Origin of the sequence: Saccharothrix obliqua, from assembly GCF_019375475.1 — a bacterium.
Classification (GTDB): domain Bacteria; phylum Actinomycetota; class Actinomycetes; order Mycobacteriales; family Pseudonocardiaceae; genus Actinosynnema; species Actinosynnema obliqua.
The window spans coordinates 229,833-287,503 of the sequence record NZ_JAHXGQ010000003.1; the positions used below are offsets into that span (position 1 = coordinate 229,833).

Annotated in this window: 30 protein-coding genes and 1 pseudogene (2 of these 31 cut by a window edge); 9 read left to right on the forward strand and 22 right to left on the reverse strand. The window is 73.3% G+C overall.

Going from position 1 to position 57,671, the window contains the following annotated elements; genetic code table 11:
• Positions 1–666: the 3' portion of a tetratricopeptide repeat protein gene (locus KZQ38_RS11065; protein WP_219440864.1), read on the forward strand. 2,538 nt of this gene lie to the left of the window's left edge; only the last 666 of its 3,204 coding nucleotides appear in the window; its start codon lies off the left edge, out of view; it ends in the stop codon at positions 664–666.
• On the opposite strand, the gene KZQ38_RS11070 is transcribed toward KZQ38_RS11065, so the two are convergent.
• The 5 genes from KZQ38_RS11070 to KZQ38_RS11090 form a co-directional block, all read right to left on the reverse strand.
• Entirely contained in the window at positions 618–1,589 is a 972-nt protein-coding gene (locus KZQ38_RS11070) for a P1 family peptidase (RefSeq protein ID WP_219440866.1), read from the reverse strand. The genes KZQ38_RS11065 and KZQ38_RS11070 overlap by 49 nt on opposite strands.
• Positions 1,590–1,598: 9 nt before the next feature.
• A complete protein-coding gene (locus tag KZQ38_RS11075) occupies positions 1,599–3,029 on the reverse strand; it encodes a pyridoxal phosphate-dependent decarboxylase family protein (RefSeq protein WP_219440868.1) in 1,431 nt (476 codons plus the stop codon).
• Positions 3,030–3,070: 41 nt separating this feature from the next.
• Positions 3,071–3,796 carry a DUF1684 domain-containing protein gene (locus KZQ38_RS11080; RefSeq protein ID WP_219440870.1) on the reverse strand — a complete coding sequence of 242 codons (726 nt, stop codon included), beginning with the start codon at positions 3,794–3,796 and terminating at the stop codon, positions 3,071–3,073.
• An 82-nt stretch (positions 3,797–3,878) separates the two neighbouring features.
• Positions 3,879–5,561 carry a DEAD/DEAH box helicase gene (locus KZQ38_RS11085; protein WP_219440872.1) on the reverse strand — a complete coding sequence of 561 codons (1,683 nt, stop codon included), beginning with the start codon at positions 5,559–5,561 and terminating at the stop codon, positions 3,879–3,881.
• A gap of 176 nt (positions 5,562–5,737) precedes the next feature.
• A complete protein-coding gene (locus tag KZQ38_RS11090; protein ID WP_308258345.1) occupies positions 5,738–6,673 on the reverse strand; it encodes a GNAT family N-acetyltransferase in 936 nt (311 codons plus the stop codon).
• Between the two features lie 142 nt (positions 6,674–6,815).
• On the opposite strand from KZQ38_RS11090, the gene KZQ38_RS11095 reads away from it, so the two are divergent.
• Positions 6,816–7,697 carry a fibronectin type III domain-containing protein gene (locus tag KZQ38_RS11095; protein WP_219440876.1) on the forward strand — a complete coding sequence of 294 codons (882 nt, stop codon included), beginning with the start codon at positions 6,816–6,818 and terminating at the stop codon, positions 7,695–7,697.
• A gap of 40 nt (positions 7,698–7,737) precedes the next feature.
• Here the strand turns inward: KZQ38_RS11095 and KZQ38_RS11100 are convergent, their stop codons facing one another.
• A complete protein-coding gene (locus KZQ38_RS11100; RefSeq protein WP_219440877.1) occupies positions 7,738–8,250 on the reverse strand; it encodes a MarR family winged helix-turn-helix transcriptional regulator in 513 nt (170 codons plus the stop codon).
• Positions 8,251–8,884: 634 nt separating this feature from the next.
• On the opposite strand from KZQ38_RS11100, the gene KZQ38_RS11105 reads away from it, so the two are divergent.
• On the forward strand, positions 8,885–10,132 hold the full coding sequence (locus tag KZQ38_RS11105) for a cation:proton antiporter (RefSeq protein ID WP_219440879.1): 1,248 nt from the start codon (positions 8,885–8,887) through the stop codon (positions 10,130–10,132).
• Between the two features lie 108 nt (positions 10,133–10,240).
• Here KZQ38_RS11105 and KZQ38_RS11110 read toward each other — a convergent pair whose 3' ends face one another.
• The 6 genes and pseudogenes from KZQ38_RS11110 to KZQ38_RS11135 form a co-directional block, all read right to left on the reverse strand.
• Complete coding sequence (locus KZQ38_RS11110; RefSeq protein ID WP_219440881.1) at positions 10,241–10,435, reverse strand: MbtH family protein; 195 nt, start codon at positions 10,433–10,435, stop codon at positions 10,241–10,243.
• A complete protein-coding gene (locus tag KZQ38_RS11115) occupies positions 10,425–11,657 on the reverse strand; it encodes an MFS transporter (protein ID WP_219440884.1) in 1,233 nt (410 codons plus the stop codon). The genes KZQ38_RS11110 and KZQ38_RS11115 overlap by 11 nt, the downstream gene beginning before the upstream one ends.
• Positions 11,654–30,211 (reverse strand): non-ribosomal peptide synthase/polyketide synthase, encoded by an 18,558-nt coding sequence (locus tag KZQ38_RS11120; protein WP_219440886.1) that lies wholly within the window; start codon positions 30,209–30,211, stop codon positions 11,654–11,656. Before KZQ38_RS11120 ends, KZQ38_RS11115 begins: the two co-directional genes overlap by 4 nt.
• Before the next feature lie 3 nt (positions 30,212–30,214).
• Positions 30,215–37,753, reverse strand: a pseudogene (locus KZQ38_RS11125) (amino acid adenylation domain-containing protein); the annotation flags it as partial.
• Positions 37,754–37,847: 94 nt separating this feature from the next.
• Positions 37,848–39,113 (reverse strand): serine hydrolase domain-containing protein, encoded by a 1,266-nt coding sequence (locus KZQ38_RS11130; RefSeq protein ID WP_219440890.1) that lies wholly within the window; start codon positions 39,111–39,113, stop codon positions 37,848–37,850.
• 805 nt (positions 39,114–39,918) lie between these two features.
• Entirely contained in the window at positions 39,919–40,533 is a 615-nt protein-coding gene (locus KZQ38_RS11135) for a GTP pyrophosphokinase (RefSeq protein ID WP_219440892.1), read from the reverse strand.
• Positions 40,534–40,710: 177 nt separating this feature from the next.
• Here KZQ38_RS11135 and KZQ38_RS11140 point away from each other — a divergent pair, with 177 nt between their 5' ends.
• Positions 40,711–41,613 (forward strand): EamA family transporter, encoded by a 903-nt coding sequence (locus tag KZQ38_RS11140; protein ID WP_219440894.1) that lies wholly within the window; start codon positions 40,711–40,713, stop codon positions 41,611–41,613.
• On the opposite strand, the gene KZQ38_RS11145 is transcribed toward KZQ38_RS11140, so the two are convergent.
• The gene (locus tag KZQ38_RS11145) at positions 41,558–42,061 is read right to left on the reverse strand and encodes an ATP-binding protein (RefSeq protein WP_219440896.1); all 504 of its coding nucleotides are present in this window, start codon (positions 42,059–42,061) and stop codon (positions 41,558–41,560) included. The two genes, KZQ38_RS11140 and KZQ38_RS11145, sit on opposite strands and share 56 nt — an antisense overlap.
• A gap of 303 nt (positions 42,062–42,364) precedes the next feature.
• Entirely contained in the window at positions 42,365–42,907 is a 543-nt protein-coding gene (locus KZQ38_RS11150; protein WP_219440898.1) for a YceI family protein, read from the reverse strand.
• A 91-nt stretch (positions 42,908–42,998) separates the two neighbouring features.
• On the opposite strand from KZQ38_RS11150, the gene KZQ38_RS11155 reads away from it, so the two are divergent.
• Together KZQ38_RS11155 and KZQ38_RS11160 are read left to right on the forward strand one after the other, a co-directional pair.
• Positions 42,999–43,490: a MarR family winged helix-turn-helix transcriptional regulator gene (locus KZQ38_RS11155; protein WP_219440900.1), complete on the forward strand. Its 492-nt coding sequence runs from the start codon at positions 42,999–43,001 to the stop codon at positions 43,488–43,490.
• Between the two features lie 194 nt (positions 43,491–43,684).
• Positions 43,685–45,352 carry an AMP-binding protein gene (locus KZQ38_RS11160; protein WP_219440902.1) on the forward strand — a complete coding sequence of 556 codons (1,668 nt, stop codon included), beginning with the start codon at positions 43,685–43,687 and terminating at the stop codon, positions 45,350–45,352.
• 29 nt (positions 45,353–45,381) lie between these two features.
• Here the strand turns inward: KZQ38_RS11160 and KZQ38_RS11165 are convergent, their stop codons facing one another.
• Positions 45,382–46,044, reverse strand: coding sequence for a winged helix-turn-helix transcriptional regulator (locus tag KZQ38_RS11165; protein WP_219440904.1), 663 nt, complete (start codon positions 46,042–46,044; stop codon positions 45,382–45,384).
• A 372-nt stretch (positions 46,045–46,416) separates the two neighbouring features.
• Between KZQ38_RS11165 and KZQ38_RS36015 the strand changes: the two genes are divergently transcribed.
• Entirely contained in the window at positions 46,417–46,956 is a 540-nt protein-coding gene (locus KZQ38_RS36015; protein WP_257901187.1) for a winged helix-turn-helix transcriptional regulator, read from the forward strand.
• Here KZQ38_RS36015 and KZQ38_RS11175 read toward each other — a convergent pair.
• The 7 genes from KZQ38_RS11175 to KZQ38_RS11205 all read right to left on the reverse strand — a co-directional run bounded on the left by KZQ38_RS11175 (position 46,852) and on the right by KZQ38_RS11205 (position 56,109).
• Positions 46,852–47,916 carry a cobalamin-independent methionine synthase II family protein gene (locus tag KZQ38_RS11175; RefSeq protein ID WP_219440905.1) on the reverse strand — a complete coding sequence of 355 codons (1,065 nt, stop codon included), beginning with the start codon at positions 47,914–47,916 and terminating at the stop codon, positions 46,852–46,854. The genes KZQ38_RS36015 and KZQ38_RS11175 overlap by 105 nt on opposite strands.
• A gap of 123 nt (positions 47,917–48,039) precedes the next feature.
• Complete coding sequence (locus KZQ38_RS11180; protein WP_219440906.1) at positions 48,040–48,654, reverse strand: alpha-ketoglutarate-dependent dioxygenase AlkB; 615 nt, start codon at positions 48,652–48,654, stop codon at positions 48,040–48,042.
• Between the two features lie 74 nt (positions 48,655–48,728).
• Positions 48,729–48,890 (reverse strand): hypothetical protein, encoded by a 162-nt coding sequence (locus tag KZQ38_RS11185; protein ID WP_219440908.1) that lies wholly within the window; start codon positions 48,888–48,890, stop codon positions 48,729–48,731.
• 137 nt (positions 48,891–49,027) lie between these two features.
• Entirely contained in the window at positions 49,028–51,175 is a 2,148-nt protein-coding gene (glgB, locus tag KZQ38_RS11190; protein ID WP_219440910.1) for a 1,4-alpha-glucan branching protein GlgB, read from the reverse strand.
• On the reverse strand, positions 51,172–52,449 hold the full coding sequence (locus KZQ38_RS11195; RefSeq protein ID WP_219440912.1) for a maltokinase N-terminal cap-like domain-containing protein: 1,278 nt from the start codon (positions 52,447–52,449) through the stop codon (positions 51,172–51,174). Before KZQ38_RS11195 ends, glgB begins: the two co-directional genes overlap by 4 nt.
• Positions 52,446–54,113, reverse strand: coding sequence for a maltose alpha-D-glucosyltransferase (treS, locus tag KZQ38_RS11200; protein WP_219440913.1), 1,668 nt, complete (start codon positions 54,111–54,113; stop codon positions 52,446–52,448). The genes KZQ38_RS11195 and treS overlap by 4 nt, the downstream gene beginning before the upstream one ends.
• Positions 54,114–54,117: 4 nt before the next feature.
• On the reverse strand, positions 54,118–56,109 hold the full coding sequence (locus KZQ38_RS11205; protein WP_219440915.1) for a maltotransferase domain-containing protein: 1,992 nt from the start codon (positions 56,107–56,109) through the stop codon (positions 54,118–54,120).
• 296 nt (positions 56,110–56,405) lie between these two features.
• On the opposite strand from KZQ38_RS11205, the gene KZQ38_RS11210 reads away from it, so the two are divergent.
• Both KZQ38_RS11210 and KZQ38_RS11215 read left to right on the forward strand, forming a co-directional pair.
• Complete coding sequence (locus tag KZQ38_RS11210; RefSeq protein ID WP_219440917.1) at positions 56,406–57,230, forward strand: type 1 glutamine amidotransferase domain-containing protein; 825 nt, start codon at positions 56,406–56,408, stop codon at positions 57,228–57,230.
• Positions 57,231–57,319: 89 nt separating this feature from the next.
• A protein-coding gene (locus tag KZQ38_RS11215) for a thiamine pyrophosphate-binding protein (protein WP_219440919.1) crosses the window boundary here: on the forward strand, positions 57,320–57,671 show its 5' portion. 1,259 nt of this gene lie beyond the right edge of the window; only the first 352 of its 1,611 coding nucleotides appear in the window; the start codon lies at positions 57,320–57,322; its stop codon lies off the right edge, out of view.

A 57,671-nucleotide genomic window follows, 5' to 3' on the forward strand; every position in this document is an offset into this window, starting at 1 on the left:
GAGCTGGCGGCGGTGCGGGAACTCGTCGGTTGCCACCGCGACCTCGGGGACCTGGCCGCCGCACGCGACCGGGCGATCGCCGGCGTGGCGCTGGCCGAGCGGCTGGCACCCGCGGACCTGGCGACGTGCCTGGACGAGCTGGGCCGCGTGCTGACGGCGCGCGGTGAGCACGCGCAGGCGCTGGAGCACTACCGGCACGCCGTGGAGCTGCTGGTGGCCAAGGGGGAGTGGCGGCAGGGCGCGGCGCTGCTGCCGAACCTGGCGGTGGGCGCGGTCCGCGCCGGTGACCCGGGCGCGCTCTGGACCACGGCCCTGTGCGGCGGCCTGATCTGCGAACTCGCCTCGCACGACACGTGGTCGTCGGTCGTCCCGCTGGTGGTGGACTCCATGAAGCGGGCCATCGAGACCGGTCCCCGCGAGCTGACCGAGCGCGGCATGACGGATTTCGCGCACGCGGTGACCACCGGCGACCGGGACGGGATGCCGTTCCAGGTGGGCGTGCTGGCCGACGTCGTGGTGGTGTTGCTGGCGTGGCTGATGGACCGCGTCGACCACGAGATCGTCGCGTTCGCCCGCGAGCTGGACCGCACCACGGCCGGTGTGCTCGCGCTGGAGCACTACATCTCGGTGCCGTCCGCGAACCGGGTGCGGGCCGCCGTCGGGTAGTTCGCGCCGGTGCGCGGGTAGTGCTCGCGGTACGCGGTGAGGTGGCCCCACGGCGTGGTCACGGACTCGGCGGCGAACAGGCCGTGCGCCAGGGCCCGCGCGAACACGTGCCGGGCCGCCGCGAGCACGGTTCCCGTTGGCGCGTCGTGGGTCCCGGTGGACGCGGCGAACACCGCGTCGCCGTCCGGCAGCCCGTGGGCGGGGCGCACGGCCAGGGCCAGCCCGTCCTGGCCCGCGGCGGCCAGCGCGTACGTCGCGGGCAGCCGCGCGTTGGTCGCGACCACGCCGATCACCGTGTTGAACGGGCGGCGGAAGACGGGCAGCGGTTTCGCCAGGTCGTCGCCCGCCGCCGCCGGGAACTCGCCGGGCAGGCCGAGCGGCGCGGCGAACGGCAGGCCGGTGACCGGGTCGACGGACCGCCCCGCCGCGTTGAGCGCCGCGATCGCGCCGACCACCACGCCGCCGCCGAGTGCGGCGCTCGCCGTGCCGGTACCGCCCTTCAGGGCCGCGTTGAGCGCGCCCGTGCCCGCGCCGACGTTGCCCTGCGCCACCTCGGAACCCGCCGCGCGCACGGCTTCCGCGCCGAGGTCGGGTGTCGGGTGGGCGTGGAAGTCACCGCCCCGGCCGAGGTCGAACAACGCGGCGGCGGGCACCGGCGTGCCCAGGACGCGGGCCGCGCCGTCGGCCGCCGCCAGCCCGTAGGCCGAGCCGCCGGTGAGCAGCAGCCCCCGCGCCTCCCGGCCGCCGTGGCGGGCGTCCAGGGCGGCGGTGTCCCGCGTCGCGGGCGCTCCGCCCCGGACGTCCACCGCGCACGTCGTGCCGGGCGGCAGGAGGACGGCGGTGACGCCGGTCAGCGCACCGCCGCCGATCCGGGTGGCGTGCCCGACCAGCACGCCCGGCACGTCGGTGATCGCGTTGCGCACGGCCCGATGCTACGTCCGGTCCACCAACCGGCCGCCGATCTCCCGCACCACCGACACCAGCAGGTCGATGTCGTCGGCCGTGGTCCGCCAGTTCACGATCGCCGGCCGCAACGCCACCACGCCCCGGTACGTGGTGGTGCCCGCGTACACGCGGCCGTCCGCCACCAGCTCCTCGCCGAGCCGCCGGTTCAGCTCGTCCAGGTCCGCCTTGGGCACGCCCGGCGGCCGGTACCGGAAGCACACCACGAACAGGTTCACCGGGGCGAGCAGCTCCAGGTCGGCGGAGTCGCGCACGGCGTCGCCGAGCCGGACCGCCAGGTCGCGGTGCCGCTCCACCATCGCGCGGTGCCCGGAGCGCCCGTACGCGCGCAGCGTCGCCCAGATCGGCAGCGCCCGCGCCCGGCGCGACGACTCGGGGCCCAGGTTGTTGTAGTTGATGAACTCGTCGTCCGGCTCGGGCAGGTACGCGGCGTTCCACGAGCCGAAGGCGCGGCCGAGCGCGGACGGTTCCCGCACGAAGGCGAACCCGCTCTCGTACGGCACGTTCAGCCACTTGTGCCCGTCGGCGGCCAGCGAATCGGCACGCTCGATGCCACGCACCAGGTGCGCGGTGTGCGGGGACAACGCCGCGAACAACCCGAACGCGCCGTCCACGTGCAGCCACGCGCCGTGCCGCCGCGCCAGGTCGGCCATCTCGTCCACCGGGTCGAAATCACCCGCGTTGACCTCGCCCGCGTTGGCGATCAGCACCGCCGGACCCGTGTCGGCCAGCAGGCGGTCCAGCGCGGCCACGTCGAGGCGGCCCGCGTCGTCCCGGGTGACGGTCCGCACGGTGTCGCGGCCCAGCCCCAGCAGCTGGAGCGCCTTGCGGCTGCTCGCGTGCACGTACCCGCTGGAGAACACGGGCATCCGGGGCAGCCCGGCCAACCCGTCCGCCGTCACGTCCACGCCGTGCCTGCCCGCCCACCAGTGCCGGGCGCACGCCAGCCCGGTGAGGTTCGCGAAGGTGGCGCTCGGGGTGAGCACGCCGCCGTGGCCGGCGGGCAGCCCGAACATCTCCTTGAGCCACCGCAGCACGGTCGTCTCGGCCTGCGCGGCCAGCGGCGAGGTCAGCCACAGGCCCGCCGCCTGGTCCAGCAGGGAGGTGACCCAGTCGCCCGCCTGCGCGGCGGGCGTCGCGCCGCCGACCACGAAGTGGAAGAACCGCGGCCCGGACGAGTGGGTGGCCGCCCGCGTGCCGATCCGCAGCAGGTCCGACACCGCCGTCATGGTGCCGTCGCCGTCCTCCGGCAACGGCCCGTCGAGTTCCTTGAGCAGGTGGGCGTGCGTCCGGTCGCGCACCGGCTGGTGCGGCAGCGCGGCCAGGTACGGCCCGGCGGCGCGCGCCACCATCCCCAGCGCCTCGGCGGCGTCGTCCCGAGCGGTCAGTGGATCACCCATTGGGGCAGGGTAGACGCCCGGTGCGGCGTGGTGGAGCGGCTTCAGCGGAACCGGCGCTCGCCCGCTTCGACCGGCGCCGTGAGCACGTTGCCCGGCGGCGGCACGGGGCAGGTGCCGTAGGGCGTGAAGGCGGACGGCAGGTTCAACGCCCGGTTGAAGTCCAGCCGCACGCGGCCGGCCGCGGGCTTCGGCGCGGTCAGCACCCGCCACCGCGCGGTGGTGTCGCCGTTGGTCGGGTCGTGGAACAGGGCCTGCACCTCGTCGCCGGACGCGTGCAGCAGCAGTTCCTGCGGCGTGCCGCCGAGCGCGAACCGGGCCACGCCCACCGCCGCGAGGTGGTGCTCCAGCCCGTCGCGGGCCGCGCCCACCACGACGGGCCGCGGTGCGGCGAACGCCTCGAACTCCGCGTCCACCACCCACTCCGGCCGCACCTCGAACGCGGGCACGCCGGTGAAGGCGGCCAGGTCCGGGTGGCGCGGGTCGCGCACCCGGAGCCCGTAGCGGCCGGAGCGCAGCAGGACCTCCACCCGCACGCCGTGCGCGCCGTCGACCAGCGTCGAGGCCGCCTCGGCGAGCACGTGTTCGGCGGTGCCGTCGTGGGCCGACGTGCCGTCCGTGCTCCACTCGCCCGGCACGTCCGGGAACGTGCGGGGCGTGGCGTCCAGCCAGTGCAGCGCGGTCACGCTGAGCCAGCCGTGCGGGTCACGCAGGGCCTCCTCGCGCTCGCCGTGCCACGCCGCCCACTCCGCCGCCAACGTCCCGGTCATCGCCGTCCTCCCTCGGGTTCGTACGACGGCGAATCAACCACGGTCGGGCGAGGGGCACCACCGCGTCCACATGCTGATCGGGTCAGCGGTGGTCGTCGCGCTCCCGCCGCACGGTCACCTTGCGGCCCTTGATGGTCGCGCCGCGCAGGGCGGCGATCACCTGCTGCGCGGCCCCGTCCGGCACCTCCACCAGGGAGAACCGGTCGGCGATCTCGATCGCGCCGATCTCGCGGCCGTGCAGCCGGGCCTCGCCCGCGATCGCGCCCACCAGGTCCTGCGGCCGGATGCCCGCGCTGCGGCCCGCGCCGACGAACAGCCGGGTCATGCCCGCCGTGGGGCGGCGCGGCTTGCGCTCGCGGCGCGGTTCGCCGCCGGTGCCGCCGCGGCGGTCCGGGCGCGGCGTGTACTCGGGGATCTCCTCCTCCTCGTCGGCCGCCGCGCCACTGGACTCGTGGGCGAGCTTCACGGCCGCGAGGGCGATCTCCATGACGTCGAACTCGTCGGCCAGCGTCTCCACCACGACCCGGAAGCCCTCCAGGTCGTCCTCCAGCAGGCTCTCGTGCAACGCCGCGCGGGTCAGCTCCAGCCGCCGGGCACGCAGGTCCGCGACGGTGGGCACCTTCTCCACCTGGATGCGCTGCTTGGTGACGCGCTCGATGGTCTTGAGCATCCCGTGCTCGCGCGGCTCGGCCAGGGTGATCGCGACACCTTCGCGGCCGGCCCGGCCGACGCGCCCGATGCGGTGCACGTAGGACTCCGGCGCGGACGGCACGTTGTAGTTCACGACGTGCGTCAACTGCTCGACGTCCAGGCCGCGGGCCGCCACGTCGGTCGCCACGAGCAGGTCGGCGGTGCCGTTGCGCAGCCGCGCCATGACCCGGTCGCGCTGCTCCTGGCTGATGCCGCCGTGCAGGGACTCCGCGCGGTAACCGCGGCCGTTGAGGGTTTCGGTGAGCTGGTCGACCTCGTCGCGGGTGCGGCAGAACACGATGGCCGCGGTGGGCGCCTCCACGTCCAGCACGCGACCGAGGGCGGCGGGCTTGTGGGCACGCGGCACGACGTACGCGCTCTGCCGCACGCGTGGCGCCTCGCCCGGCTCGGTCTGCTCGCGGCCGATGGTGATGCGCACCGGGTCGGTGAGGTGCTGGCGGGCCAGGCGGTCGATGCGGGGCGGCATGGTCGCGGAGAACAACACGGTCTGCCGCTGCGGCGGGGTCTCGGCGAGGATCGCGTCCAGGTCCTCGGCGAAGCCCATGTCCAGCATCTCGTCGGCCTCGTCGAGGACGACGACCTCCAGCTTCTCCAGCTTGAGCGTGCCCCGGTTGAGGTGGTCCACGGCCCGGCCGGGCGTGGCCACGACGACGTCCACGCCCTGCTCCAGCACGCGCAGCTGCCGCCCGATGGGCTGGCCGCCGTAGATCGGGAGCACCCGCGCGCCCAGCTCGCGGCCGTAGCGGTGCACCGCCTCGGACACCTGCACGGCCAGTTCGCGGGTGGGCACCAGCACGAGCGCGAACGGCTCGGGGTCGGTGCGCCCGCCCGCCGCCATGCGCTCCAGCACGGGCAGGGCGAACGCGGCGGTCTTGCCGGTGCCGGTCGCGGCCTGGCCGAGCAGGTCGCGGCCGGTGGCCAGCGGCGGGATGGCCTCCCGCTGGATGGGGGTGGGTTCCTCGTAGCCGAGTCCGGAGAGCGCCCGCAGCAGTTCGGGGCGGAGCCCGAGGTCGGCGAAGCTGGTCCTGTCGTCGTCGGGCGCGTCGGCGGTCATGGGGTCAAGTTTCGCTGATCGCCCGTGAACCGCTCGGCGAGGGGTGCTCCGCCACCCGTTCGCCACCGCATTCGTGATTCCGATCACGGCCCCATTTCCCGCGATTCTCCCGAACCGCGGGAAATGAGCGCCGTGATCGGCTATGGCGGAAAGGAAATGTCGCCGGGTGCGGCTGATCAGGCGTCGCGGCGGCGGTCCCGGACCTCGGGGAGCGGTCGGAAGCCCGCCGACCGGTAGGTGGCGACCGCGGCGGTGTTGCGGCTCGGCGTGCAGACGACCGCGCTCGACGCGCCCATCGCCCGCAGCACACCGGCCGCGGCGGTGTTGCGGCTCGGCGTGCAGACGACCGCGCTCGACGCGCCCATCGCCCGCAGCACACCGGCCGCGGCGGCGGTGATCGCCCGGCCGTGGCCGTGACCGCGGTGCTCCCGGTGCACGCCCATCGGTTCGAGCAGGCCCGGCTTGCCCGGACCAGCCGACCACACGGTCGCCACCGCCACCGCCTCACCCCGGTCGTCACGTGCGAGCAGGCACCGCGCGTCGGCGTAGGTCGGCCCGGCGGCCATCGCGTGCCAGTGCCCGTCGGTGAACGTCGACCCGTCGAACGCCGCCCGCTGCACGGCGGCCCGCGTGCCCGCACCCGCCGGTCCGACCACCTCGACCCGCACGCCGGGGTCGGGCACCGGGTCCGCGAGGTCGAGGCGCAGGGGTGTCCACGGCTCGTCGTCCTGCCAGCCGTGCTCGCCCAGCACGTCGTGGAGCAACGCGTCCGCCGGCGCTTCGATGAACACCTCGCCCCCGGGCAGCACGCCGCGAGCCGGCTCGCCCACGTCGTGGGCGATGCGGTGCGCCAACTCCCCGTCCCGCCGGGCGTCCGGCGCCGTCGTGAGCCGCAGCAGGTCGGGACCGTCCAGCAGGCCGACCGCGAGCACCCGCCCGTCCCGGCTCCAGGTCCGCACCGCCGAGGCCGCCGCCGCCTCGCCGAAGCGCCGGAACCAGCCCAGGTCGCCGGGGTGCAGTTGCATCGGCGCGTCGGGGTGCTGCCACTCCCGCAGCGCGTCCACCGCCACGCGCAGCTCGTTCGTCCCCGGTGTGGTCAACCTGATCGTCACGCCGCCGATGACACACCACGGCACCGGCCGACCGCACCCCGGTTTCCGGTGTGCCGGACCGAAGTCGGTCGGGGCCGCGCCCGCGGCACCCGTGGCATCCTGCGGTGGGCGCACTTCTCGCAACAGGGAAGGGGGATGTCCCATGCGTGGAACCAATCGAACGCCGCGCCTGCTCGTCGCATCGCTCGCCGCGGCGTTGCTGGGCGGCGTGGCCGTCGCACCGCCGGCGGTGGCCGCTCCGGTCGAGGTGGGTCTGACCTACCGGTGCGCGCTGCCGGGCGGTCAGGACATCGCGGTGCGGGCGCGGGTCACGGTCGGCCTGCCCGACGACGTGCCGTGGAAGCCGAACAGCGTGCCGTTCGGCACCGACACGTTCATCGACGTGGACCTGGTGCTCGGCGGCGACCAGCGGGCACTGGGCGCGGGCGGGCTGCGCCTGGACGGCGACAGCACCGCGAAGCTCGACGCGCGCATCACCGGCCCGAGCGGTGACCGGACGACCACGGCGGACCTGACCTTCGCCCCGACCCGGATCGGGTCGGGCGTGCCGGAGCTGCGCGCGGCGGGCGGCTTCCCGGCGCTACGCCTCAACCGGGAGGGCGGGCACGAGGTCCGGCTGGGCGGGCTGGAGCTGGTGCTGCGGCCGGAGCTGCCGGACGGGACACCGCGCGGGCGCGTCGAGTCGACCTGCGTGCCCGAACCCGGTCAGGACACCCTGGTGGGGAGCCTGTCGGTGGACGGCATCATCCTCGAACGGCCGTTCCGGCCGACCGAGTTGCGGATCACGGCCACGTCGCCGACCACCGCGACCCTGGCGTGGCACGCGGTGCCGTGGTGGTTCGAGACCGCGGGCTACGAGGTGTTCGTGGACGGGCAGCAGGTCGCCTACGTCCCGGACAAGCAGGTCGAACTCACGGGCCTGGCGGCGGAGAGCCAGCACCGGGTGAAGGTCGTGACCCGGGACGTGCACGGCTACCGGTCCCCGCCGAGCCGGGGCCTGGTCTTCACGACCGCGTCCCGGTGAGCCACCGCCGCCCGAGCCGCGTGCCGGCTCGGGCGGCGGCTCAGGCGACGCGTTCGGCGTTGTCCGCGAGCTTGAGGCACAGGTGGCGCAGCAGGCCCAGCTCGTCGGCGGTGAACCCGCGGAACAACGCGTTCATCGCGACCTCGGACGGCCGCCGGAACGCCGTGACCCACTCCTCGCCCGCCGCGGTGATCCGGGCGCGGACCGAGCGGCGGTCGCTCTCGTGCGGCACGCGTTCGGCGAGGCCGTCCCGTTCCAGGGTGTCCAGCAGGCCGGTGGCGTTGCGCGGGCTCACGCCCGCCGCGGCGGCGAGTTCCCCGACGCTCAGGCCGGTCGTGCCCGCGACGCTGAGCCGGATCAGCAGGTCGAGCGCGCCGGAACTCAGACCGCGGCTGTCGGAACCGCGGGAGCGCAGGCGTTCCACGGTGGTGGCGGCGGTGCGGACGGCGGCGGCGGCTTCGACGGCGAGCGTGTCGCCGCCGCCGGTGAAGTGCGTCATGGCGGCGCGGACGGAGGGTGTGTAGAGCATGCCCTGTTCATCTACTTCATTCATAGTGAAGTAATACTTTATTACGTACTTCCGGATCTCGCAAGCAGGTGCGGAGAACCGAAGCGGCCACTCCGGTCGGGGCGGGGCGGAGCCGATTCCGGTGTCGGGGGTGGCATCGCGACGCGCCCCCGTTCGCCCGGTCGGCCCAAGCCGGGCGCAACGCGGCACCGGAGGAGACGACACCGCGCGCCGCGCAGTCCTAAGTGGAGGGCAGCCGGACGGGTGTGCGACCTCGGCGAGGCGCACGGGTGCGACGAGAGCAGGGCAGGCGGATGGATCTCCCCACCGATCGTTCCGGTTCGCGCTCCCCGGGAACACCGCACCGCCCCGCGCCCAGCGGGCACTCCGCGCACCTCGCACCCGGCCTCAACCCCGCGGACCACCCCGAACGCCGGGGGCGCGGTCACCGGGGCGAACGCGCTTCGGGAAGCCGGAGTCGACGTGGCGGACCCCACGCCGCGTCGACCGACCCTGGACGACGTGTCCGGATCTCCGGTCGGCCACCCGACCACGCGGTAGCGGACCCACCGAGCAGGAAGGAAACCGCCTTGTCCCAACGGTTTGCGAACTTCGCGGGCAGCCGGGCGCTGTCCCTGGGCAGGCATCGGCCCACCAGCGGGCACCGGGGGGCGCGGTCATGACCGACCTGCTGCTCCGAACGGGCCACGTGGTGCTGGTGCTGGCGGTGGTGTTGTTGGCCGCCCACCTCGGGCGCCTGGTTGCGCGTGCCGTCCGCCAGCCCGAGGTCATCGGCGAGATCCTGGCGGGCATCCTGACCGTGCCCGTCGTGCTCGCCGCGGCCGGTCCGGGCGGGCTCGCCGCGGTCCTGCCGACGGGTGTCGTCGGATCGCTCAAGGTCATCGGCGAGATCGGCCTCGTGCTGTTCCTGGTCGGCGTGGCGCACGAACTGCGGCACGGCGAGTCCGGTCTCGGGGCGAAGGCCGTCGGCTGGGTCACCGTCGGGTCGTTCGTGCCCGCCCTGCTGACCGGTCTCACGATGGCGGCCTGGGTGTTGTTCGCCGCCGGCCCCGACCTGCGCGGCACCGCGCCCGCGCCGGCCCTGGTGCTCATGGTCGCGGTGGCGTTCAGCGTGACCGCGGTACCGGTGCTGGCCCGCATCCTGGAGGACCGGCGGATGGTGGACACCCCGCCGGGCAGGCTCTCCATGGCCGCCGCCGTGGTCACCGACTCCGCCGCGTGGCTGCTGCTGGTCGTCGCGGTCGGCATCAACGGCGGCGTCCTGGTGTCGCTCGTGCTGCTCGTGCTCGGCATCGCGGCGACCGTGACCGGCCGGCTGCTGCTGCGCCGCCGCACCGCCACCTCCGCCGCACAGCGCTTCCCGAAGTCGACGGCGGTGGCCGTCGCCGCCTTGGCGCTGCTCGCCGCGTTCGCGTTCGAGCACTGGGGGATGACCGCCGTGTTCGGCGCGTTCGTGATCGGCCTCGCGTTGCCGGCCGGTCCGTGGACGGCCGTCGTGCGACCCCTGATGCGCTTCGGTCGACTGCTGGTGCCGGTGTTCTTCGTCGTCGCGGGTTTCGGGCTGGCGAACGCGCCGCGTGCCGACATCCCGTGGCTCGCGATGCTGCTGGCCATCGTGCTCGCCGTCGTCGGCAAGGTCGGCGGCAGCTACCTCGGCGCGCGGCTCGGCCGCCAGGACCGCCGCACGGCGCTCGTCATCGGCATCCTGATGAACACCCGCGGCCTGACCGAGATCGTCGTGCTCCAGGCCGGGTACAGCGCCGGGTTGCTGCCCGTCGGGCTGTTCTTCGCCCTCGTGGTGATGGCCTTGTTCACCACCGCGATGACCGGACCCCTGCTGTCCCTGGTGGAGCGCCGCGCACCCCTCGCACCCCGGCCGCCCGCGGTCCCGCGCCGCCGCGGCTAGGGCCCGCCGGCCCGGCGGGGTGCACCCCGCCGGGCCGCCTCGTCGCGTGGCCCGGTCATCGCGTCCCGCAGCGATTCGGGTCGCGTGTCGGTCCACGCCTCGTCCGGCTCAGCCGGCCATCGCGTCCCGCAGGGACTTGGGCCGCATGTCGGTCCACACCTCGTCGACGTGCGCGGAGCACTCCTCCAGGGTGCCGGTCTTGCCGTCCGGGACCCAGCCGGCGGGCGCGGGCTGGTGCGCGGGCCACAGCGAGAACTGGCCCTCGTCGTTGACCAGCACCTGGTACGCGATGTCAGACCTCATCCGAAACAACACCTTCCCGTTCAGCGGATTCCGAGTAGCGCCGCAACGTCGGGCTGACCGTCACGAACGCGGTGACCAACGCGATCCCGACCGCGCAGACCAGGACGGCCCGGTCCGCGGCCAGGAACTCCGTGAGCAACCCGCCCAGGGCGGGTCCCAGCGCGCCCGCCGCGCCCACCACGACCGACAGCACACCGCTCAACCGACCCCGCAGGGAATCCGGCGTCAACAGCAGTTGGTGCGTCGAGATCGTGGTGTTCGCGGTCGGCGCCAAAAACGTCATCAGTGCGAACAACCCACCCATCACGTAGCCGTCCGAGACGAAGTACGCGACCGGGGTGAGGGCGGTCAGCACCCAGAAGACGGACGCGATCGACAGGTAGGACCCCAGCGCGCGGTGCAGCCGGGGCGCGACGAGCGCGCCCAGCACACCGCCGACACCCAGCATCGCGGCCATCACGCCGATCGCGCCGGAGGACACCCCGCGTGCCTCCGCCAGCACGATGACCACCAGGTAGAACGCGGTGAAGAACAGGTTGAGCACCACCGCGCAGAACGCCGTCACCCGGATTTCCCGCCGTTGCCACACCCACCTCAACCCGTCGCCCATCTCGCGGACGAAGTGCCGCCGCTGCGTCACGGGTTCCCGCGGCGGCACGCGGAGGAACACCAACGCCACGAACGCGAGGCAATGGGTGATCAGGTCGAGCAGGAACGGCAGGAAGCGGGCCACCGCGAACAGGGCGCCGCCGAGCGCGGTGCCCGCCATCTGGCCCAGCGACGACCGGGCGGCGTTCATCGCGACCGCCGTCGCGAGCTGGTCGTCCGGCACGAGCCGGGGCAGGCACGCGTCCTCGGCCGGTTCGAACAACGCCCGGCACACGCCGAGCACCGCCGCCACCAGCACCATGTGCCACACCGCCGCCACGCCCCCGAGCAGCGCCACGACCAGCGACGCCAACGCGACCGCCTGCGCGGCCTCGCACGCCAGCATGATCCGCCGCCGGTCCAGGCGGTCGACCAGCGCGCCGGCGGGCACACCGGCCACCAGCTGCGCCGTCGCGTCGACCGCGAGCACCAGACCGGACGCCGCGGGCGAGCCGGTGATCGCCAGCACCAGCAGCGGGAACGCGATGAGCGTCGCCGAGAAGCCGACCTCGGCGAGCGCCTGCCCGCCCCACAGCAGCGTGTAGTTCCGGTTGCGCGCCAACGAGGTGGTCACACCGCACCCCGGCAGTCCTCGGCGATCGCGCGCAGCGCGGACGCGAAGTCGGCGACGACCCGGCGCACCTCGTCCGGCGAGTGCACGTCCGGGTGGTAGTACCAGGAGAAGCCGAGTCGCCCGCCACCCGCCTCGCCGACCACGTCCACCAGGTGGTCGCCCTGGTCGGCGGGGTCGTGCTCGCGCCCGACGGACGGCAGCACCGCCCGGTACAGGCCCTCCTCGGCCGATCCGGTGTCGAACTGGCCCAGGTAGTTGAACGCCACCGCGGGCACGCCGCCGGCACGCAACCGGCCGTGCTGCCGCAGCGCGCCGTAGCCGATCCCGTTGCCGGGCACCGACCGGAGCTGCCTGCGCACCGCCTTCACCCGCGACCGCCAGTCGCCGTCCGGCACGGTCAGCTCCACCGGGAACACCGTGGTGAACCAGCCGACCGTGCGGGACAGGTCCACGCCGTCGAACAGGTCCTCGCGGCCGTGGCCCTCCAGGTCCACCGACACGGTGGGCGAGCCCGTCCACCGCGCCAGCGCCCACGCCAGCGCCGCCAGCAACACGTCGTTGACGCGCGTCCGGTAGGCGGCGGGCGCGCCGCGCAGCAACGCCTCGGTGTCGGCCTCGGACAGCTCGACGGTCTCCACCTCGCCGGGCGCGGACGCCCGGGGACCCGGTGGCACCGGCTTGTCCCAGTACGCCACCTCCCCGTCGAACCCGCCGTCCGCCGCGTGGTCGGCCAGTCGCCGCGCCCACTCCTGGAACGACGTGGTCTTGGCGCCGAGGTCACCGCCGCCGTAGGCGGTTTCCAGGTCGTCCAGCAGGATGCGCCACGACACGCCGTCCACCACCAGGTGGTGCGCCACCAGGAGCAGCAGCGGCTGCTCGCCCTGGAAGAGCACGGCCCGCAGCAGCGGTCCGGTGGTCAGGTCGAACCCGGCGTGCACCCGGTCCGCCACCGCCTCCACGTCGTCCACTTCGGACAGCACGGTGAGCACGTCGACGTCGGCGACGTCCGCGTTCTCCTGCCGCCACTCGCCGTCGACCTCGGTGAACCGCATCCGCAGCGCGTCGTGCTGCACGAGCAGCGCGCTGAGCGCATTGCGCAACCTGGCGACGTCCACGGCCGGATCGAGCGCCACGAAGTGCGACTGGTTGAAGTGGTGCGGGTTGCGCCGCCCGGAGTGCAGGAACCAGTGCTGGATCGGGGTGAGCGGCACGTCGCCGGTCACCGCCGACCGGTTCCCGGTGTCGTGCTCGACCCGCACCGCCGTCGCGAGCCGCGCGACGGTCTGGTGCAGGAACAGGTCCTTGGTGGTGAACCGCAACCCGGCCTGCCGCGCCCGCGACACGACCTGCATGGAGAGGATGGAATCCCCGCCCAGGCCGAAGAAGTTGTCCGTCGCGCCGACCAGCGGCACGCCGAGGACGTCCGCCCAGACGGCGGCGAGCGCTTCCTCCACCGGCCCGGACGGCGGCACGTGCTCGCCCGGCGCCAGGGACGTGAAGTCGGGCTCGGGCAGCTTCGCCCGGTCCACCTTGCCGTTCGGGCTCATGGGCAGCGCGTCCACCGGCACGAACAACGACGGCACCAGGTAGTCCGGCAACGACTCGCCGAGGAAGTCCCGCAGCTCCGCGGTCCCGCCCACGACGTACGCGACGAGCCGCTTGTGCCCGGCCGCGTCGGCACGCGCCACCACGACGGCCTCCCGCACCTCCGGGTGCCGCAGCAGGGCGGTCTCCACCTCGCCCAGCTCGATCCGGAAACCGCGGATCTTCACCTGCTCGTCGGCACGACCGATGAACTCCAGCTCGCCCGAGCGGTTCCAGCGCACCACGTCGCCGGTCCGGTACATCCGGCCGCCGCCGAACGGGTCGGCGAGGAACCGCGACGCGGTCAGGCCGGGGCGGTCGAGGTAGCCGCGTGCGAGGCCGACACCGGACACGTACAGCTCGCCCGGCACGCCGATCGGCGTCGGTCGCAGCTCGGCGTCCAGCACGTGCGCGCGGGTGCCGGGGATCGGGCGGCCGATCGGCGGCGTGCCGCCGGGGCTCAGCGGCCCGCTCCAGCTCGTCACCACGGTGGATTCCGTGGGTCCGTAGGCGTTGACCATCCGCCTGCCCGGCGCCCACCGCGCCACCAGGTCCGCCGGGCACGCGTCGCCACCCACCACCAGGGTCCGGAACTCCGGCAGCGCCACGTCCGGCAGGGTGGCCAGCGCGACCGGCGGGATCAGGGCGTGCGTCACGCGGTGGCGGGCCAGCACGTCGGCGAGCTGGTCGCCGAGCAGCGGTCCCGGTGGCGGCACGACGAGCGCCGCGCCCGCCGGCAACGCCATGCACAGCTCCAGCACGGAGGCGTCGAAGCTGGGCGACGAGAACTCCAGGACCCGGTCGCCCGGCCGCACGTCGAGGTGCGTGATCTCCGCCGCCGAGAACGTCGCGATGCCCCGGTGGGTCACCACGACACCCTTGGGCCGCCCGGTGGAACCGGACGTGTAGATGACGTAGGCGGGCGAGTCCGGGTGCACGGGCACGCGCGGGTCGGTGTCCGGTTGGCCGGCGGTGTCCACCGGCCCGTCCAGCACCACCAGCGGGTCGGCGTCGTCGAGCATGAACGCGATCCGCTCCGCCGGGTACGCCGGGTCGACCGGCAGGAACGCCGCGCCCGCCTTGAGCACCGCGATCTCGGCGATCACCAGGTCGGCCGACCGCGGCAGCCGCACCGCCACCACCCGCTCCGGTCCCGCGCCGAGCGCGATCAGGTGGTGCGCCAGGCGGTTGGCCGCCGCGTTGAGCCCCGCGTAGGTCAGCTCCGCCTCGCCGGTCAGCGCGGGCGCGTCCGGCGTGCGGGCGGCCTGCGCCTCGAACAGCTCGGCGAACGTGGCGAACGGCGCGGGCGCGCCGCCGTCGCCGAACCGCGCCAGCTCGGCGTGCTCCTCCGCCGGCAGCACCGGCAGGCTCCACAGCGGGCGGTCGTGGTCCGCCGCGATGCCGTCCAGCAGGGTGGTGAGGTGCGTGGCGAGCCGACGCGCGGTCTCCACGTCGAACAGGTCGGTGTTGTACTCCACGGAACCCGCGAGACCGCCGTCCGGCAGCTCGGTGAACTCCACCGTGACGTCGAATCCGGTGGACACCACCGGCTGGTCGACGTCCGTCGCCGCGAGGTCGGCGAAACCGGGTGCCCGCGGTGCGTTCTGCAACGCCACCACCGCCTGGAACAGCGGGGTCCGGCTGGTGTCGCGATCCGGCTGCACGGCGTCGACCACGCGCTCGAACGGCACGTCCTGGTGCGCGAAGGCGTCGAGCACGGTGGACCGGACCCGGCCCAGCAGCTCGCCGAAGGTGGCACCCGGGTCGACGCGGGCACGCAGCGCCAGGGTGTTGACGAACAAGCCGACGACCCGCTCCAGCTCCGGCCGCTCGCGGCCGGCCGCCACCGTGCCCACGGCGAAGTCGTCCTGCCCCGACCAGCGGTGGAACAACACCTGGCACGCCGCGACCAACGCCATGAACAACGTGCTGTCCGAACCGCGGGCGATGGCCCGCAACGCCTCCGCGACGTGCGGCGGCACCGCGAACTCCAGTTGCGCGCCCGCGTTGGTGTGCACGGGCGGTCGCGGCCGGTCGGTGGGCAGCTCCAGCGCGGGCACACCCGCGAGCTGGTCGCGCCAGTAGTCGAGCTGCGCGTCCAACGGCCGGGTCCGCTGCCACGCGGCGAAGTCCGCGTACCGCACCGGCGGGTCCGGCAGGTCGCGACCCGCGTACAGCTCCGCCAGGTCGCCCAGCAGGACGCCGCCGGACCAGCCGTCGGTGACGATGTGGTGCATGGTCAGCGCCAACACGTGCTCGTCCGGTCCGGTGCGCACCAGCGCGGGCCGGAACAGCGGCCCCGCGCCGAGGTCGAACGGCTCGATCGGGGGCAGCTCGTCCAGCACCGGCAGGCGCACCGGGTGCGGCGGGTGCACCACCGCCACCGGCAGGCCGTCCGCGGCCGGGAACGTGGTGCGCAACGACTCGTGCCGGGCCACCAGCGCGGTCAACGCCCCTTCCAGCCGCGGCACGTCCAACCCGCCGCGCAACCGCACCGCGAACGGCGTCACGTACTCCGTGCCACCGGGGGAGAACTGGTCGAGGAACCACAGCCGCTGCTGCGCGAACGACAGCTCCGGTTCGCCGGTCGCGCGGGGGATCGGGTCGAGCGCCCCGCCCGTCAGCGCCGCCGCCAGCCGCTCGACCGTGGGGTGGTCGAACAAGGCGCGCGGCGAGACGTCGAACGCCTCCCGCAGCCGGGACGCCACCCGGACGCTGAGGATGGAATCACCGCCCAGCGCGAAGAAGTTGTCCTCCGCGCCGACCCGCGCCAGGCCCAGCACGTCCGCCCAGACGCCCGCGACCAGCCGTTCGGCCTCGGTGCGCGGCGCGACGTAACCCGCGCCGACCGACGCGTCCCGCTCGGGCGCGGGCAGCGCGGCGCGGTCCAGCTTGCCGTTGGCGTTGAGCGGCAACCGATCCAGCACGACGTAGGCGGTGGGCACCATGTGGTCGGGCAACGACCGCGTGGCGTGGTCACGCAGCTCGGCCACCGGCACGGGCTCCGCCGCCACCACGTAGGCCACCAGCCGGTCCTCCCGCACCACCGCGACCGCCTGCCGCACGGCGGGCACGGCGGCGAGCACCGCCTCGATCTCGCCGAGTTCGACGCGGAACCCGCGGATCTTCACCTGCTGGTCGGCCCGGCCGAGGTAGTGCAGGGCGCCGTCCGACCACCGCGCCAGGTCGCCGGTCCGGTACAGCCGGGAACCGGGTTCGCCGAAGGGGTTCGCGATGAACCGGGATGCGGTGAGGCCGGGTCGGTCGAGGTAGCCGCGGGCGAGGCCGGGTCCGGCGACGTACATCTCGCCGGTAATGCCGGGTGGGACGGGTTGGAGGTCGTCGTCCAGCACGTAGACGCGGAGGTCGGGGATGGGTTGGCCGATGGTGCCGTCGGCGGTGGTGTGGGTGACGTGGACGGTGGTCTCGGTGATGCCGTACATGTTGATCAGCGCGGCGTTGCCCCGGTAGTCCGCGATCTTGTCCAGGTCGAGGGCTTCGCCACCGAAGACGACGTGGCGCGCGTCGGGCTGTTCGGGGATGAGCTGGTAGAACGCCGAGGGCGTCTGGCTGAGGACGGTGACGCCTTCCTCGCGCACCAGCCGGGCGAACTCGTGCGGTGACCGGGACACGTCGAACGGGACGACGACGAGTCGGCCGCCGTGCAGGAGTGGTCCCCAGAGTTCCCAGACGGAGAAGTCGAAGGCGTAGCTGTGGAACAGCGTCCACACGTCGTCGGGGGAGAACCGGAACCAGTGCTCCGTCGAGGTGAACAGCCGGATCACGTTGGCGTGCGGGACGACGACGCCCTTGGGCTTGCCGGTGGAGCCGGACGTGTAGATCACGTACGCCGGGTTCTCCGGCAGCAGCGTGGTTTCCGGCGTGGTGGCGGGCAGCCCGGCCAGGTCGGGCAGCGCGTCCAGGACCAGCACCGGCCGTGCGTCGTCCACCATGCCGCGAACGCGGTCGGCCGGGTACGCCGGGTCGATCGGCAGGTAGGCCGCGCCGGACTTGAGCACGCCCAGCACCGCGACGACCATGTCCAGCGACCGGGGGAACCGCAGCGCCACCAGGCGTTCGGGTTCCGCGCCTGCCGCGATCAGGTGGTGTGCCAACCGGTTCGCCCGCTCGTCCAGCTCCCGGTAGGTCAGCGCGGTGCCCTCGAAGGTGACGGCCACGGCGTCGGGGGTGCGGGCGGCCTGTTCCGCGAAGCGCCGCGGGATGGTGGTGTCCGGATCGCTGGTGCCCTTGCCGTTCCAGTCCACCAGCACCTGCCGGCGTTCCTGCTCCGAGAGCCACGGCAGTTCACCCACCGTGCGCTGCGGGTCGTCGCCCAACGCGGCGAGCAGGCGGCTCAACCAGTCGCCCAGGCGCTCGATCGTGCCGCGGTCGAACAGCCTCGGGTCGTAGGTGAGTTCGACGTGCAGCGCGTCGTCCGCGTGCGCCCGGATGGTGAGCGGGAACGTGGTGGTGTCCAACCCGTCCACCTCGCCGACCCGCGGCGCGCCGTCGGCGGTCGCCTCCACCGGGTAGTTCTCGAACGCCAGGAGACTGTCGAACAACCGGCCACCGGCCCAGGACTGGATGTCCGCCAGCGACACGAAGTCGAACCGGCGGGACTCGGTCTGCGCCTCCTGCAACCGCCGCAGCCACGGCAGGACCTCGTCCCGCGCGTCCACCGCGACCCTGGTCGGCACGGTGTTGATGAACATGCCAACCATGTCCTCGACGCCGGGCAGTTCGGCGGGTCGGCCGGAGACGGTGGTGCCGAAGACGACGTCGCGATCACCGGAGACGCGGGACAGCAGCAGTGCCCACGCGCCCTGCACCAGCGTGTTCACCGTCAAGCCGTGTGCCCGCGCGACCTCCGCCAACGGCGGTGCCGGCAGGTCGAACGCGAGTTGGGCCGACGACTCGGCGCGGTGCGCGTCGGTGGGCGGCCGGTCGTAGGGCAGGGCGGTGGGCGTGTCGAACCCGCGCAGCACGCCACGCCAGTGCTCCTCGGCGGCGGCCGGGTCCTGACCCGCCAGCCACTCCAGGTAGTCGCGGAACGGCCGCCGGACCACCGGCGCGGCACCGGCGTACTCCGCCAGCACCTCGCCGAACACCTGCGCCGTGCTCCAACCGTCCAGCAGCAGGTGGTGCGAGGTCCACAGCAGGTCGACCTCGTGCTCCGACACCCGTCCGACGACCAGGCGCATCAGCGGCGCGCGGGTGAGGTCCAGGCCCGCGTGCGCGTCGCGTGCCACCAGCTCGTCGGTGACGGGCGCGAACTCCACCGGCACCACGACGTGGCGGTGCACGACCTGCAACGGCTCGTCCACGCCTTCCCAGACGACGGCGGAGCGCAGGACCGGCGTGCGGTCCACGACCCGCTGCCACGCCTCCGCCAACCGCTCCGGCGAGTCCACATCGGACAGGCGGACGCGGAGTTGGTTGAAGTACGCCGTGCTGTCGTCCACGAGGCTGTGGAACACCATGCCCGCCTGCAACGGCGTCAACGGGTGGATGTCCTCGACGTCGGGCCCGGCGATCCGGTCGACCTGCTCCTGGGTGAGTCGGGCCAGCGGGAAGTCCGACGGCGTGCGCCCCCACGCGTCGGGCGACGCGCAGTGCGCCACGATCTCCCGCAGCGCGTCCAGCATCCGGTCGGCGAGCGCGCGCACGGCGTCCTCGTCGTGGGCCTGCGTCGAGAACTCCCAGTCCAGGGTCAGCTCGCCGCCCGCCACCGCGGCCGTGATGTCCAGCAGGTGCGGCCGGTTCAGGTCGTCGGGCACCTCCCGGCCGTGCTCGCCGTCCGCGAACGACCCGTCGAACCGGCCCAGGTAGTTGAAGCACACGCGGGGCAGCCGCCCGTCCAGACCACGCCCGGAGTACCGCAGGGCCTCGTAGCCGAGCCCCCGGTCCGGCACCGCGCGCAGCCGCTCCTTGACCGCCTTGAGCGCCGCACCCCAGTCACCGGCCGGTATCTCCAGCTCCACCGGGAACTGGGCGGTGAACCAGCCGACCGTGCGGGACAGGTCGACGTCGAACAGCTCCTCCCGCCCGTGGCCCTCGAGCGTGATCAGCGCCCGTCCGGCGAACGCCGCCGTCAACGCGGTCAGCAGCACGTCGTTGATCCGCGTCCGGTAGGCGTCGGGCACCCGGTGCAGCAACGCGTCCGTCTCGTCCCGCCCGAGCCGGACGGTGACGCTGCGCGCGCTGCCCGCCGTGGTGGGCACGGGTTCGTCGGTGGGGATCGCCGCCCAGTGCGGCAGCGACGCGTCGAACGCCCCGGCACGCACGTGGGCGTCCAAGCGGTGCGCCCACTCGGTGAACGCCGTCGTCCTGGGCGCGAGGTCGCCGCCCCGGTACGCGGTGTGCAGGTCCTCCAGGACGATCCGCCACGACACCGCGTCCACCACGAGGTGGTGCGCGGTCAGGAACAGCTTGCCGTCCGGGAACAACACGGCCCGGAACAACGGGCCGTGCCGCAGGTCCAGCGCGGCCCGTGCCCGGTCGGCCTCGGCCGCGTGGTCCGTCGTGGCCGCGAGGTGCAGCACGTCGTCGACGGTCTCGGCCACCTCCTGCCGCCACTGGCCGTCGACCTCCGTGAAGCGGCTCCGCAGCGCGTCGTGGTGCGCGACGACGCGGTGCAGCGCCGCGCGCAGCCGCGGCACGTCCACCGGGTCCAGGTCGGTGAACACCGACATGGTGAAGTGCGCCAGCGGCCCGTGCTCGGCGAAGAACCAGCGCTGGACCGGGGTCAGCGGTGCCGGTCCGGTGAACGACTCGCGTGCGGAGCCGGTCTCCTCGGTCACGGCCAACGCCAGCTCGCCCACGGTCGGGCGGAGGAAGACGTCCTTGGAGGTCAACCGGAGACCCGCCTGCCGGGCCCGCGACACGACCTGCATGGAGAGGATGGAATCGCCGCCGAGCGCGAAGAAGTCGTCCCGCGCGCCGACCCGCGGCACGCCCAGCACGTCGGCCCAGATCGCCGCCAGCTCGGTGGCCGCGCCGGGCGCGGGCGGCACGTAGCCCGCGTCGGTGAACACCGGCTCCGGCAGCGCCCGCCGGTCCACCTTGCCGCTCGGCGTCATGGGGACGGCGTCGAGCGCCACGAAGGCGGAGGGCACCAGGTACTCGGGCAGCCGCTGCTTGAGCCACGCGCCGAGGTCCGTCGCGCCACCCGCGGTGTAGGCCACCAGCCGCTGGTGGCCGCGGTGCTCCCGCGCCACGACCACGGCCTGCGCGACGTCGGGGTGCCGCAGCAACGCGGCCTCCACCTCGCCCGGCTCGACCCGGAACCCGCGGACCTTGACCTGGTCGTCGTCCCGACCGAGGTAGTCGAGCTGGTCGCCGACCCAGCGGACGCGGTCGCCGGTGCGGTACATGCGGCTGCCGGGCGGGCCGAAGGGGTCGGGCAGGAACCGCTGCGCGGTGAGCCCGGGACGCCCGAGGTAGCCGCGCGCCACCTGCGGCCCGGCGATGAACAGCCCGCCGGGCGCGCCGTTCGGCACGGGCTGGAGGTTGTCGTCCAGCACGTGGGCCACGAGGTTGCCCAGCGGTCGCCCGATGACCGGCCGCTCACCGGTCACCGGCGTGGACACGGCGTCCACCGTGGTCTCGGTCGGGCCGTAGAAGTTGTAAGCCCGCGTGCGGGACCCGGCGAGCCGCCGCCACAGCTCGCCGGGCAGCGCTTCGCCGCCCAGCATCAGGACGCGTGGCACGTGCTCGCCGTCGAGCAGCCCGGCGGGCAGGAGCTGCGCGACGTAGGACGGGGTCAGGTCGAGGAAGTCGATCCGGTGCTCCCGCACGTACGCCACCAGCGCGGCCGGCTCCAGCCGAACGTCGTCCGGCAGGACGTGCAACTCGTGCCCGTCCGCCATGAGCAGCGGCCCCTCCCACGACGTGTCGAAGGAGAACACGGCCGACAGCGCCACCTTCAGCGGTGTGGTCGCGAAGTCGGCGCGGTGGCTGTGCAGCAGGTTGACCAGCTGCCGGTGCTCGACCACGACGCCCTTCGGCGTGCCGGTCGAACCCGAGGTGTGGATGACGTAGGCGGCGTGGTCCGGCCGCACCACCACGTCAGGCCGCGTGTCCGGGTAACCACGCAGGTCCGGCCACTCGTCCAGCACCACCTCGGGTCGCGCGTCCCGCAGCAGGAACTCCACGCGCTCGGCGGGCAGGTCCCGGTCGATCGGCAGGTAGGTGCCGCCCGCCTTGTGCACGGCCAGGATCGCCACCACCACGTCCGCGGAGCGGAGCAGCCGCACCGCGACGACCCGCTCCGGCGCCGCCCCGCGCGCGACCAGGTGGTGCGCCAGCCGGTTCGCGCGTGCGTCGACCTCCGCGTACGTCAGCCGGACGTCGCCGTGGACGAGCGCGGTCGCGTCGGGCGTCCGCGCCGCCCGCGCCTCGAACAACGCGGGGAACGTCGTGGCCGGCACGTCGAGCCGCCGCCCGCGCGGGTCGGGTTCGTCGCCCAGCGCCAGCGGTATCTCCGCCATCGGCCGGTCGGGGTCGGCGGCGACGCCCGCCAGCAACGCCACCAGGTGCCGCGCCACGCGGTCCACCGTCGCGGCGTCGAACAGGTCGGTGCTGTACTCGATCGCGCCGAGCAGCGCGCCGTCGGCCTCCCCGAACTCGAACGTCAGGTCGCAGGTCGCCGTGGACAGCGGCAGTGACAGCTCCTCGACCCGCAGGCCGGACAGCTCCGGCAGCGCGGTGCCCGCGTTCTGCACCAGCACCATCACGTCGAACAACGCGTTGCGGCTGGGGTCGCGCTCGGGCCGCACCGCCTCCACGACGCGCTCGAACGGCACGTCCTGGTGGGCGAACCCGTCCAGCACGGTGGTCCGGACGTCGCCCAGGAAGTCGCCGAACGGGCGCCTGGTGTCGACGCTCGACCGCAGCACGAGGGTGTTGACGAACAACCCGACCACGTCGTCCAGCTCCGCCCGGCCCCGCCCGGACACGGCGGTGCCCACGGCGATGTCGTCCTGCCCCGTGTAGCGGGCCAGCAACGCCTGGCAGGCCGCGACCAGCGTGGTGAACAGGGTGTCGCCCCGGCGCCGCGCGAGCCGCCGCACGGCCGCCGCCACGTCGTCCGGCACGCGGAACGGGTGCACCGCGCCCGCGCCGGTGCGCACGGCGGGCCGGGGCCGGTCGGTGGGCAGCTCCAGCGGCGGCGTGCCGGCCAGCCGCTCGGCCCAGTACGTCGCGGGCGGTTCGCCCTGCCACGCCGCGTGGTCGAGGTACTGCACGGCGAGCGGCGGCAGCTCCCGGCCCGCGTACAGCGCGCCGAGGTCACGCGCCAGCACACCGGCCGACCAGCCGTCCGTGATGATGTGGTGCAGCGTCAGGACGAACACGTGGTCGTCGTCGGCCAGGCGCACCAGCCGGGCACGCACCAGCGGCCCGCGCCGCAGGTCGAACGGCGTCCGCGCCTCCTCCCGCAGCACGTCCGCGACCTCGGCGACCTCCTCCACCGGCAGCGCGAGGGTGAACGGGTCGTGGACGACCTGCACGTCCTGGTCGAAGGTCGTGCGCAGCGACTCGTGGCGGGCGACGAGCCCGTTCACGGCGCGGCGCAGGGCGGCCACGTCCAGCGCGCCGCGCAGGCGCAGCGCGGTCGACGTCACGTAGTCGACGCCACCCGGCTCGAACTGGTCGAGGAACCACAGGCGGCGTTGCGCGGGTGACTGCGGGTGCGTGCTCCCGCGCGGCACGGTCGGGATGGTGTCGCTCGCCGACCCGGCGGCCAGCGCCGCGGCGAGCCCCGCCACCGTGGGGTTGCGGAAGACCTCGCGTGGCGAGAGCTGCACGCCGAACGCGGCACGCAGCCGGGACGTCACGCCGATGCTGAGGATGGAATCGCCGCCCAGGGCGAAGAAGTCGTCCTCCGCGCCGACGCGCTCGACACCCAGGACTTCGGCCCACACGGCGGCGACGGTCCGCTCCGCCGCCGTGCGCGGCTCGGTGAAGCCGCCCGTGAACTCCGGTTCCGGCAACGCCCGGCGGTCCACCTTGCCGCTCGGCGTCAGCGGTAACGCCGCCAGCTCCACCACGGCGGCGGGCACCAGGTAGTCGGGCAGCACGGCGGCGAGCGCGGTCCGCGCGTCCCGCTCGGGCGTGCCGGTCACGTACCCGACCAGCCGCCCGCGCCGCACCACGGCCACGGCGTCCCGCACACCCGGCACCGCGCGCAACGCCGCCGCCACCTCGCCCGGCTCGACCCGGAAACCCCGGAGCTTGACCTGGTCGTCGGCGCGGCCCAGGTAGTCCAGCCGGCCGTCCACCCAGCGGACGCGGTCGCCGGTGCGGTACATGCGGCTGCCGGGCACGCCGAAGGGGTTGGGCAGGAACCGCTGCGCGGTGAGCCCGGGACGCCCGAGGTAGCCGCGCGCGACCTGCGGCCCGGCGATGAACAACTCGCCCACCACACCCGGCGGCACCGGGCGCAGGTCGCGGTCGAGCACGTACGCCGCGACGTTGGGCAGCGGGCGGCCGATGAGCGGGCGGTCGCCGGTGATCCGCGTGGCCACCGCGTCGACGGTGGTCTCCGTGGGGCCGTAGAAGTTGAAACCGGTGACCGGCGAGGCCGCGATCCGCCGCCACAGCTCGGCGTCGACGGCCTCACCGCCCACGACCACCTGGCGCACACCGGATTCGAGCAGCCCCGCCTCGATCACCCGGTGGGCGAACGACGGCGTGAGGTCGACGGTCCCCACGGAGTGCTCGGTGGTGTAGCGGACGAGCCCGGTCGGGTCGAGGCGGAGTTCGTCGTCGATGACGTGCAACTCGTTGCCCGCGGCCAGGAACAGCAGCCCTTCCCAGGAGGTGTCGAACGAGAACGTCGCGGTGACCGCGAAGCTCGACGGCTCGCGCATCAGGTCGTGCCGGTTGGCGTGGAACAGGTGCGCGAGCTGCCGGTGCTCGACCACCACGCCCTTGGGCTGCCCGGTCGACCCGGACGTGTAGATCAGGTAGGCGGCCTGCTCGGGGCGCAACGCCACCGGGGGCGCGGTGTCCGGGAAGGCCGCCGTGTCCGGCACGGCGTCCAGGACCAGCGCGGGTGCGGCGTCGGCCAGCAGGAAGTCCACGCGCTCGGCGGGCAGCTCCGGGTCGACCGGCAGGTACGCGGCACCGGACTTGAGCGTCGCCAGCACGGCCACCACGGCGTCGACCGACCGCGGCAACCGCACCGCGACCACGCGCTCCGGTCCCGCGCCCCGCGCGCGGAGGTGGTGCGCGAGGCGGTTCGCCCGCGCGTCCAGCTCGCGGAACGTCAGGCGCTCGGCGCGGAACACCAGGGCGGGCGCGTCGGGCGTGCGGCGGACCTGCTCGGCGAAGACCTCGGGGTACGACGACGCCGGCACGTCCAGCGCGGTGTGGCTCCACTCGACCAGCACCCGGTGGGCCTCTTCGGGCGTGAGCCACGGCAGGTCGGTGACACGGGCGTCGCCGTCCCGCGTGATCGCGGTCACCAGGTCGCGCAGCCAACCGGCGAGCCGGTCGGCGGTGGCCCGGTCGAACAGGGCCGGGTCGTAGGCCAGCTCCAGGTGCAGGCGGTCGGTCGCGGACGCGGTCAGGGCGAGCGGCAGGGTCGTGTTGTCGACCGCGTCCACCTCCACCACGCGCGGACCCCCGCCCGCCTGGTCGAACGGGTAGTTCTCGAACACCACGACGCTGTCGAACAGCCGACCGCCCACCCAGGACTGGATGTCCGCCAGCGACGTGTGGTCGTGGCGGCGGGCTTCGCCCTGCGCCGCCTGGAGAGCACGCAGCCACTCGCCGACCCGTGCGGTCGGGTCGACGGAAACCCTGGTGGGCACGGTGTTGATGAGCATACCGACCATGTCCTCGACGCCGGGCAGTTCGGCGGGTCGGCCGGAGACGGTGGTGCCGAAGACGACGTCGTGGTCACCGGAGACGCGGGACAGCAGCAGTGCCCACGCGCCCTGCACCACCGTGTTCACCGTCAACCCCGCGCGGCGCGGCGCGTCGCCGAGGTCGACGCTCACCCGCACCGCCTCGGACGCCTCCGACCGGTGCGCCTCGGTGGGCGGCCGGTCGAACGGCAGCGGGGTCGGTCCGTCCACATCGGACAGCACGGACCGCCAGTGCGCCTCGCCGCTGTCCTGGTCCGCGAGCCAGCGCAGGTAGTCGCGGAACGGTCGGCGGGTGGGCACGTGTGCCGGTCGGCCGCCGGTGATGGCGCGGTAGTGCTCCAGGACCTCGGAGAACACCTGCCCGGTGCTCCAGCCGTCCAGGACCGCGTGGTGCGACGACCACACCAGCTCCACCCGGTCCGCGGTCAGCGGTGTGACCCGGACGCGGAGCAGCGGTGCGACGGCCAGGTCCAGCTCGCCGTCGGTGGGCAGCACGACGTCGCGGTGCACCACCTGCACCGGCTCCGCCACGCCGTCCCACACGATGCTGCTGCGCAGCACCGGCGTCCGGTCCACCACCCGCTGCCACGCCTCGAACAACGCGCCCGGGTCGGTGACGCCGTCCAGCACCAGCCGCATCCGGTCGACGTACGCGCCGGGCTCGACCAGGCTGTGGAAGACCATGCCCGCCTGCAACGGCGTGAGCCGGTAGACGTCCTCCACGTCCGGTCCGGCGATCCGGTCCACCTGCTCCTGGGTGAGCCGGGCCAGCGGGAAGTCCGACGGCGTCCAGCCACCCGCACCCGGTGCCGCGCAGTGCGCCACGACCTCGCGCAGCGCGGCGAGCATCCGCTCGGCGAGCCGCCGCACCGTCGCCTCGTCGTGCGCGTTGGCCGAGTAGCTCCAGCTCAGCTCCAACTCGCCGTGCTCGACCAGACCCGTGATGTCGAGCAGGTGGGTGCGGTTCCGGTCGGGCGCGACCTCCGCGCCGGCGGCCTCGTGGCGTGCCCGGTAGAAACCGCCGTCCGCGACCTCGAACCGGCCGTGGTAGTTGAAGGAGACCTCCGGCAGGGGCGTGCCCACGTCCAGCGCCTCGAAGCTCAGCCCCTTGTGCGGCAGGCCGCGCAGCGCTTCCTTGACGGTCTTGAGCGTGCGACCCCAGTCCGGCGAGGTCTCCAGCACGACGGGGAACTGCGTGGTGAACCAGCCGATCGTGCGGGACAGGTCGACGTCGAACAGCTCCTCGCGGCCGTGACCCTCCAGGGCGACCGACACGGTGTCGTGACCCGTCCACTCCGCCAGGACGCGGCCGAGCGCGCTCAGCAGCACGTCGTTGACCTGCGTCCGGTAGACCGGCGGGACCCGGTGCAGCAGGGCGTCGGTGGTTTCGCGGTCGAGCCGCACCGACACGACGCGTGCCGAGGACTCCGTGTTCGGCCCCCGGTGGTCGACCGGCAGCGCCGCGGGTTCGGGCAGCGAGCGCCAGTGGGGCAGCGCGTCGTCCAGCGCGCCGGACGCGACGTGCTCGGCCAACCGGTGCGCCCACTGCGTGAACGGCGTGCCGACCGGCTCCAGGGGCGTGCCGCGGTACGCCTTCTCGAGGTCCTCCAGCAGGATGCGCCACGACACGCCGTCCATCACCAGGTGGTGTGCCGTGAGCAGCAGCCGCCCGGGGAACAGCACCGCGCGCAGCACCGGTCCACCGGTGACGTCCAGGCTCTCCCGGGCCGCCCGGACGCGTGCCTCGACGTCCACTTCGGACTCGACGCCGGGCTCCACGCGGAACACGTCGTCGGCCGCCACGGGTTCCTGGACCCAGCGGTCGCCGTCCGGGCGGAACCTCATGCGCAGTGCCTCGTGGTGCCGGACCACGGTCCGCACGGCCGCCCCGAGGCGATCGGGGTCGACACCCGGCTCCAGCTCCACCAGCAACGTCATGGCGTAGTGCCCCAACGGGCCGTGCTCGGCGAAGAACCACCGCTGGATGGGCGTCAGCGGCGCGGGGCCGGTGATCGCGCGCGGTGCCTCGGCGACCGGCGCGGTGGCCGTGGCGGCGGCGGCGAGTTCGGCCACCGTCTGGTGCCGGAACACGTCCCGGGAGGTGAGCTGGAAACCCGCCCGCCGCGCGCGTGACACGAGCTGGATGGAGAGGATGGAATCGCCGCCCAGGGCGAAGAAGTTGTCGTGCACGCCCACCTCCTCGGCACCCAGCACGTCGGCCCAGATCCGGGCCAGCTCGGCTTCGGCCGCGGTGGTGGGCGCGGTGTGGTCGCCGCCGGCCGCGGCGGGCGTCGGCGCGGGCAGCGCGGCCCGGTCGAGCTTCCCGTTGGGCGTCAGCGGGATGCGGTCCAGCTCCACGAACGCCGCCGGGACCTGGTAGTCCGGCAGCAGCCGCTTGAGGTGCGCGCGCAGGTCGACCGGCGCGGTCACGACCACGTAGCCGACCAGTCTCCGGTGGTCGTGGTCGGTGCGCGCGACCACGGCGGCGGCACGCACGTCCGGGTGGGCGAGCAACGCGGCCTCGACCTCGCCGGGCTCGATCCGGAACCCGCGGATCTTGACCTGGTCGTCCGTGCGGCCCAGGTACTCCAACTGGTCGCCGACCCAGCGGACGCGGTCGCCGGTGCGGTACATGCGGCTGCCGGGCGGGCCGAACGGGTCGGGCAGGAAGCGCTGCGCGGTGAGGCCGGGCCGGTTCAGGTAACCGCGAGCCACCTGCGCGCCCGCGATGTGCAGCTCGCCGGGGACCCCCTCGGGTTGCGGCCGCAGGTTCTCGTCCAGCACGTGCAGCGCGAGGTTGGGCAGCGGGCGGCCGATGACCGGCCGGTCGCCGGTGATCCGCGTGGCGGACGCGTCGACCGCGGTCTCCGTGGGGCCGTAGAAGTTGTGCGCCTCGACCGGCGCGGCGGCGAGTTCCCGCCACAGCGCCGTGCCGACCGCTTCGCCGCCCAGCATCAGGAACTTCGGCCGGTGCTCGCCGTCGAGCAGCCCGGCGGGCAGGAGCTGCGCGACGTAGGACGGGGTGAGGTCGAGGAAGTCGATCCGGTGCTCCCGCACGTACCGGATGAGCGCGTCGGGCTCCAGCCGCACCTCGTCGGTCAGCACGTGCAGCTCGTGACCGAACGCGATGAGCCCCAAGCCCTCCCACGACGTGTCGAACGAGAACACCGCGGTCAGCGCGAGCCGCAACCGGCCCGCGGCGAACCCGGCGCGGTGGCTGTGCAGCAGGTTCGCGAGCTGCCGGTGCTCGACCAGCACGCCCTTGGGCTTGCCGGTCGAGCCGGACGTGTAGATGACGTACGCGGCGTGCTCCGGCCGCGGGCCGCCCTCCGGCGGCGCGTCGGACATGCCGGACACGTCCACCGGTCCGTCGATCACGCGAACAGCGCCGGAATCACCGATCAGGTGCGCCTTGCGCGCCTCCGGAAGGGAGGGGTCGACCGGCAGGTAGACGCCACCCGCCTTCAGCACGCCCAGCACCGCCACCACGGCGTCCACCCCGCGCGGCAGCGAGATCGCCACCACCTGCTCCGGTCCCACGCCGTCCGCGACCAGCCGGTGCGCCAGGCGGTTCGCCCGCGCCTCGACCTCCGCGAACGTCAGCCGCTCGCCGTCGCACACCACGGCCGTCGCGTCCGGGGTGCGTGCCGCCTGGGCCGAGAACAGGGCGGGGAACGTGGTGCCCGGCACGTCCAGGACCGGGCCGCGCGGGTCCGGTTCGTCGCCGAGCAGCAGCGGCACGTCGGCCACCGGGCGGCGTGGTTCGGCGACCATGCGGGCCAGCAGGATCAGCAGGTGCCTGCCGAACCGCGTGACGGTGCTCGCGTCGAACAGGTCGGTGCGGTACTCGACCAGGGTGTGGATGCCGTCGTCGGTCTCGGTGAAGTCTACGCTCAGGTCGAAGTTGGCGCGCCGCCGCGTGAGCGGCTGCTCGGCCACCGCCAGGCCGGGCAGGTCGGGCAGGCCGCGGCCGACGTTCTGCATCGCCACCATCACGTCGAACAACGGCGACCGGCTCGGGTCGCGGTGCGCCGCGACGGCCTCCACGACCCGGTCGAACGGCACGTCGTCGTGCGCGAACGCGTCCAGGGCGTCCGCCTTGGTCGACGCCAGCAGCTCCTCGAACGACCGCGACGTGTCCACATCGGACCGGATGACCACGGTGCCGACGAAGAAGCCCACCAGCCGCTGCAACTCCGGCCGCCCGCGACCCGTGGTCACCGTGCCCAGCGCGATGTCGTGCTGGCCGGTGTACCGGGCGAGCAGCACCTGGCACGCCGCGAGCAGCGCCGTGAACAGGGTGGTCTCGTTGGCGCGCGCCAGTTCCGCCAGCCGGGAGGCGAGCGCCGCGGGCACGGCGAACTCGTGCGTCGCGCCCGCGGTGGTCCGCTCGGCGGGCCGCGGCCGGTCGGTGGGCAGCTCCAGCGGCACCACGCCGGCCAACCGCTCGCGCCAGTAGTCCAGCCGGACCGGCCGGTCGCGTTGCCAGACGGCGTAGTCCGCGTACTGGAGCGCGGGCGGTGGCAGCTCCTCGCCCCGGTAGAGCGCGGCCAACTCGTCCACCAGCACGCCCAGCGACCAGCCGTCGACAACGATGTGGTGCGAGGTCAGCAGCAGCACGTGGTCGTCCGCGGCGACCCGCAGCACGGTCGCGCGGAACAGCGGTCCCCGCTCCAGGTCGAACGGCCGCTCCACCTCGGCACGCAGCACGGGGGCCGGGTCGTCGACGTCGGTCACCGGGACGGCCAGGTCCACGTCCTCGCGCACCACCTGCTCCGGGTGCCCGTCGACCTCGCGGAACACCGTCCGCAGCGACTCGTGCCGCACCACCAGCTCCCGCAGCGCGGCGGTCAGCCGGTCCAGGTCCGGTGCGCCCCGCAGCCGCAACGCGAGCGCGCTGTTGTACTCGGTGTCGCCGGGCTGGAACTGGTGCAGGAACCACAACCGCCGCTGGCCCGCGGACAGCGGCAGCGGTCCGGTGCGCGGCGCGGGCGGGATGGTGTCGGCGGGCGCGGACCGGCCCGCCAGCCGGGACCGCAGGCGCTCACGCAGGTGGGCGGGCAGGGCGGAGGCGCGGCTTTCCTTGGAGGTGGTCATGGCTCAGACTTCCCGGTCGGCGAGGGCTTCGAGTTCGGCGAGCACCAGTTCCTCCACGAGGTCGGCGAGCGAGGACACGGTGCGGGCGGTGAGCACGTCGCGGGGCGACAGGTCGACGTCGAACGCCGCCTTGGTGCGCGAGGTGATGCGCAGGCTGCGGATCGAGTCGCCGCCCAGCGCGAAGAAGCTGTCCTCCACGCCCACCCGGTCCACGTCGAGTTCGTCCGCCCAGATGGCGGCGATCGCCTCTTCGGTCTCGGTGCGCGGTGCGACGTACTCGGTGGAGGTGACCGCGTCGCGCTCGGGCGCGGGGAGCGCGACGCGGTCCAACTTTCCGTTGGCGTTGAGCGGCAGTCGATCCAGTGCCACGAACGCCGTGGGAACCATGTGCTCGGGCAGCGCACTCGAAGCGTGACCGCGCAGTTCCGATACCCGCACGTCCCCGTTCGGTACGTAGTACGCGACCAAACGCTGTTCCTGTTCCAGCACAACGACCTGGGCGACGGAGGGATGCGCGCCCAACACGGATTCGATCTCGCCGAGTTCGATCCGGAACCCCCGGATCTTCACCTGCTGGTCCGCCCGGCCGAGGTAGTGCAGCCGACCGTTGACCCATTTGCCGAGATCGCCGCTCCGGTACATTCGGGAACCCGCTGTGCCGTAAGGGTTCGCGATGAACCGGGATGCGGTGAGGCCGGGTCGGTCGAGGTAGCCGCGGGCGAGGCCGGGTCCGGCGACGTACATCTCGCCGGGCACCCCGGGCGGGACGGGTTGGAGGTCGTCGTCCAGCACGTAGACGCGGAGGTCCGGTATCGGTTCACCGATGGTGCCGTCGGCGGTGGTGTGGGTGACGTGGACGGTGGTCTCGGTGATCCCGTACATGTTGATCAGCGATCCCGTGCCCTGCCAGTCCTCGACCTTGTCGAGGTCGAGGGCTTCGCCGCCGAAGACGACGTGGCGCGCGTCGGGTTGTTCGGGGATGAGCTGGTAGAAGGCGGAGGGTGTCTGGTTGAGGATGGTGACGCCTTCCTCGCGCATCAGGCGGGCGAAGTCGTGGGGCGAACGTGAGGTGTCGTGGGGGACGACGACGAGTCGGCCGCCGTGCAGGAGTGGTCCCCAGAGTTCCCAGACGGAGAAGTCGAAGGCGTAGCTGTGGAACAGGGTCCACACGTCGTCGGGGGAGAAGTGGAACCAGTGGTCGGTCGAGGTGAAGAGCCGGATCACGTTGGCGTGGGGGATGACGACGCCCTTGGGCTTGCCGGTGGAGCCGGACGTGTAGATCACGTATGCGGCGTTGTCGGGCCGCAACACGAGGTCGGGCGCGTCGGCGGGGTAGGAGGACAGGTCGGGCAGGGCGTCCAGGACCGCGACCGGCCGGGCGTCGGCGATGGTCGTCGCGATGCGCTCGGCGGGGTAGGCGGGGTCGATCGGCAGGTAGGCCGCGCCGGACTTGAGCACGCCCAGCACGGCCACCACGAGGTCGGCCGACCGGGGGAACCGCAGTGCCACCAGGCGTTCCGGTCCCGCGCCCGTCGCGATCAGGTGGTGTGCCAACCGGTTCGCCCGCTCGTCCAGCTCCCGGTAGGTCAGGTGAGAGCCCTCGAAGGTCACGGCCACGGCGTCGGGAGTGCGGGCGGCCTGTTCCGCGAAGCGCCGCGGGATGGTGGTGTCCGGATCACTGGTGCCCTTGCCGTTCCAGTCCACCAGCACCTGCCGGCGCTCCTGCTCCGAGAGCCACGGCACGCGACCCACCGGGCGGTCCGGGTCGGCGACCAACCCCACCAGCAACGCCTTCAACCGCTCGCCGAGCGTCGCCACGGTGCCGGCGTCGAACATCGCGGGTTCGTAGCCGAGCAGCACCGACATCCGCTCGTCCGGGTAGACGGTGGCGCTCAACGGGAAGCTGGTGGTCTCCACCGCCGACAGCTCGCGCAACCCCATGCCGTCCGCGAGGTCCGCCGGGTAGTTCTCGAACACCACGGCGCTGTCGAACAGGGCCGTGCCCGCCGGCACGCCGCTCCACTGCTGCAACCGGGTGAGCGGCACGTGCTCGAACCGCCGCGACTCCGCCTGCGCCGCCTGGAGTTCCCGCAACCACGCGGCGACCGGCCGGGCCCCGTCCACCCGCACCCGCACCGGCAGCGTGTTGATGAAGATGCCGGTGATGGCGTCCACGCCCGGCAGGTCCGCCGGGCGGCCGGACACCGTCGCGCCGAAGCACACGTCCCGCTGCCCCGACGACCGGGACAGCAGCAGCGCCCACGCGCCCTGCACGACGGCGCTCGGCGTCAGCCGGTGCTCACGCGCGAACCGGTACAGCCGCCGCGAGTCCTCCTCGGTCAGCTCCACCGCCAGCCGCCCGGACGTGGTGGCGGGTCCCGTCGCCGGCCGGTCGGCGGGCAGCGGCGTCGGCGAGTCGAACGTGCCGAGCACGCCGCGCCAGTGCTTCTCCGCGCCCTCGTCGTCCTGCTTCGCCAACCACGCCACGTAGTCCCGGAACGGTCGCCGCTCGGCGGGTTCGCCGAGCACGTCGGACAGCACCTGGAACACGCTCCACCCGTCCAGCAGCACGTGGTGGAACGTCCACAGCACCCGCACCGAGTCGGCCGACAGCCGGATGATCGCGACCCGCATCAGCGGCGCCGCACCGAGGTCGATGCCCAGCGCGCGGTCCTCGGCCAGCAGCCCGGCCAACCGGTCGGCCCGAGCCGGCTCGTCGAGATCGCTCCAGTCCAGGAACGTGAACGGCACGCGGGCATGGGCGTGCACCACCTGCAACGGCTCGCGCACGTCCTCCCACAGCACGGAACTGCGCAGCACCGGCGTCCGGTCCACCACCCGCTGCCACGACCGCGCGAACGCCGCCGAGTCCGGAATCCCGTCCACCACGAACGTGGTCTGCTGGAAGTAGACGCCGCGCTCGCCGAGGCCGTGGAACACCATGCCCGCCTGCATCGGCGTCAGCGGGTAGGCGTCCTCGCCGGTGATCCGGTCCACCTCGTCCTGGGTGAGCCGCGCCAGCGGGAAGTCCGACGGCGTGCGCCCGCCCGCGCCGGGTTCCCGGCAGTGCGCCAGGATCGCCCGCAACGCCGCCGCGAACCGGCCCGCGAGCCCGGCGACCGTGGCCTCGTCGTGCACGGCGCGGCTGTAGTGCCAGGAGAACTCCAAGCGGTCGTCCTGCACGCGCCCGACGACGTCCAGCAGGTGCGGGCGCGGCATGTCCGGGTCGGCCGCGAGGTCCAGGTCCCGCTGGCCGGTGAACCGGCCGAGGTAGTTGAAGCTCACCGCCGGGTCGCACGCCGGTCCGTCCGCCAGGTACCGCAGCGCGCCGTAACCGATGCCCCGTGCGGGCACCGCGCGCAGCTGCTCCTTGACCGACCGCAGTGCCGCGCCCCACTCACGCGGCACGTCCAGCGCCACCGGGAAGACCGTCGTGAACCAGCCGACGGTGCGGGACAGGTCGACGTCGTCGAACAGCTCCTCGCGGCCGTGGCCCTCCAGGTCGACCAGGACGCGGTCGCGGCCCGTCCAGTCGGCGAGCACCCGGCCCAGCGCGGTCAGCAGCACGTCGTTGACCTGAGTCCGGTAGACGTCGGGCACTTCCCGCAGCAGCGCGGTGGTCTCGGCCTCGGTGAGCCGCACGGTGACCTCGTGCGCGGTGGCGAACGTGTTGTCGCCATCCCGGTCGGTCGGCACACCGCCGCCGTGCACCGCGCGCCAGTGCGGCAGTTCGCCGTCGAACCCGCCCGCCGCCGCGTGCGCGGCCAGCCGCCGCGCCCAGTCCCGGAACGACGTGGTCTTGCGCCCCAGCCGCACCGGCACGCCCCGGACCGCCTGGTCATAGGCGGTGGTCAGGTCTTCGGTGAGGATGCGCCACGACACCCCGTCGACCACCAGGTGGTGCGCGACCAGCCGCACGGACCGCGCGGTCACGACCTCCGCGCGCAGCAGCGGTTCACCGAGCCCGACCGGCCGGACCACCTGCCGGTCGGGCTCGAACGTCGTGCGCAGCGCGTCGTGGTGCGCGACGAGGGCGTCGACGGCGGTCCGCAACGCGTCGGGCGACACGTCGTGGTCGAAGTCCACCACCAGCGACTGGTCGAACAGCTTCGAGCCGGTGCCGAGGAACCACCGCTGGATCGGGGTGAGCGGCGCGTCGCCGGTGACCGCGCCCTGGTCGGCCTCCGGCGGCAGGTCGCGGGTGACGTGCGGCGCGAGGGCGGCGATCGTCTGGTGCTCGAAGATGTCCCGCGAGGTGAGCACCAGGCCGGCCGCGCGGGCACGCGTGACGACCTGGATGCCGAGGATGGAGTCACCGCCCAGCGCGAAGAAGTTGTCCCGCACGCCGACCCGCGTCGCACCCAGCACCTCGGCGAACACGTCCGCCAGCACCGCCTCCACGGGCGTGCGCGGCGCGACGTGCACCCGCGGCTCCTCGGGCGGTGCGGGCAGGTTCGCGCGGTCGAGCCGGTCCACGCCGACGAACGCCGTCGGCACGCTGTGCGCGGGCAGCACCTGGCCCAGGAAGCCGTGCAGCGCGGCCGGGTTCACCGGCGGCGTCACGTACGCGACCAACCGGCGGTCGGTCGCCACCACGGCGGCGTCGACCACCTCGTGGTGGCGGCGCAACGCGTCCTCGACCTCCGCCGGGTCGACGCGGACACCACGCACGCGCACCGTGTCGTCGTGCGGGAACTCCAGCGCGACCAGGCGCCGCAGCGGCCGGTCCGGGTCCTCGACCACGGCGTGCAGCAGGGTTTCCAGGTCGTCGGCCAGCAGCTCGACGGTCGCGGCGTCGAACAGGTCGGTGTTGTGCTCGACGGTCAGCACCAGCGAGTCGTCCCGCGGCCAGAACTCCACCACCAGGTCGAACCGGGCGTTCGGGCGCGGTAGGTCGTGCTCGGCCACCACCAGGTCGCCGAACTCCCGCCGCCGCACCAGCGGCTGCTGCAACGCCACCACCGCCTGCACCAGCGGCGTGCGGCTCGGGTCCGGGTCGGGGCGCAACTCGGTCACCAGCCGGTCGAACGGCACGTCGTCGTGCGCGAACGCCTCCACGACGGTGTCCCGGACCTGGTCCAGGAAACCGGAGAACGGCAGCTCCGGGTCGACCCACGAGCGCAGGACCAGCGTGCGCACGAAGAACCCGACCGCCCGCTCCAGGTCGGCGTGGTCACGACCGGAGGTCACGGTGCCGACCGCGACGTCCCGCTGCCGGGTGCGGGAGGACAGCAGCAGCTGCACGGCCGCCGTGAGGGTGGTGAACAGCGTGGCGTCGTGCGCGCGCCCGACACCCGCGAGCCGCCGCACCAGCTCGGCCCGCAACGGCCGCCGCAGCACCGCGCCCGCCGCGGTGCGCAACGCGGGCCGGGGTCGGTCGGTGGGCAGGTCCAGCGCCTCCACCCCGGCGAGCTTCGCCCGCCAGTACGCCACGTCGCCGACCGGTCGACCGGTGTCCCACACCGCGAAGTCCGGGTACTGGGCGGACGGCGCGGCGGGTTCGACGCCCGCGTACAGCTCGGCCAGCTCGTCCACCAGCACCGCCACCGACCAGCCGTCGGTGACGATGTGGTGCTGCACCAGGAGCAGCAGGTGGTCGTCCGGTCCGAGGCGCTTGAGCACGGCGCGGGTCAGCGGACCGGTGCGCAGGTCGAACGGTTCGGTCAACGCGTTCTCGTCGCCCCGTTCCAGGGGTATCGCGCCGTGCTCCGCGACCACCTGCACGGGCACGCCGTCCACGACGTCGAACGTGGTCCGCAACGCGTCGTGCCGCCGGGCCAGCGCCGCCAGCGCCCGCTCCAGGCGCGGCACGTCCAGCGCCCCGGTCAACCGCAGGCCCACCGCCGTGTTCTGCTCGGCCGCGCCGTCCAGCGAGAACAGCCGCCGCTGCGCGGACGACAGCGGCAGCGCCTGCCCGCGCGGCACGCGGGGGATGGGTCGGTGCTCGGGTAACGCCCGCGCCAGCGCCTCCACCGTGCGGTGCTCGAACATCGCCCGCACCGGGAGGCCGCCGAGCCTGCCCAGCGCCCGCACGGCGAGGATCGAGTCACCGCCCAGCGCGAAGAAGTCGTCCCGCGCGCCCACGTGCTCGACGCCCAGCACCTCCGACCACACCGCCGCGACCCGGCGCTCCTCGTCGGTGCGCGGCGCCACGAAGTCCTCCGGCGCGTCCCCGACGACCGGAGCGGGCAGCGCCGCGCGGTCCAGCTTCCCGTTGGGTGTCAACGGGAACGCGTCGAGCGCGACGAACGCCGAGGGCACCATGTAGTCGGGCAGCGTCGCGGTGAGGTGTTCCCGCAACCCGGCGGTCTCGCCCACCACGTACGCCACGAGGCGCTTCGGCTCGTCGCGTGCGACGACCACGGCCTGCCGCACACCGGGGCGCTGCCGCAGCAACGCCTCGACCTCGCCCGGCTCCACCCGGAAGCCCCGGATCTTCACCTGGTGGTCCGCGCGGCCGACGAACTCCAGCTGCCCGTCCGCGCGCACCCGCACCACGTCGCCGGTCCGGTACATGCGGGCGCCGGGTGGTCCGAACGGGTCGGCGACGAACCGGGTGGCGGTCAACCCCGGCCGCCCCAGGTAACCGCGGGCCAACCCGACACCCGTCACGTACAGCTCGCCCTCGTCCGCCGGGCGCAGCTCCCCGTCGAGCACCCGGACCTCGGTGCCGGGGATCGGGCGGCCGATCGGCGGCGTGCCGCCGGGGGTCAGCGGCTCGCTCCAGCTCGTGACCACCGTCGACTCGGTCGGTCCGTACGCGTTGACCATCCGCCTGCCCGGCGCCCACCGCGCCACCAGGTCCGGCGTGCAGGCGTCACCACCGACCACCAGCGTGCGGAAGCCCGGCAGCGCGCGGTCCGGCGCGGTGGCCAGCGCGACCGGCGGGATCAACGCGTGCGTGACGCCGAACTCCTCCACCACGTCGGCGAGCTGGTCGCCGAGCAGCGGTCCCGGCGGCGGCACGACGAGCGCCGCGCCCGCCGGCAACGCCATGCACAGCTCCAGCACGGAGGCGTCGAAGCTGGGCGAGGAGAACTGGAGCACCCGGTCACCGGGCCGCACGTCGAAGTGCGCGACCTCGGCGGCGGAGAACGCGGGCAGCCCCCGGTGCGTGACCACCACGCCCTTGGGCCGCCCGGTGGAGCCGGAGGTGTAGATCACGTAGGCGGGCGAGTCCGGGTGGATCGGCACGTCGGGGTCGGTGTCCGGCTGGTCGTGCGTGTCGACGGGGCCGTCCAGCACCAGCAGCGGGTCGGCGTCGGCGAGCATGAACGCGATCCGCTCCGCCGGGTAGGCGGGGTCGACCGGGAGGTAGGCGGCGCCGGTCTTGAGCACCGCCAGGCGCGCGACGACGTTGTCCACCGAGCGCGGCAGCGCGATCGCCACCACGCGTTCCGCGCGGGCGCCCTTCGCGATCAGCAGGTGCGCGAGCCGGTTGGCCCGCGCCGCCAGCGCCCGGTACGACACCACCTCCCCGGGGGAGATGATCGCCGGCGCGTCCGGGGTGCGGTCGACCTGCGCGGTCACGAGTCTCGGCAGGTTCAGGGCAGACGTCATCGCGAGCGGTGCCTTTCTGCGTGTGTGCGGAGCGGGCCGCCGACTACCCGCGTTCAGGAAGGTTCAAACGTGATTTTCAGGCCATTTGTGGAACGCGCTTGCGTGCCAGTCGGCCGCCGATCTGGAGCCACTCGATGCCGCCGTCGCGCGGGTTGCGCAGGAAACGTCCGGTCTGCGTCGTGTCGCCCGTGTCGGAATCCCGCATGGCGAACACCAGCCCGTCGAACAACGAGAGATCGGCGAACGGCTCGCCGTCCACCGTGAGCTTCAACACTTCCCGCTCCGTGGGCTGCACCGAATATTCGGTGTCACCGTTGACGAAGCTGCCCGCGCAGTCCGCCGGCGGGTCGATCGGGTTGCGCAACTCGGCCGATCCGTCATAATCGCCGACCGGCAGCCCGGCTGCCGCGAATTCGCCGACCAGGTCCCGCCACAGCCCGAAGCCGCTGCTGCCGTTGGTGGTCAGCGCCACCACCGTGCCGTCCGCCGGGTTGATCCGCAGGTGGCAGGACGTGCCGTCGGCGGTGCCGTCGTGACCAACCCAGACCGTGCCGTCCCGCTCGTAGAGGGCGAGGCCGAGCCCCCAGCCGTCGGCCATCCCGAACGGCTCGGCGTGGCGGACGGGTGTGCGCATCAGGGCCAGGTCGGCGTCGTCCACCAGGTGCGGCGGCGCGCCCGCGAGCATCCGCCCGAAGGTCACCAGGTCGGTGGCGCTGGCGGCGAGCGCGCCCGCGGGCGCGTCCACCAGGGCGAGCGACTGGCGCACCGGGACGACCCGCCGCAGCGGCAGGTTCACGGCGTGGCCGGACACCGCGCCGTGGTCGGTGTCCGGGCCGACGGTGAAGTGCGGGCGCAGGCCCAGCGGGCGCAGCAGCACCGCGTCCACCGCCTCCCACCAGGACATCCCGGTCGCCACCTCGATCAGGTGACCCACCAGGACGTAGCCGATGTTGGAGTAGGAGAAGCCGGCGCCGGGCCGGTGCAGGGGCACCAGCGTGCGGCACGCGTCGAGCGCGTGCCTGCGCAGCGAGGTGGTGCGGACGTCGTCCGGGTCGGACGGGAGGCCGCCGGTGTGGCTGAGCAGGTGCCGCAGCGTCAGCGGGTGGTCGACGTCCGGCAGCGGCGTGTCGAGGTCGAGGTCGCCGTCCGAGACGAGGGTCATGGCGACCGTGGCGGTGAACGTCTTGGTGATCGAGCCGATGGGCACGGGCGCGTCGGCGGGCAGGCCGACGTTCGTGGTCCACAGCTGTTCGCCGGGTCGGTGCACGGCCAGCTGCGCGCCGGGCACGAGGTGGTCCCGAACGAGTCCGGCTAATCGACGCGCGAGGTGGTGGGTGTTCATCAAAGATCCTTCGGAGGAATGAGCCAATTGGCTGCGAACCAACGTTGACGGCCGTTCCTGGATCGTCGCGACCGCCAAACGGAGCATCTGCGAAATTTAGATTCCCCGGTTTGTGCGGACGTAACCGCGCGTTCTTGCGAAGATCTTCCCGGTTCACTCGAACGGCGTGGTTTGGACTCGCCGGTTCCGTAATGAGGGGCGTGATCACGAGGATTATTCGCACTCGCCTGTCATCGCGTTCCGGTGGGTCGCGGTCGGGGTGGCGGTGGCGGTCGGGTGCTAATTTTCCCCGAGTCGGACGGATTTCCGAAGAAGTATTCCCAGACCCGTAACCAGGGGTCGCCGCGGTCGTTTGGCGGTTAGTGGGGTCGCGCCGGACCACGCGCGGTCGACGCACGCCGCCGAACCGCGTTCGGCGGGTCGGCGGGCACCGGTTCGCGAGGATGCGACCGACGCCGCGTGCGCGTCACCGGTCGCCCCCGACCGGTGCCGTGGCCCCATCGCGCATCGCGCCCGCGCCCGGTGCGCGCCTGCGCCGCGTCCTCACCCGAGGTGCGCCTGCGCCGTGCGTCGAGCGCGACCCGATGCCCCCGCCCGCGTCGAGGCCGGAGCCGAGTGGCCGCGCCCGCACCACCCGCCGCGCCCGGTCCGCTTGGCTCTCGGTCGGCCCGGTGCCCGCTCGGCCCGGCTCTCGGTCCGTCCCGCTCTCGGTCCGCGGCTCCTGCTGGGTGTGGTGCCCGGTCCGCGCGGCACCCAGCCCGCGCGGCCGACCCGGAGACCGGCCGAGCGCGTCACCCCGGCCGGGTCAGTCCCGCTGGACCTCCAGGTGCAGCGACTCCATCCGGGCGTCGAGTTCCGCCGCGATGGCGGCCGTGCTGGTCAGCTCCTCCACGAACCCGGCGGGCACCTGGTCGTCGTACTTGTAGAACAGCTTGTGCTCCAGTGTCGCCCAGAAGTCCATCGCGATGGTCCGCAGCTGGACCTCCACCTTGACGTGCTCCACCCGGTCGGACAGGAACACCGGGATGCGCACGATCAGGTGCAGGCTCCGGTACCCGTTGGACTTGGGCTCGGCGATGTAGTCCTTGGTGCGCAGGATCTCCACGTCGCTCTGCCGCGCCAGCATGTCCCGCACGCGGTACACATCGGACACGAACGGGCACACCACGCGCACGCCCGCCACGTCGTCCAGGTGCTCGGCCGCGAGCGCGATGTCGGCGGGCAGGCCCTTGCGGCGCAGCTTGTCCAGGATCGCGTCGGGCCGTTTCACGCGGTGCGTCACGTGCTCGATGGGGTCGTGCCGGTGGACGAGGTCGAACTCCTCGCTGAGGATGCGGAGCTTGGTCATCAGCTCCTCGACCGCGAACTTGTAGACCACGAGGGACCGCCGCAGCAGGTCGTCCGCGATCCCGATCTCCATGATCCCAGGGTACCGGCCCCCCGGTGGGCTACGATGCCGGTCGTGGACACCCACTGGCACGTCGTTCTGCCGCCGCCCGCCGCCTGACGGGCGCACCGCGGCACCCCCTTCACGCCGGCCTGCGCGCCGTGCGCCCGTTCGCGAGCCCTTGTGCCTTCTTCCGCGAACGGAGAACCCGTGTCACCCCTTGCTGTCCGAACGCGCCTCGCGCAAGGCCCGCTGCCGATCCTGGCGGCGTGCCTCCTGTGGGGCACCACCGGCACCGTCAGCTCCCTCGCCCCGCACGGCGCGCCCGCCTCGGCGGTCGGCGCGGCGGGCCTGGTGCTGGGCGGCTGCCTGCTGTTCCTGACCGCCCGCGGCACCCGCGCGGTGCTGCGCACCGCCGACCGTCGGCTGCTCGCGGTGGGCGCGCTCGCCGTCGCCGGGTACGCGCTCGCGTTCTACCCGGCCGTCGCGCGCACCGGCGTGGCGGTGGCCACCACGATCGCACTGGCGACCGCGCCGATCGTCCTCGGCGTGCGGTCCCGACCGCTGGTCACGCTGACCGCCGTGGCGGGGTGCGCGATCCTCATCCTGGGCGGCGGCGGGGCGCACGTCGACGTGGGCGGCGTGGCGGCGGCCGTGGTGGCGGGCCTGTCCTACGCCGCCTACTCGGCGGTCTGCGCGCACCTCATCGGCCTCGGCCACCCGTCCCGGGCCGTGGTCGGCGTGGTGTTCGGCGGTGCGTCGGTGGTCACCCTGCCGGTGCTGCTGTGGCTGGGCGTCGGGTGGCTGGGCAGCGCGGGTGGCGTCGCGGTCGCGGCGCACCTGGCGGTGTTCACCACGTTCGCGGCGTACCTGCTGTTCGGCCACGGGCTGCGGCACACCGACGCGGCGACCGCGACCACGTTGACCCTCGCGGAACCCGCCGTGGCGGCGGTGCTGGGCGTGGTCGTGCTGCACGAGCGGCTGCCGCTGGTGTCGTGGTGCGGCATGGGCCTGCTGGCGGTGGCGTTGCTCGCACTGGCCAGGCAGCCGGGCGAGGTCAGTCGAAACGCCGCTCGGCCGCGCCGCCGAGCCCGTACAGGATGCGCTGGATGATCTCCGGGTCCACGTTCGGCTCGTCGCCCAGCTGCTCGGCGGCGGGTGAGCGGCGTGGTTCGCGGCGGGGCAGCGGCACGGCGGAGGCGTTCATGCCCGACGGCAGCCCCAGCTCGCACCACGCCAGCCGGCCGCCCGCGGTGAGGTCCACCAGCCCGGCGCGGCCGTGGGCCAGCTCCGGCGGCAGCGCCACGCGGGAGCCCTCCACCTCGATCGCCAGGTGCGTGCCGCTCAACCGCAGCCGCACGAGCAGCAGGCCGGGGGAGCGGGGGTCGGCGACGTCGACGGTCGCGCCGACCAGGCGGCGCGCGGTCTGGGCGGCCTCGTCCTGCATGGCGCGCAGCCGCCACTCGCCGAGGGAGAACCGCACGAACATGTCGGCGACGTTGACCGCCGTGGGGAGGGCGACGAGTCGAAGGTCGTCGACCTGCTCGGTCCGGGCGTTCACACCGATCCTCCTCACCTGCGTCCGGCGCGCGTGCTGCGCCAGATGGTGCCATGAGCGTCACCCCGGTCACCCACGTGGGCTACATCTCCGATAAGCACGCCGGGACCTCGTCCGACGTCGTGGTTCGGGTGTGCGTGGGTGCACGCAATGTCACAGCGGTGCCGGAAACGTATCCGAACGCAGGGCCGAAGGGAATACGCGAGCCCACCCGATCGGACGACACGACCGACTCAGCGTGAAGTCGCGGCACGAGTGAGGGCCCGTCGGCGGTTCGCCGGCGGGCCCTCACTCGTCAGGTCGCCCTCAGGACTGGAGCAGGGCCTCGATCTCCAGCAGGATGGTGATCTTGTCGCCGACCGCGGCACCGGCGGCGCCACCGGTCACGCCGAAGTCCTTGCGGCTGATGTCCGTGCTGGCGGAGAAGCCCGCGACGGTCGAGCCGCCCATGCCCTCGCCGAAGCCGTTGATCTCAAGCTCCAGGGTCACGGACTTGGTCACGCCGCGCAGGGTCAGGTCGCCGTCGACGAGGAAGCCCTCGCCGTGGGCGCGCACGCCGGTGGAGGAGAAGGTCAGCTCCGGGTGCTTCTCGACGTCCAGGAAGTCCTCGTTCTTCACGTGGGCGTCGCGCTGGCCGTTCTTGGTGTTGATCGAAGCGGTCTCGATCTTCGCGTTGACGGTCGACTCCAGCGGGTTCTCCGCGGTCACGATGGTGCCCTCGAACGCGTCGAAGTGCCCGCGGACCTTGGAGACGCCCAGGTGGCGGACGACGAACGAAACGTCCGAGTGCACCGGGTCGATCGCCCACGTGCCCGCGATGTAGCCGGGGATCTGCACAGCCTGCGTCATGGTCGGTCCTTCTCAGTCGGTCTGGTTGAACTCTCAACAAGAACATAGCGCATCCTGGTTGAAGGTTCAACAAGGAACGTATGATGGGTCCATGAGCGACGTGCGGTGGCTGAGCGCCGAGGAACAGCGGGTTTGGCGTGGCTTCCGGACCGCCGTGATGAAGTTCACCGAGCACCTCGACCGGCAGTTGCAGCGCGACTCCGGGATGCCGATGGCGTACTACGAGATCCTGGTCGCCCTGTCCGAGGCTCCCGAGCGGGCCCTGCGGATGAGCGAACTGGCCCTCGCGTGCCACTCGTCCCGGAGCAGACTCTCCCATGCCGTCGCGAAGCTGGAGAAGGAGGGTTGGGTCGTGCGGCGCGCGTGCGCCTCCGACCGGCGCGGCTCGGTCGCCGAGCTGACCGACGAGGGCTTCGCCGTCCTGGAGGCCGCGGCGCCCGGCCACGTGACCGCCGTGCGGGAGCAGCTGTTCGACGTGCTGACGCCCGCGCAGCTCCAGTCGCTGCGCGAGATCAGCGCCGCGATGGAGAACGGGCTGGCCGGCGAGTGCGCCCAGGTGCGCGCGGAGATAGGCGAGTTCTGACCTTCGCGGGCGACGGTCCCACGCCGCCCGGCCTCGGCCCATCGCCCGGCTGCCGGCCCGCTGTCCGGGTCCTGGCCCGCGGTTCGCCGCGAATCCCGCCCCCGCCTGCCGATCCCTCGCCCACCGGTCCGCCACCGAACCGACACCTCCGAATGGGGGTGGTGGGCGGGCTCCGACCGGCCGACCCTCGGCCGATGAGCTTCCGCGACGCCCGTGACCTGCTGCTGCGCCACGCCACCGACTACGCCACCGCCCGCGCCGAGTTCCGCTGGCCGGAACTCGACGAGTTCAACTGGGCGCTGGACTGGTTCGACGTGATCGCGCGCGACAACGAGCGTCCGGCGTTGTGGATCGTGGAGGAGGACGGCAGCGAGGGCCGGTGGTCGTTCGCGGAGCTGTCCCGGCGGTCCGACCAGGTGGCGAACTGGTTGCGGGACAACGGGGTCGCGCGTGGCGACCGGGTGGTGCTGATGCTGGGCAACCAGGTCGAGCTGTGGGAGGTGCTGCTGGCCGCCATGAAGCTCGGTGCCGTGGTCATCCCCGCCACCACCCTGCTCGGCCCGGCCGACCTCCGCGACCGCGTGACGCGTGGCGGCGCGAAGCACGTGGTGACCGGCGCGGCGGACGCGGCGAAGTTCGCGGAGGTGCCCGGTTCGTACACGCGGGTCGCGGTCGGCGGCGAGGTGCCGGGGTGGCTGGACTACGCGGCGTCGCGGGAGGCGTCGTCGGATTTCACGCCCGACGGCATCACGCGCGGCTCGGACACGTTGCTGCTGTACTTCACCTCCGGTACCACCGCGCGGCCGAAGCTGGTCGAGCACACGCACGTCTCGTACCCGGTGGGGCATTTGTCCACAATGTACTGGATCGGCCTGGAGCCCGGTGACGTGCACCTGAACATCTCCTCGCCGGGTTGGGCGAAGCACGCGTGGAGCAACGTGTTCGCACCGTGGAACGCCGAGGCGACGGTGTTCGTGCACAACTACACCCGTTTCGACGCCGTGCGTTTGATGTCCGAAATGGACCGTTGCGGCGTGACGAGCTTCTGCGCGCCGCCGACGGTGTGGCGGATGCTGATCCAGGCCGACCTGCGTGCCCTGCGCACACCGCCGCGCAAGGTGGTGGGCGCGGGCGAGCCGCTGAACCCGGAGGTGATCGAGCAGGTGCGCGAGGCGTGGGGCGTGACCATCCGGGACGGGTTCGGGCAGACCGAGACGACGGTGCAGGTCGCGAACACGCCGGGGCAGCCCGTGAAGCCGGGTTCGATGGGACGGCCGGTGCCGGGTTACCCGGTGGTCCTGGTCGACCCGGTGACCGGCCGGCCGGGTGAGGAGGGCGAGATCTGCCTGGACCTCTCGCGCCGCCCGTTGGGCCTGATGACCGGTTACCACGGGGATGCGGAGCGCACCGCGGAAGTCATGCGCGACGGTTACTACCACACCGGTGACGTGGGTTCCGTGGACGCGGACGGCTATCTCACCTATGTCGGGCGCACGGACGACGTGTTCAAGGCGTCGGACTACCGGATCTCGCCGTTCGAGTTGGAGAGCGTGCTGCTGGAGCACGAGGCGGTTGCCGAGGCGGCGGTGGTGCCGTCTCCGGACCCGGTGCGGTTGGCGGTGCCGAAGGCGTACGTCGTGCTGGCGTCGGGCTTCGCGGCGGACGGGACGACAGCCCTGTCCATCCTCCGCCACGCCCGAGAGCACCTGGCCCCGTACAAGCGAGTGCGCCGCCTGGAGTTCACCGAACTGCCCAAGACGATCTCCGGCAAGATCCGCCGCGTGGAACTGCGCGGTCGGGAGACCGGCGACCGCCCGGCGGGCGAGTACCGGGAGGAGGACTTCCCCACCCTCCGCGGCTGACGCGCGGACGCCGGCCGCACGCGGGTGGGTCAGGGGTGGAGCGCGGGTTCGGGCATGGGGAACATCGTCAGGAAGCGCTCCACCCGGTCACGGTCGCCCGTCACGGTCGCCTCACCGGCTGCTTCCGCGTCGGACAGCGCTCGGCCGCTCCACAGCAGCTGGTCGAGCGTCCCGGGCGTGGTCGCCACGACGGCGTCCGGGCGCTCCGGCTCACCGCGACGGATCATGAGGCCGTTCGCGAAGCGCAGGTGGAAGCGGTCGTCGTCGAGGGACAGGCCGAGATCGGCGGCGAAGCCGGTGGCGCGCGCGGGGTCGTACAACGTCTTCACGGCGCACATCATGGAGTCCACGCTCGTCGACACCTTGCGGGGCAGGGCGGGTGACCGCGCGCCCCACCGGCCGAGCGCCATCACCACGGGCTCCAGCTCCCGGCCCCACTCGGTCAGCTCGTACACGCGGGCCGACGACGGTGGAGCCAGCTTGCGGCGGCGCAAAACGCCGGATTCCTCCAGCTCGCGCAGCCGCTGGGACAGCACGTTGGGGCTCGCGCCGGGCAGGCCCGTGCGGAGGTCGGTGAACCGCTTCGGGCCGAACAGCAGCTCGCGGACGACCAGCAACGCCCACCGCTCACCCACCAGGTCGAGGGCGTGTGCCGTCGCGCAACCGTCGTCGTAACTGCGCTTGGTCGCCATGGACCCCACCCTACCAGCAAAAGTACAAATTTCTTATCTATTGGTTGCCGATCAGGACCACTGCCCGGTACGGTTCTGACACCGAGCGCGTCCTCTCCGGGATCTGCGGGACCCCCAGCCCGACCGGGGAGCGCGCGGGCGGCGCGACCCGCTCGGCGGGACCGCCACCGGGAGCCGCGCGGATGAGCTGGTCCCGGCTCATCCGCGCGGCGGCGGGGGAGCCTGCCCCGCGGTGTCCTGCCACGACCACGCCACCACCGGGTGGCGACCGGCGGAACCACGGAAAACGGCGCACCCACCCCCGCGGCGATCGGTCCACTGAGGACCGCACGGCAACGGGGGAACGCCGTGACCCGCGGCTACCATGGCGCAATGCTCCGACGCACGTACGACGGCCAGGACTGCTCGATCGCCCGTGCGCTGGAAGTGGTCGGCGAGCGCTGGACGCTGCTGGTCGTGCGGGACGCGCTCCTCGGCGTCACCCGCTTCGACGGCTTCCTGCAACGCCTGCCGATCGCGCGCAACGTGCTGAGCAACCGGCTCGCCGGCCTCGTCACGCACGGCGTGCTGGAGCGCGTCCCCTACCAGGACCGCCCGCCACGCCACGAGTACCGGCTGACCGACCGGGGGCGCGAGCTGTCCACGGTGCTGCTGTCCCTGATGGCGTGGGGCGACCGCCACACTCCCGGCGAATCCGGCCCGCCGCGCACCGCGGAGCACGCGGGCTGCGGCGGACCGGTCGTGCCGCGCGTGGTGTGCGAGCGCTGCGCGGGCCACGTCCCACCGGGCGGCATCGTCACGCGGGTACTAGACGCCGAGCTGCGCCGCGGCCAGGGCGGTGCCCTCGACCCGGGCGGCGACCTTGGCGAACGCCGTCTCGCGGGAGGTCGAGGTGTCGTCGGCGAACGGTGAGAACCCGCAGTCGTCGCACGTGCCGAGCCGGTCCACCGGCAGGTGCCGCGCGGCGGCCAGCACGCGGTCGCGCACCTGCTCCGGCGTCTCCACGGCCGGGTCGATCGGGTCGGTGACGCCGATGAACACCCGCGCGTCGGCGGGCAGGTGCTCGGCGATCAACGCGAGCACGCGGTCCGGGTCCGGCTCACCCGCGAGCTGGACGTAGAAGTTGCCCGCCCGCAACGCGAACAGCTTCGGCAGCAGCCCCGCGTAGTCGACGTCGAGGCTGTGCGTGGCGTCCCAGTCGCCACCGGGGCAGGTGTGCACGCCGATCCGGGCGCGCTCCTCGGCGGTGAACCGGTCGAGCACGGCGTTGTTGACCGAGATCAGCTCGTCCAGCACACCACCGGACGGGTCGAGCTTGAGCGACAGCCGGGCCTCCGTGAAGTCGAGCTGCACCACGTGCGCGCCGCCGTCCAGGCTGCTCCGGATGTCGGCCTCGGCCTCGTCCAGCAGGTCGGTCACGAACTGCTCCCGGGGGTACCCGTCGATGCCGTCGGCGGGGTACAGCAGGCTCAACGCGGACGGCGCGATCACCGGCTGCTTCACCGGCCGCGACGTCAGCGAGCGCGCGGCGCGGAGCTGGTCGGCCGCGTGCGCCGCGTACCGGAACGGACCGGCGGTCAGCCGGGGCAGCTGCCGCGTGTGACCGTCGGAGAACGGCACCACGACGCCGTCCGGCGCTAGGTCGGCGAGCCCCGCGACGGGGTAGGTGAGGAAGCTGGACTTGCCCTGCTCGCCGTCGGTGACGACCGGCGACCCGGTCTCCTCGAACCGGCGGATGGTGTCGGCGACGGCCTCCGCCGTGGCGGCGGCCAGTTCCTCCTCGCCGATCCGGCCGGCGGCGTGGTCCTCGTGGGCGCGGAGGAGGGCGGCCGGGCGCGGGATGCTGCCGATGGGCTCGGTGGGCAGGCTCAACGTGTACCCCCTGTGGGACGGGTCGGTGCGTGGTCCGAACGTAGGGGGCGGCACCCCCGATCACGTACCCGCTTCAGGGTGAGTCCGCACCCTCGAACAGGCGGTCCTCACGTCGACCCGGCGTCACCGGACGCCGCGTGGCCGGAACTGGACGCTGATCCGCGGCCCGACCGCCTTCGTCGTCTTCGGCACGGCGTGCTCCCACGTCCGCTGGCACGACCCGCCCATGACGATCAGGTCGCCGTGGCCCAACGCGTAGCGGACGGTCGCGCCGCCGCCGCGGGGCCGGAGCAGCAGGGGACGCGGCGCGCCCACCGAGACGATGGCCACCATGGTGTCCTCGGTGCTGCCGCGCCCGATGGTGTCGCCGTGCCAGGCCACGCTGTCCCGCCCGTCGCGGTAGTAGCACAGGCCCGCGGTGCGGAACGGCTCGCCGAGTTCGTCGGCGTAGCGGACGCTCAACGCGTCACGCGCCTCGGCGAGCACGGGGTGGGGCAGCGGGACGTTCTCGCGGTAGAAGCACAGCAGGCGCGGCACGTCCACCACGCGCTCGTACATCTGCCGCCGCTCGGCACGCCACGGGACGCCGCCCGCCAGCAGCCGGAACAACTCGTCGGCGCCGGTGAGCCAGCCGGGCAGCACGTCGATCCACGCGCCGTCACCCAGCACGGTGCGGCGCAGGCCGGTGAACGGGCGCACGGCGATGGGCTCCGCGCCGTCGAAGAGCGACACCTGCATGGCGCGGAGCTTAACCCACGTCGAACGGATGTTCGACCGGGATGATCACTATTCCTTCAGTGTGAACTGAAAGATCAGGCTTCCGGTTCGGGCTTGCGCCGCCGACCACCGGTCCGGACCTGCCGCGACGGCTCGTCGGGCGGCTCGGGTGCGGGCGGCTGGGCAGCCTCTTTCGGCGCCGGCTGATCAACGAGCAGGATCGCGGCCAGCTCGTCGTAGATCGGTGTGCTGCTCATGAACGATCTTGTACCCCTTTCACGCGCAAGCTACACCGCACCGGTGAGCGGGTGAACGCCGAGGGTGGCGAACCACCCCGGCAGGGGACCTCCGCGCAGGTCGCGGGGGCCGGGCCACGCACCCGGCCCCCGCGTCCTCACGCCGGGGCCAGCCACACCACCCCGGTGGCGGGCAGCCGCAGGGACGCGGACGCGGGCAACCCGTCCAGCGGCTCGGCGGTGGCGCGCACCGCGTCGTTGACCACGCCCGACCCGCCGTAGTCGCGCCGGTCGGTGTTGAGCACTTCGCGCCACGTCCCGGCGTGCGGCAGCCCGAGCCGGTAGTCCTCGTGCGGCACGCCCGCGAAGTTGGCCACGCACACCAGCACCGAGCCGTCCGAGCCGATGCGGCGGAACGCGATCACGTTGTGCTCCGCGTCGTCGGCACGGGTCCAGGCGAAGCCGTCGGGGCTGTGGTCCAAGGTGTGCAGGGCCGGTTCACGGCGGTACGTGGCGTTCAGGTCGGCCACCATGCGCTGGATGCCCCGGTGGTAGTTCATGCCGCCGTGCTCGGCGAGCAGCCACCACGCGAGCGAGTCGTCGGCGTTCCACTCCCACGGCTGCCCGAACTCCCCGCCCATGAACAACAACTGCTTGCCCGGGTGCGCCCACTGGTAGGCGAGCAGCGTGCGGACGCCCGCGGCCTTGCGGTGGTCGTCGCCGGGCATCCGCTGCCACAGCGACCCCTTGCCGTGCACCACTTCGTCGTGGGACAGCGGCAACATGTAGCGCTCGCTCCACGCGTAGTCGACGGAGTGGGTGATCTCCCCGTGGTGGTGGACCCGGTGCACGGGGTCGTTGCGCAGGTAGTGGAGCGTGTCGTGCATCCAGCCCATGTTCCACTTGAACCCGAACCCGAGCCCGTCGGCGCTGGTGACGCCCGGCCACGCGGTGGACTCCTCCGCGATCACCACCGCGCCCGGCACCCGCGTGCGCACGGCGGTGTTCAGCTCGCGCAGGAACGCCACGGCGTCCAGGTTCTCCCGCCCGCCGAACTCGTTGGGCAGCCACTCGCCGTCGCGTCGCGAGTAGTCGAGGTAGAGCATCGAGGCGACGGCGTCCACGCGCAGGCCGTCCAGGTGGTACTCCTCCAGCCAGTGCAGCGCGGAGGCCACCAGGAAGTTGCGGACCTGCGGCCGGCCGAGGTCGAACACCAGGGTGCCCCAGTCGGGGTGCTCGCCGCGGCGCGGGTCGGCGTGCTCGTAGAGGGGCGTGCCGTCGAACCGGGCCAGTGCCCAGGCGTCGCGCGGGAAGTGGGCGGGCACCCAGTCCAGGAGCACGCCGATGCCCAGCGAGTGCAGGTGGTCGACCAGGTGGCGGAACTCGTCGGGCGTGCCGAACCGCGCGGTGGGCGCGAAGTACGACGTGGTCTGGTAACCCCACGACCCGCCGAACGGGTGCTCGGTCACGGGCATCAGCTCGACGTGCGTGAACCCGGTCTCCACCAGGTAGTCGCCGAGCGCGGTGGCCAGTTCGCGGTAGGACAGCCCGGCGCGCCAGGAGCCGAGGTGCACCTCGTAGACGCTGATCGGCGCGTCGTGCCAGTCGGTGGCGGCGCGGCGGGCCAGCCAGCCGTCGTCGGTCCACCGGTGCCGGGTGGTGGTGACCACGGAGGCGTTGGCGGGCGGCGTTTCCGTGGCGGACGCCATCGGGTCGGCGTGTTCGCGCCACGCTCCGTCCACGCCGAGAACACGGAACTTGTAGCGGCAGCCGGGTCGCACGCCCGGCACGAACACCTCCCACACGCCGGACCCGAGGTGCCGCATGGGGTTGCCCCGCCCGGACCAGTCGTCGAAGTCCCCCGCGACGCGCACGCCGCGTGCGTTGGGCGCCCACACGGCGAACGCGACGCCGTCGTCCTTGGGGTGCGCGCCGAGCACGTCCCACAGCCGTGGGTGTTCGCCGCGTCCGATGAGCGCCACGTCGCCGTCGCTGACGGTGGGTGGCGTGGTGTACGGGTCGGTGACCACGTCGGTGCGGGGCGCGCGTTCCACTTCCAGTCGGTACGGGGTCGGTTCGCCGGGCACGAAGCCCGCGAACAGGCCGTGCGAGACGTGGGCGAGGGGATGGCGGCCGTGGTCCGTGAGGACGTGGACGGCGGTGGCCCCGGGTTGGAGGGTGCGCACGACGGTGTCCGGGCCGGCGGGGTGCGCGCCGAGCACGGCGTGCGGGTCGGGGTGGTCGCCGACCAGCAGGCGGTCGACTTCTTCCTGCGGTGGCAGCAGTTCGGGTCGGACGGTGGTCATCCGCGGTCCCCCAGGATGCGGTTGATCGCGCCGAGCGGGATGTGCGTCCACGCGGGCCGGTGGGCCCGTTCGTACGCCACCTCGTACACGGCCTTGTCGAGTTCGAGGGCGTGCAGCAGCACGGGTTGGCGGCGCGGGTCGTCCAGGACGTCGGCGTAGCCGGCGCAGAACGCCTCGCGCAGCACGCGAGCCCGGTCGGGGTCGGCTCCGCCGTCGTGGTGGGCGGCGTAGTCGAAGGAGCGGAGCATGGCGGCGACGTCCTGGAGCGCGTGCCGCGGCGCGTTGCGCTCGGCCAGGGGGCGGCCGGGTTCGCCCTCGAAGTCGATGAGGGTCCACCGGCCGCCGGAGCGCAGCACCTGACCCAGGTGGAGGTCGCCGTGGACCCGTTGCAGCAGGAACGGTCCGCGCAGGTCGCGCAGCCGGTCGTAGGCGGCGCGCAGGGCGGGTTCGTGCGGCACGAGTTCGGGTGTGCCGGCACCGAGGGCGGTGAGCCGCCGGTGCAGGCGGTCGGCGGTGTCGTCGAGGGTGTCGACGGCGATGTTGCGGGGGCCGTACGCGCGGTGCAGCGCGGCGTGCACGCGAGCCAGGGCGCGGCCGAGTTCCGCGGCCTCGGTGGTGAAGGCGGCGTGGTCGCCGGTGGTGGCGAGGGTCCAGCCGTCGACGGCGTCGGGCAGGAACTCCTGCACGATGCCGAGCGCGGCGCGCTCGCCGTCGACCTCGGTGGTGATCGTGCCGAGGACCCGGGCGACGTGCTGGGCGCCGACCGAGTGCAGGGCGCGGTGCAGCTCGACGTCGGGGTGCGGTCCGGGCAGCACGCGGCGGAACAGCTTGAGGATGTGGCGGTCGCCGTAGACCAGGGAGGTGTTGCTCTGCTCGGCGGCGACCGGGCGGGCGGGCAGGCCGTAGGCGAGGCGCGCGCCGGGTTCGGGTTCGAGGGCGGGGCCGGGCCCGCCCGCGCGATCGCGCAGGCGGGCCGGCAGTGCGGACATGAGTTCGTTGTCGTGCGTGGCGGCGTAGAGGACGCCGGCGTCGGTGTCGCAGATCCACGCGTCCGCCAGGGCGGGCGGCAGCTCGGCGCGGCGGCCGAGCAGCAGCTGGTACCGCTCGCCGTCGGCGGCGACGAGCAGGTGCAGCAGGGCGGGGTCGCCGTCGACGAGGGTGGTGACCCGCTCGACGCGGGCGGTCGTCGTGGTCCGGTCCTTGCCCGCGTACCAGCGCTGCGCGGGCAGCCAGGCGGCCAGGGCGGCGCCCAGCGGGTCCGGGGCGGTGGTCATGCCGCACCGCCTTCCCAGCGGAACCAGTAGAAGCCGTGGCCGGGCAGGGTGAGCTGGTAGCGCTCGCCGACGACGCGGGGGAACCGCGTGCCGCCGGTCAGCTCGACCGGGACCAGGCCGTCCAGGCCGGGCAGCTTGACCTCGACGGGCTGCGGGCGGCTGGAGAAGTTGAACACGCACATCAGCGCGTCGCCGCGGAGGTACGCGAACACGGCGGTGTTGTCGACGTCCAGCTCCCGGAACGCGCCGGTGCCGAACTCGGGGTGCTCGCGGCGCACGGCGAGCATCCGGCGGGTCCAGTTCAGCAACGACGCGGGGGTGCCCGCCTGCGCCTCGACGTTGACGGCCTGGTAGCCGTAGACGGCGTCGCTGACCACGGGCAGGCACAGCTTGCCGGGGTCGGCGGTGGAGAAGCCCGCGTTGCGGTCGGGCGTCCACTGCATGGGCGTGCGGACGCCGTCGCGGTCCTTGAGCCAGATGTTGTCCCCCATGCCGATCTCGTCACCGTAGTACAGGACGGGGGAGCCGGGCAGGGACAGCAGCAGGGCGTTGAGGAGTTCGTGCCGGCCGCGGTCGTTCTCCAGCAGCGGCGCGAGGCGGCGGCGGATGCCGACGTTGGCCTTCATCCGCGGGTCCTTGGCGTACTCCCCGTACATGTAGGCGCGTTCCTCGTCGGTGACCATCTCCAGGGTCAGCTCGTCGTGGTTGCGCAGGAAGATGCCCCACTGCGCTCCGGACGGGATCTCGGGCGTCCTGGCCAGGATCTCCGAAACGGGCAGGGCGGACTCCTTGCGCAGCGCCATGAACAACCGCGGCATGAGCGGGAAGTGGAACGCCATGTGGCACTCGTCGCCGCCGACCTCGGGGTCGCCGAAGTAGTGCGCCACGTCGGCGGGCCACTGGTTGGCCTCGGCGAGCAGCACCCGGCCGGGGTACTCGTCGTCCACGACCTTGCGCACCAGCTTGAGGAAGTCGTGGGTCTCCGCGAGGTTCTCGCAGTTGGTGCCGTCGCGCTCGAACAGGTAGGGCACGGCGTCCAGGCGGAAGCCGTCGATGCCGAGGTCGAGCCAGAACCGCAGCACGTCGAGCATCGCCTGCTGCACGGCCGGGTTGTCGTAGTTGAGGTCGGGCTGGTGGGCGAAGAACCGGTGCCAGTAGAACTGGCCGCGCTCGGTGTCCCAGGTCCAGTTGGACTTCTCGGTGTCGACGAAGATGATCCGGGTCTGGTCGTAGCGCTGGTCGGTGTCGCTCCACACGTAGAAGTCGCCGAACGGCCCGTCGGGGTCGCGCCGCGACTCCTGGAACCAGGGGTGCGCCTCGGAGGTGTGGTTCATCACCAGGTCGGTGACGACGCGCATCCCGCGCCGGTGCGCGGAGTCCAGCAGGCGCACGAAGTCCGACAGCTCGCCGAACTCGGGCCGCACGGCGCGGAAGTCGCTGATGTCGTAGCCGCCGTCGTTCATCGGCGAGGCGTAGAACGGGGGCAGCCACAGGCAGTCGACGCCCAGCCACTCCAGGTAGTCCAGTTTGGACTCCAGTCCGGCGAGGTCGCCGATGCCGTCGCCGTTGGCGTCGGCGAAGGCGCTCACCAGGACCTCGTAGAACACGGCGTGCTTGAACCAGTCCGGCTGCGTCGCGGGGTCGACGCCAAACAGATCCGACATCGGGTCACGCTCCTTCCGAGCGACGTGCGGGGTGGCCGACGTCGACGATGTGCGCCACGGCCGCGGCGGGGTCGAGCCGGACGTAGTTCTCGGCGCCCCAGCGCCAGGTCTGCCCGGTCACCTCGTCGTGCGCGGTGAACCGCTCGTCGGGCGAGCGGCCGAGCGCGGCGAGGTCCAGGCGCAGCGTGCCCTCCCGCGGCGTCCCGGGGTCGAGCGTGATCACGCAGACCACGGTGTCGCCGGTCGCCGGGTCGGTCTTGGAGAAGGCGATCAGGGCGTCGTTGTCGACGTGGTGGAAGGTCAGCTCGCGCAGTTGGCGCAGTGCCGGGTGGGCGCGGCGCACCTCGTTGAGGCGGGTCAGCCACGGTTCCAGGGAACGGCCCTCGGCCAGGGCGCGGTCGAAGTCGCGTGGTCGCAGCTCGTACTTCTCCGAGTCCAGGAACTCCTCGCCACCGGGACGCAGCGCCGCGTGCTCGTGCAGCTCGAAACCCGAGTAGACGCCCCACGTCGGCGCGAGCGTCGCGGCCAGCGCGGCACGCAGCGCGGACATCGCGGGCAGACCGGATTGCAGGCTCGTCGGCAGGATGTCCGGCGTGGTGACGAACAGGTTGGGGCGGGCCTCGTGCGCGTGCGCGGCGATCTCCGCGCCGAACGCGGTCAGCTCGGCCTTCGTGTCGCGCCAGGTGAAGTAGGTGTACGACTGGTCGAAACCCAGGCGCGCCAACCCGTACAGGCGGGCGGGGCGGGTGAACGCCTCGGCCAGGAACAGCACGTCCGGGTGCTCGCGCTTGACCTCGTGGATGAGCCGGTGCCAGAAGTCCGGCGGCTTGGTGTGCGGGTTGTCGACCCGGAAGATCCGCACCCCGTAGCCGATCCAGTGCAGCACCACGCGCAGCACCTCGGCACGCAGGCCCTCCGGGTCCCGGTCGAAGTTGAGCGGGTAGATGTCCTGGTACTTCTTGGGCGGGTTCTCGGCGTAGGCGATGGAGCCGTCGGGCCGGGTGGTGAACCACTCGGGGTGCTCGGTGACCCACGGGTGGTCCGGCGCGCACTGGAGCGCCAGGTCCAGGGCGACCTCCAGGCCCAGTTCGTGGGCCCGTTCGACGAAACCCTTGAAGTCGACGAGGGTGCCCAGGTCGGGGTGGACGGCGTCGTGGCCGCCGTCGCGGGAGCCGATCGCCCACGGCGAGCCGACGTCGCCGGGTTCGGCGGTCAGGGAGTTGTTGCGCCCCTTGCGGTGCACTTCGCCGATCGGGTGGATCGGGGGCAGGTAGACGACGTCGAACTTCATCCGCGCGATGCGCTCCAGCGCGTCGGCGGCGGTGGCCAGGGTGCCGTGCACCGGTCGGCCGTCGGCGTCCAGACCACCGGTGGAGCGGGGGAAGAACTCGTACCAGGCGCCGTGCGCGGCACGGGTGCGGTCGACCTGGAGGTGGTGGGTCTCGCCCCTGGTGACCAGTTCCCGCAGCGGCCGGTCCCGCATCGCCCGCGCGACCGGGGAGTCCAGCGCGTCGGCGACGCGCCTGCCGGGTGGCAGCGACTCGTCGGCGAGCACCGCGGCGGCGGCCAGCAGGGCGGAGCGCTCGGCACGCGGTCGTTTCAAGGACGCCGCGCGGCGCAGCAGCGCCACCCCCGTGGCCAGGTCGTTGGCCAGTTCGCCCGCGCCCTGGCCCGCGTCGAGCTTGGCGCGCACCGCGTGCGCCCAGGTGCCCCACGGGTCGGACCAGGCGTCGACGCGGAACGTCCACGCGCCGGTGCGGTCCGGCGCGATCACCGCGGACCAGCGGTCCGCACCCGGGTCCACCAGCGTCATGCCGGTCTGCCGCGCCACCCGGTCCCCGGGTCCCCGCCACACCACGGTCGCGCCCGCCGCGTCGTGCCCCTCCCGCCAGACGGTCGCCGTCACCGGGACGTGTTCACCCGCTACGGCTTTCGCGGGATAACGTCCGGCGGCGACCACCGGCGTCACATCTTCGACATAGATTCGGCCGGACATTGCTGCCGTCCTTTCTCGGTGGATCAAACAAAAGTTTGCCGCACGGTCGGCGCGGGAATTACTGCGGCTCAATCGGTTCGGAAAGTTCGTGACCAGCAACTACGGCCTCCGACCAGGGCGAAGTGACGTAGTGCCGGGGTGGGGTGGTCCCCGGGGTTTCGCGTTAACTTCCCGCCGCACTGCACGGAGTGATGCCGCCGACCGGTGCCTTCCTTGTTGCCGGCCGGTCCGGTGACCAAGCTTGCGGTCGGCAGGGGAATTCACCGCTCCTGTCGACCGACAGCCACGGAGAAACGATGACGAAGAAGATTCTGATCGTCCTCTCGGAATACGGCTACTGGGGCGAGGAACTGCTCGGCCCGGTCGCCACGTTCGACGAGCAGGGCTACCAGTCGGTCTTCGCGACGCCCACCGGCGCGCGGGCCCGCGCCCTGCCGCCCAGCCTCGACCCCGGCTACATCGACCCGCCGCTCGGCCGGTCGGTGACCACGCCGGAGGTCGCGGTGGCCGCGAAGGAGCTGGACGAGTCCTCCCGCCTGGACAACCCGATCAGCCTCGCCGAGTGGATCCCGGACCGCCCGTACTTCAGCGAGCCGGACTACCTGCGCAAGATCGAGGCGTACAACCGCGAGCTGGGCAACCTCGACGACGACATCAAGCAGTTCGACGCGCTGGTGATCGTCGGCGGCTCCGGCCCGATCGTGGACCTCGCCAACAACGAGCGGCTGCACGAGCTGATCCTCGCGTTCCTGCGCGCGGACAAGCCGATCGTCGGCGAGTGCTACGGCGTCGCACCGCTGGCCTTCGCCCGCGACTGGGAGGACCGCAAGTCGATCATCTGGGGCAAGCACGTCACCGGGCACTGCAAGGAGTACGACTACAAGGACGGCACCGGCTTCATCGGGGTCGACTTCAACATGGGCCCGCCGCCGTACCCGCTGGAGTACATCCTGCGCGACGCCACCGGACCCGACGGCGCCTACCACGGCAACGTCGGCAAGGAGGTGTCGGTGATCGTGGACTACCCGTTCATCACCGCGCGGTCCACGCCGGACTCGTTCCCGGCGGGCGAGAAGCTGGTCGAGGTCCTCGAATCGGGTCTGCGCCGGTTCGGTTTCTGAGTGCTCCCGCCCGCGCCCGCCACGCCGCCCCGGCACGCACCGGTGCGGCGCGGCGCGGCGCGCGCCAACGAATCGGAAGGAAGTCGGTCATGACCGCAAGGCCGGGAAAAGTGGCCATCTTCGAGCAGTTCGCCGCCGATGGCTTCACCCGGATGTTCGGCAACCCCGGGACCGTCGAGGAGGGGTTCCTCGACATCCTGGAAGGCGTGCCGGGCTTCGAGTACGTCCTGGCGCTCCAGGAGACCGTCGCGATCGCGATGGCCGACGGCTACGCCCGCGCCACGGCCGGGCCCGCGCTGGTCCAGCTGCACACCGGCGTCGGCCTCGGCAACGGCATCGGCATGCTGTACCAGGCGATGCGCGGTCACTCGCCGCTGGTCGTCATCGCGGGCGAGGCGGGTGTCCGGTACGACGCGATGGACTCGCAGATGGCCACCGACC

Excerpts from the sequence above, each read along its gene's own strand:
- KZQ38_RS11075 (WP_219440868.1), bottom strand. The coding sequence starts at position 3,029 with ATGGGTGATCCACTGACCGCTCGGGACGACGCCGCCGAGGCGCTGGGG.
- KZQ38_RS11080 (WP_219440870.1), bottom strand. The coding sequence starts at position 3,796 with ATGACCGGGACGTTGGCGGCGGAGTGGGCGGCGTGGCACGGCGAGCGC.
- KZQ38_RS11085 (WP_219440872.1), bottom strand. The coding sequence starts at position 5,561 with ATGACCGCCGACGCGCCCGACGACGACAGGACCAGCTTCGCCGACCTC.
- KZQ38_RS11095 (WP_219440876.1), top strand. The coding sequence starts at position 6,816 with ATGCGTGGAACCAATCGAACGCCGCGCCTGCTCGTCGCATCGCTCGCC.
- KZQ38_RS11100 (WP_219440877.1), bottom strand. The coding sequence starts at position 8,250 with ATGAATGAAGTAGATGAACAGGGCATGCTCTACACACCCTCCGTCCGC.
- KZQ38_RS11105 (WP_219440879.1), top strand. The coding sequence starts at position 8,885 with ATGACCGACCTGCTGCTCCGAACGGGCCACGTGGTGCTGGTGCTGGCG.
- KZQ38_RS11110 (WP_219440881.1), bottom strand. The coding sequence starts at position 10,435 with ATGAGGTCTGACATCGCGTACCAGGTGCTGGTCAACGACGAGGGCCAG.
- KZQ38_RS11120 (WP_219440886.1), bottom strand. The coding sequence starts at position 30,211 with ATGACCACCTCCAAGGAAAGCCGCGCCTCCGCCCTGCCCGCCCACCTG.
- KZQ38_RS11130 (WP_219440890.1), bottom strand. The coding sequence starts at position 39,113 with ATGAACACCCACCACCTCGCGCGTCGATTAGCCGGACTCGTTCGGGAC.
- KZQ38_RS11135 (WP_219440892.1), bottom strand. The coding sequence starts at position 40,533 with ATGGAGATCGGGATCGCGGACGACCTGCTGCGGCGGTCCCTCGTGGTC.
- KZQ38_RS11150 (WP_219440898.1), bottom strand. The coding sequence starts at position 42,907 with ATGACGCAGGCTGTGCAGATCCCCGGCTACATCGCGGGCACGTGGGCG.
- KZQ38_RS11155 (WP_219440900.1), top strand. The coding sequence starts at position 42,999 with ATGAGCGACGTGCGGTGGCTGAGCGCCGAGGAACAGCGGGTTTGGCGT.
- KZQ38_RS11160 (WP_219440902.1), top strand. The coding sequence starts at position 43,685 with ATGAGCTTCCGCGACGCCCGTGACCTGCTGCTGCGCCACGCCACCGAC.
- KZQ38_RS11165 (WP_219440904.1), bottom strand. The coding sequence starts at position 46,044 with ATGGCGACCAAGCGCAGTTACGACGACGGTTGCGCGACGGCACACGCC.
- KZQ38_RS36015 (WP_257901187.1), top strand. The coding sequence starts at position 46,417 with ATGCTCCGACGCACGTACGACGGCCAGGACTGCTCGATCGCCCGTGCG.
- KZQ38_RS11180 (WP_219440906.1), bottom strand. The coding sequence starts at position 48,654 with ATGCAGGTGTCGCTCTTCGACGGCGCGGAGCCCATCGCCGTGCGCCCG.
- KZQ38_RS11185 (WP_219440908.1), bottom strand. The coding sequence starts at position 48,890 with ATGAGCAGCACACCGATCTACGACGAGCTGGCCGCGATCCTGCTCGTT.
- glgB (WP_219440910.1), bottom strand. The coding sequence starts at position 51,175 with ATGACCACCGTCCGACCCGAACTGCTGCCACCGCAGGAAGAAGTCGAC.
- KZQ38_RS11195 (WP_219440912.1), bottom strand. The coding sequence starts at position 52,449 with ATGACCACCGCCCCGGACCCGCTGGGCGCCGCCCTGGCCGCCTGGCTG.
- treS (WP_219440913.1), bottom strand. The coding sequence starts at position 54,113 with ATGTCGGATCTGTTTGGCGTCGACCCCGCGACGCAGCCGGACTGGTTC.
- KZQ38_RS11205 (WP_219440915.1), bottom strand. The coding sequence starts at position 56,109 with ATGTCCGGCCGAATCTATGTCGAAGATGTGACGCCGGTGGTCGCCGCC.
- KZQ38_RS11210 (WP_219440917.1), top strand. The coding sequence starts at position 56,406 with ATGACGAAGAAGATTCTGATCGTCCTCTCGGAATACGGCTACTGGGGC.